The sequence below is a fragment of the Myxococcus sp. CA039A genome (genome assembly GCF_013336645.1).
GTDB classification, from domain to species: domain Bacteria; phylum Myxococcota; class Myxococcia; order Myxococcales; family Myxococcaceae; genus Myxococcus; species Myxococcus llanfairpwllgwyngyllgogerychwyrndrobwllllantysiliogogogochensis.
On the sequence record NZ_JABUMQ010000026.1, the window covers coordinates 1 to 56,451 of the forward strand.

Consider the following 56,451-nt stretch of genomic DNA (forward strand, 5'->3'; position numbering starts at 1 on the left):
GCTGACGGGGCTGGGTGGGGTGATTGCGCTGGGGCTGGCCGCGGCGCTGTCCGCGGGGCAGCGCACCCCGGCGCTGGCGCTGTACCTGTTCGCGGACACCTTCTCCACGTTCGTGTCCTTCCGGTTCTGGTCGCGGATGGCGTCGGCCTTCGATGCGCGGGAGGCCCGGCGGGCCTTCACGGCGCTCAATGGCTTCGCCATGGGCGGCGGCATCGTCGGCGGCCTGCTGGTGCAAGGCCTGGCGGAGCCGCTGGGCACACCCGCCATCGTGGTGAGCGGCGCGCTGGGCCTGCTGGCCGCGGGCGCCATCTTCCACCACCTGTATCGCGGCGTGCCTCCGCCTCCACCGCGTGGCCGTCCGGCCCCCACGTCGTTCATGGCGTTCAGCTACCTGGCGGAGAGCCCGTACGCGCAGGTGCTCGCGGCGCTGGGCATCTCCTTCGCGGTGCTGTCGTCCTTCGTGGACTACCTCTTCCGCCTGCGCCTGGAGGGCACGCTGAGCGAGGACGCGCTGACCGCGCTCTTCGGCTCCCTGCAGCTGTGGATAGGCATGTTCTGCGTGGCCTTCCAACTGCTCCTCACGCAGCCGCTGCTGCGACGGCTGGGGCTCCTGCGCTACGTGGCACTGGTGCCGTTGGTGCTCGCGCCGCTGGCCGGGGCGACGCTCCTCACGCCCAGCCTGGCGCCCGTGCATCTGCTGCGCCTGGTGGAGACGGCCGTGAGCTACTCCATCCTCCCGGTGGGCATCCAGCTGCTGTACGCGGCGGTGCCGGATGATCAACGCGAGGGCCTGCGTGTCGCGGTGGACGGCCTGCTCCGCAAGAGCGGCGTGGTGGTGGCCGGTCTGCTGCTCATCGGCGCGGGGCGCGCGGCCACGGGCGCGACGATGGCGTTGGCGGTGATGGGCATGTGCCTGGGGCTCGTGCTGCTGCTGGTACGACTCAGGCCGGCGTATGTGGCGGCCCTGGGCGAACAGGTGGGCGCGGCCGAGGACGAAGAAGTCGCGCTGGATGGCGAGGAGGAGCAGCGCCTGCTGGCGGAGGCCCTGTCCGCGCCCACGCCGGACCGCGTGCTGCGCGCGGTGGACCTGATGGCGCAGGCCGAAGTACCGCTGCGACAGCACCTGCCCGCGCTGCTGCGCCATCCGCACGAGCGAGTGCTCGAGCGGGGCGTGGCCCTGGCGCTGGAGCTGGATGCGCGGGAGCTGGCGCCGGTGCTGGAGCGACTGGTGGAGGAGGGGCCCCGACGCCCTCGGGACCAGGCCGTCTGGGCCCTGGCCCGCCTGTCTCCGGAGCGGGCAGAGCGGCTGTTGCCGGCGTTGCTCAACCACCCGGACGTGGGACTGCGGTGCGCGGCCATCGGCGCGCTGGTGAAGACGACGGGGAGTTCGGTGGCGCTGGCCTCGCTCCAGGAGTTGCTCGCGCGAGGCGAGGGCGCGCCCGTGGTGGAGCGTCGCGAGGTGGCGAAGCTGCTGGGGCGGCTCCAGGACACGCGCTTCACCGATGCGCTGGCGCGCTACCTCGATGATGGGGACAGCACGGTGCGCCGCGTGACGCTGGCCGCGGTGGGTGAGGGTGGCTATGTGGACCTGGCCCCTCGGCTGTTGCCGTTCCTCACCTGGCGCGAGGAGCGCAAGACGGCTCGTGAAGCCCTGGTCGCGCTGGGCGACGTGGTGACTCCGCTGGTCGAGGAGCACCTCAACAACAAGAAGGCGCCGCTGGCGATGCGGCTGCAACTGCCTCGCGTGCTGCGCGGCATCGGTACGCCGGCGGCGCTGGATGCGCTGCTGTTCTCCAACGTGCGCGACGATGCGTCACTGCACTTCCGCATCGGCGCGCAGCTGTCGCGGCTGCGGGATGAACACCCCGAGCACCCGGTGGACGTGGACCGCGTGCGCGAGGCCCTGGTCCGGCGACGCGACGTGTATCGGGCGCTGGTGGGGGCCTATCGCGACGTGCGCGCGGCGCTGGGTGACGGCTCGCTGCTCACCCGTGCGGTGGGCGACCGGTTGGACCAGGCGCTCGAACTCTCGTTCTTCCTGCTGGGGCTCCTGGATTCGTCGCATCGCATGCGCGGCATCCACTACAACCTGGTGGGACAGGATGCGCGTCGACGCGCGCTGGCGCTGGAGCTGCTGGACAACCTGCTCTCGGAAGAGGACCGCGAGCTGGTGATGGAGCAGGTGGAGGCGCACCATCGGGAGTTGCCGCCGGGGGCCTCGGGCCGGTTGTGGCGCAGGCTGGCGGCGTTGGTGCAGAGCGAGGATGTGGTGCTGCGCGCGTGCGCTCGCCATATCGCGCGGGTGAATGGGCTGGATGTGCTCCCGCAGGAGGGTGAGTTGAGCGACCGGATTGTCCAACGGATGTTCGCCCTGGAGGGCGTGAGCGTCTTCTCGCAGAGCGACGTGGACGACATCGCGGCCATCGCCGCGGTGGCTCGCGAGGGCGCCTTCCGCGCGGGTGAGCGCATCTACGCGCAGGGCGACCCGGGCGACGCGCTCTACGTCATCGTCGAGGGCGCCATCGACGCGTTCCACGACGGCGAGCATGTGCTGCGCTTCCAGGGCAAGCAGGCCTTCGGAGAGGTGAGCCTGCTGGACGGTGCGCCGCGTCCCACGGACATGGTGGCCGCGGTGGACACGCGCGTGCTCATCATTGACCGGCGAGACTTCCTGGACCTGCTCGCGGACCGGCCCGAACTGCTCACCGGCTTCTTCCGCGCGGTGAGCCTCCAGCTCCAGGCACTCATCGCGCTGCCCGACTCGCGCGAGACGGGCGAGCGACTGGAGATGACGGCGCCGCTGCCTCCCGTGGCTCCTCCGCTGCCCACGGGCCCTGCTCCCGACTCCCCCGAGCCGACCGAGAAGCGCACGCGCGGCGGCGACGCCTGAGCGTCGCCGCGGGGCTCAGCTCGAGCGGATGGTTTCCTCCAGCGGTCCGGGGACGCGGGGGCTCGAACCCGTGCCCTGTCCTTCACGGGCGCGTCTGGCGCTCTCCTCCCGGAGGATGTGCGCGGACGCCACGGGGATGAGGGGACGCACGAAGAACTTCAGCGGTGCGAACGAACCCACGAAGCGCACCACCGTCAGTCCCGCATAGGCCCACGGATGGCGCTCCACCGTGGCCACCGGCACGAAGACCTCCGTCGAGCGCCGGGTCCACATCGCGCCATAGCGTTGCAGCACATTCCACCGCAGCCCGGGCACGCGGGTGGTGAGGAAGGTCCACGCGCGCAGGAACCAGGGAGGCCGCTGGCCCGCCATCGGCTCCCAGGCCTGGGCGCTCTTGGCCGCGGTGAACACCATCAGCCACCACGCGCCCCACAACGAGGTGATGGTGGTGATCAGCGGACTGCTGAGCCCCAGGCAGAAGAAGGGCGAGACAACGAAGGCCGCCGCCGGCACGCCGACCGCGAACAGAATCATCGCCCTGACCCGGCGCCGCACCTTCTTGCGCATCCACTGCACGTTGAGGCGGATGTGCGGCGTGATGGCGTCGTCTTCAGGCTCCACGCGCGTCAGGAGGCTCGCCTCCCGGGAGATGACGTCGTGGTAGTCGCGCGACAACGCGATGATGACCCACTGGGCAAGCTGCATCGCCGCGAACAACGCTATCCAGAAGGGGATGCCGACCACGGAGAAGCCCTTGAACGTCGGCCCCGTGGAGCCCTTGTCTTCAGCTTCGGGATGAGGCTTGCGCGGCGACTTCCCGGGCTCGGACTTGACCTTGCCTGCCTTCGAGGAATCGCCCTCGGGCTTCTTGGGCCTGGGCTGCACGCTGGACGCATCCGAAGAAGCACTGGAGACGGCTTCGGCCACCAGGGCCATCACCGCGTCCGAGACCGCCGTGCCCGCATCCGGGTTGTTCGCGGCGGCCTCGATGTCGCGAAGCCGTCGCTCGATGTTCATCGCGAGGCGGGCTTCCGGGTCCTCTTCGTCCGCCGTGGCCCGCGACGGTTCCCGTGGGCTTTTGTCTTTGTCGGAAGTCGGAGCCGCGTCCGTGTTCTTGCCCTGGACGGTGGGTTCCCGTTGCCTGGCAGGCGCGGCCGAGACGTCGGCGGCAAGCTCCGAGGGCGTCTCGCCGTCCTTCGCGTCTCGTTCCGGAGGACCGGCATCGTTCGTGTCCACCTTCCCGGCCTGAACCTGGGGAACTTCGTCGGCGCCCGGCGCGAGGGCGACGGCATCCGGGTCGGCGGGGTCCTCGGCCTCGCCCGCTTCTTCGTCCTGGGCGTCTGAATCCAGCTCCGCCGCCGTGGCGCGAGCCGTGTCCGCCGGGGCCTCGCCGTTCCGACGCTGCTTGCGAAGCTCGCGGGCGGCCGCCCGTTCCGCCTTCCTCGCGTTCTGCTCGGCCACCACCGACGCGACCTTCTTGAGCGCCGACGACACCTCGGCGGCGACGGCTTCGTCCTGGGAATCCTCCACCGCATTGGCGGCCTTGTTCGCCGAGCCCATGCACGTCAGGGACAGCGCCAGGGCGACCACGGTCTGCATCAGCCCCACGCGCAGGTACTGACGGCGCGCCACCGGGTCTCCCAGCAGGGCCCGGGCAATATGAAACGGAAGGCTCAGTCCATGGATGAACTGTCTCAGCCGGCCCCGAGGAACGACCTCCGAGCCCTGTTCCTGGAAGTGCACGGCGCCTTTTTGCAGTTCTTCCCAGAAATGCTGGGCCAGCACGCGGCCAGTCTGGTTCTTTCCGCTCGCGGCGTCCTGCTGCTGCTCCCCTCGTGGTGAGGGTGGGCCCTTGGGGTCCTGTTCATCTGACACGCCAGTCACCGTATCACGTCCCGAGTTGTGCTAAACGGCGCGCTGTGAGCTCGAACCCCTGCTACCGCCCCCGTCCCTCCCGCCAGTCGCGCCTTTCCGGCGTGCTGGTTCTCGCGCTCGGCGCCCTGGCCGGCTGCGAGAAGAGCAGTCCTCCCCCTTCCGCCCCCGTCGCCGAGCAGCCTGCTCCCGCGCCGGCGAAGCCCGCGGTGCCCAGTGAGGTGACGTTGCTCGTCACCGGTGGCACCTTCGGTCAGCTTCAGCCGGTCGATGGCAAGGGTGGCGCCGCCGAGTTGCTTGGTCACTGGGTCAATGACGAGAAGCACTGTCCCGGCCCCATCAAGGATGGCCAGGCGACCTGCGCCGACTCCGGCACCCTGGCGCTCGCCACGGGCGACCACTGGAACGGGCCGGCCCTGTCGTCCTTCTTCCTGGGTGCCCCCACCGCCGAGGTCATGGGCCGCATGGGTTATGCCGCCTCCGCCATGGGCAACCATGAGCTGGCGTTCGGCAAGGACGTCTTCCTCAAGAACCGCGCCTCCGGTGGCTTCCCGTTCCTCGCCGCCAACCTCCGCGTGAAGGACCCGGCGCTCGCGGGCGACCTGTCCCTGCCCGCGTTCCAGGTGTTCGAGCGTCGGGGCCTGAAGGTTGGCGTCGTGGGTCTCGCCTCGGAGAAGACGGTGCGCACGGCGATGGCTGGCCGCGCCGAGGGCCTGGAAGTCACGGGCTACGAGGAGGCGCTCAACAGCGCCATCCCCGAGGCCCGCAAGGCCGGCGCCGACACGGTCGTCGTCGTGGCCGACACGTGCGTCACGGAGCTGCAGCCCATCGTGGCCAAGCACCCTGAATGGAAGCTGTCCGTCGTCGCCGGTGGCCGCTGCCCGCAGCAGGTCTACTCGAAGGAGAACGGCGTCATCTTCGCGTCGCTGGACCGTGGCTTCGCCAAGTACCTGCGCGCGCAGATTTCGTTCGACCCGGCCAAGCCCGCCGGCGAGAAGGTCACCAACATCGAGGGCAAGCTCGTCGATGTGGCCGGGGGCACGCCGGACGCGGAGACCGCGCAGCTGGTCGCCAAGTGGAAGGCGCAGCTCGACGAGGTGCTGGGCCAGCAGATTGGCTTCACGAAGACGGGCATCACCCAGGCCTCTCCGCAGATGGCGAAGTGGATTGGCGGCGCGGTGCGCGAGTCGCTCGGTACGGACGGGGCCATCCTCAACAAGGGCGGCATCCGTGGCGACCTGCCGGCCGGTCCGGTGACGCGCGGCAGCATCTACTCGGTGATGCCGTTCGAGAACTCGCTGCTCGTCGTGAAGCTCAAGGGCGAGGACCTGGCCAAGCAGCTGGCCAACCCCAACGCCCTGGTCTCCGGCTTCACCGCCGCAGGGAAGAACAAGTTCAAGGACGCCAAGGGCAAGGCCCTGGACCCGGCGAAGGAGTACTCCGTCGCCACGGTGGAGTACCTGTACTTCGGCGGTGACGGGTTCGAGTTCGAGAAGCTCGCCCCCGAGCCCACCGAGACGGGCATGGCCTGGCAGACGCCGGTGGTGGATTGGACCAAGCAGCTGGAGTCCAGCGAGAAGAAGCCGCTGGAGAAGCAGCTGAAGTAACCCGCGCTCACGCGTGAGGTTCTCGAGGCGCCGGTCGGGCCCCCTTCCAGGGCTCACCGGCGCTTCGTCGTTCCGGCGCTACTCGCCTCCGGACGGAGACGTCGACGCGGCGGGAGAGGCTCCACACACCGCCTCGTAGCGAGCCAGGGTGTCGTGCACCGTCTGGCGCAGCCGCTCCGGCGTGCCTTCGTAGAGCACCTCCACCGCGAGCTGCTGCGTGGCGAGCGCCTCCTGGCAGCGGCCCAGCTGGAAGAGGATGGTGGAGTAGGTGTCGAGCACGCTGGCGTTACCGGGCGCCAGCGCGACGGCCCGCTGCGCCGCCCCCAGCCCCTTCTCCGGCTGCGCGGTGCGTGCGTAGTAGCGGGCCAGTCCGTTCTGAGTGCCCACGCTGTCGGGCACCAGCTCCGCGGCGCGCAGGCGGGCGGCTTCCTGCTCCTCGGTGGCGTAGCCCGCGGCATCCAGCGCCTGGGCGAGCGCGTCCCACGCGAGGCCGCTCTCCGGCCTGCGGCTCACCAGGTCCCGCGCGAAGCCGAGCTGCTGGTCCGGGTCCCCCATGGAGCGGATGCGCAGGAGCGCCACGGTGAGGTTGCCCGGGTCCTCCTTCAGCGCCTGCGCCATCTCCCATTCGGCCTTCTCCTGGCGCGCCTCGGCGGGCGCGGCGCCGGGTGTCAGGAGGATGAGGCGCGCGCGGACGGCGTGAACCTCCGCGGGGTCCAGGAGTCGGGTGTGGATGTCGCTCGACACGGGCAACAGCGGCGCGGTGATGCGCGGGTAGTGGACGTGTCGTCCGCCGTGGGCGTAGGCGTGGACCTGGCCCGCGATATCCTTCACACCCCGGAAGGACTCGTCCCAGGCGCTCCTCGGCTCCTCGCCGCGCATGAGGCGCTTCTGGAAGCGCTCGAAGCGCTCGGAGTGCTGGCTGATGAAGAAGTGAACCCAGAGCCACGCGGAGGCGTAGTACTGCCGCGACTCCGCGCTGCTCATCAGCCCCCGCCGGTCCCACTCCCACAGCTCGTCGAGTGTGCGCCAGCCGCTGCGCTTGACGTGGTCGAGGAACGGCGCGTGGAGCGCTCCGAGGATGACCTCCCGTCGCTCCGGCCTCAGGGTGATGGTCTCCAGGTAGGTCGCCAGCCCCTCGGACAGCCAGCGCGGCTGTCGCACCAGGGCGAACTGCGAGAGGTAGTGCGTCAGCTCGTGCGCCTGCGTGGAGATGTCCGCCGCGTCCTCGCTGAGCGCGTAGCTGTTTCCCGCCATCACCAGCAGCGGGCCCTCGGATGTGGTCGCGGAGAAGCCCTCGATGCCGACGTTGGTGAACTCCGACAGCTCCCGGCGGTTGCGCAGGACGATGACCTCCACCGTTCCCGGCGGGTCGAAGCTGCCGCCCCACGCCTGGAGCAATCCCTGCCGCAGCATCTCCAGCTCGCGCGCCGCGTCCTCGGCCGTGTCCGTGTCCAGGTCGGTGCGGATGCTGAAGTGGGGGCTGCGCACTTCCACCCAGGGACGGCCGCCCTCCAGGGGACACAGCGCTCGCATGGAGCTGCATCCCGATAAACAGGCCAAGAGCCATCCCAGGAACGCCAGCCGACACGTCATACCCCTGTTTTCCCACAACCGGCGCCCGTAGGGCAGGGTGGGCGTACGGCCCTCCTGGGCTAGACTGTCGTCATGGAGATGGCGGAGTTCATCGAGTCGCGTCGACCTCGGTGGGAGAAGCTCGAGAAGCTTTTGGACCAGTCCGAGGTCCGCGGCCTGCGCGGCCTGAGCCTCGATGACGCGCGAACGCTCGGAAAGCTGTACCGCGCCGTGTCGAGCGACCTGCTCTGGGTGAGGGCCCGCAGCGGCTCGGCCGACGTCAGCGCGTACCTGAATGACCTGGTGGGGCGGGCCTATGCGCTCACCTATCCGGGGCGCCGCCCCCGGTTGGCGGACGTCTGGGGTTTCGTGGCGCGAGGCTTTCCCGCGCTCCTGCGCCGCGAGTGGCGCATGTACGTGGCGGCGGTGCTGCTCTTCCTGGCCGGCGTGGGCTTCGGCTACCTGGGGATGATGGTGGACCCGGACGCGGCGCACTACCTGGTGCCCGCCGAGCACCTGGACATGGACCCCGTGCAGCGCGCCGCCAACGAGGCCGCGGGTGACGGAATGTCGGCGGGCCAGCAGGCGCACTTCTCCTCGTTCCTCTTCACCCACAACATCCAGGTGGCCTTCCTGTGCTTCGCGCTGGGCGTGACGCTGGGGCTGGGCACCGCGGTGATGTTGTTCGTCAACGGCCTGTTCCTGGGCGCGCTCGCGTACGTGTACGCGGCGAAGGGGATGGCCGGCTGGTTCTGGGCCTGGATTCTCCCCCACGGCATCCCTGAGATAACGGCCATCTGCATCGCGGGCGCGGCGGGCCTCGTCATCGCGCGCGGCCTGGTGGCCCCCAAGGGACTGCCACGAGGGCAGGCCCTGCGCGCCGAGGCCGTGACGGCGGTGAAGCTCCTGTTCGGGACGCTGGTGCTGTTCGTCCTCGCGGGCTTCATCGAAGGCACGGTGTCGCAGATTCATCCGCCCAAGCTGTCGGTGGCCTTCAAAGTCACGTTCGCGCTCGTGGTGGGCAGCGGCGTCTATTCGTACCTGCTGTCGGACTGGCTGCGAGGCTCGCGCTCGGACGACGCGCGGCTGGACGCTCCTCGGGCGTCCTGACGGGCTCCCCGACTCGCGGCGCGCGTCTGTCGCTCGACAGGGGAGGGCGAGGCTCCACGCGCCCTGTCCCCGCCCGTGCTACACGGGACTCGTGTCCGAGCCGCTGCTCCTGCCCCTGCTTCCGCGCGAACCCGAGGTCGTCATCGAGTGCCCGCGCTTCTCGTTCGTGAAGCGACGCGCGGACGGCTCGGTGGACTTCGTGGCGCCGCTGCCGTGTCCGTACAACTACGGCAGCATCCCGGGGCTGATGTCGGACGATGGAGATCCGCTCGACGCGGTGGTGCTGGGCGCTCGGTTGCCTCGAGGCCAGCGCGTGCGCGTGCCCGTGGTGGCGGTGCTGGGCTTCATCGATTCGGGGCGCGGCGACCCGAAGGTGATTTGCAGCCTGGGCGAGTTGAGCGACACGGAGCGGCTCGGCCTGGAGTCCTTCTTCCGCGTCTACGCCTTCTTCAAGCGCGGCCTGCACCTGGTGCGGGGCAACGTGACGGACACGCGCTTCACGGGGTGGCTGCCGGTGACGTCAGCGTCTTTCGCATCCTGAGCACGCGGTAGTTCAGCTCGCCCTGCCGCATCGGGCCCACCCATTCCTCGTCCTCGAAGCCCATGCGGCGCCAGAAGCGCAGCGCCGAGGTGTTCGGCTCGGAGACTCCGACGCGCAGCACGTGCATGCCCTCGGAGCGCAGCCAGTCCTCGTAGCCGTGGAGCAGCGCCGCGCCGAGCCCCAGCCCGCGCACGTGGGGCGCGAGCAACATCAGGCCCAGGTACGCCTCCCCGGGCTTTCGATAGCCCTGGAGTCCTTCGAGGACGCCCACCCACTGGCCCGAGGTGTCGCGCACCGCGATGAGATGGCCCGCCTCGGAGGGCACTCCAGGAGGGCGTTCGAGGGGAAGCTGCCGTCCCTCGTCCGGGCGCGCGGGGCGGCCGAAGCACAACTGGAAGAAGTCCTCGCAGCGCTCCAGGAGCGGCTGGAACCGCTCGGCTTCGGGGTCCTCGATTCGCTCGGCGGTGAAGGAGCCCTGGGCCTGGAAGAGGGGGCGCATGGTGCCAGCCGCTACAGCACGCCCCGGGCCTTGATGTCGAGGTATCGGTTGACGGCCGCGAGGCTCAAGTCATCCGGTTGAACATCCAGCATCTGCACGCCGCCCTGACTCACTCGCGCCTTGAGCACCTCGCGGTCCGCGAGCAGCTCCGAGGCGACCGCGTGCTGGAAGGATTCCTCCGGCCCGGGCGGTGGCGTGCGCAGGAGCTTCTGGAGCGCGGTGTCCTTCACCGACAGGCAAAGGGGCACATGGCGCCGCGCGAGCCGGTGCAGCGGGGCCACCATGGTGGAGGCCTGCTCCTCGTCGAGGAAGTCGGTGAAGACGCACAGCAGGCTGCGCCGGGTGAGGCGGACGTTCAGCTCCTTGAAGAGGGCCAGGTAGTCCACGTACGTGAGGCTGGGTGTCGTGGAGTACAGCGCATCAACCATCTTCCGGTACTGGCCACGTCCGGCCGCTGGGGGCAGGTAGGTCTTCACTCCGTCCGCGAAGACGGCCAGGCCCACCCGGTCTCCGTTGCGCACGGCGACGAAGGCCAGGAAGAGCGCGGCGTTCACCGCATGGTCCAGCTTGGTCAGGCCGTCCACCTGCGCCGCCATGGAGCGACCCGCGTCCACGCAGATGAGGATGGATTGTGAGCGCTCCGACTCCAGCACGCGCGTCACCGGCTTGCCCCGGCGGGCGGTGGCCTTCCAGTCCACGTCGCGCGCGCTGTCTCCCTGGGCATAGTCGCGCAGGCGAGCGAACTCGCTGCCCCGGCCATCCCGGCGCAGCTGCCGCAGGCCCAGGTTCACCAGGTCCAACGCGGCTCCGGACAGCAACAGCCGGTTGGCGCCACGCAGGTCCGGGTACACGGAGATGGCCTGCGCGGCGGGGAACACGCGCTCATGGGACACGAGGCCCAGCGGGCCCTGGACTCGCGCGTACACGTCTCCGAAGTCGAAGCGCCCGCGCTTCGCCGGCGTCACCCGGTACACCCAGCGCGTCTCACTGTCCGCTTGGAGTTCCAGCGGGGCTTCCTCGGGCGTGGCGGTGAAGGACTCCGGCACGCCGTCCTTGAGGCGCACGCGCACCGTGCGACCGCCTCGGTGCACCACGCGCAGCTCGACCTTGTTGGGCACGCCGACGTTGAGCCGCTGCGGCAGCACGCGCCGCACCTCCAGCTTCGCCGAGCGGGCGCTGAAGAAGTCCAGCAGGGCCAGCGCCAGGGCCAGCGCATCCAGGGCGACCACGGCGCCGCCCAGGCCGGGAAAGAAACCCGCGGCCATCATGGGCAGGGCCAGGAGCGCGAGCAGCCCCCAGAGGCGCCCGGTGGGAATCACCGGGGGACCTCCACGGCCTGCACCACCTCGCGCAGCACGTCCGACGGCGTGGCGCCATCCAGCTCCGCGTCCGGCGACAGCAGCAGGCGGTGCTTCAGCACGGGGCCGGCGAGGAAGCGCACGTCATCCGGCGTGACGAAGTTGCGTCCGCGCAGGGCCGCCAGGGCCTTGGCCGCGAGCAGCAGATGCACACCCGCGCGAGGACCCGCGCCCAGCCGGATGCGACCGGAGGCGCGCGTCGCCGACACCAGCTTGCGGATGTAGCTGAGCACCGGCGGCTCCACGTTGACCTCGTTGAGCGCGGCACGCGCGGCCAGCAGGCCCTCTTTCGTCACCGCGGCGCTCACGCCAGCGCGCGCCAGGTCTCCCGAGTCGAAGCCCCGGTGCACCGACGCCAGAATCGCGTCCTCTTCCTCCGGCGCGGGGTAGCCCACGTCGATCTTCAGGAGGAAGCGGTCCAGCTGCGCCTCGGGCAACGGGTACGTGCCCTCCGACTCCACCGGGTTCTGCGTGGCGAACACCGTGAAGAGGGGCGACAGCGGCAGGTTGCGGCCCTCCAGCGACACGCCGCGCTCCTGCATGGCCTCCAGCAGCGCGGACTGCGTCTTGGCCGGGGCGCGGTTGATTTCGTCCGTCAGCAGCAGGTCCGTGAAGATGGGACCGCGCACCAGCACGAAGCCCTGCGTCTTCAGGTCGAACACGCTGGTGCCCAGGATGTCCGCCGGCATCAGGTCCGGGGTGAACTGGATGCGCTTGAAGTCGGAGCTGATGCTTCGCGCCAGCGCCTTGGCCATCAGCGTCTTGGCCACGCCGGGCACACCCTCCAGCAGCACGTGGCCGCCAGCGATGAGGCCGCAGAGCATCAGCTCCAGCACCTCGTCCTGGCCCACGACGGCCTTGCGCACCTCGCGCAGCACGCCCTCGCGGATGGCGTGGGCGGCCTGCACGGCGGAGCCAGTGGGCACGAGGGTGGAGGCGGGGTCATTCGCGTTCATGGGGTTCCGGGAGTGCTGCGCCGGGCGGAGCCGGCGGAGTGAAGGCGTTGGCGCAGGCCCGCCGCGCGGGCCGCGAGCTGCTGGAGGTCGGAGTCGTTGGCCGCGGTCTCGGCGCGGGCGGCCACGTCATTCAGGCCGCGCGCCAGGTCCTCGCGTCCGCGCTCCTTCAGCGCGTCCGAGACGGCGGTGTGCGCGGCGTGCGCGGGCAGCCCCGCATGCAGGGCCAGCTCCTGGGTGAGTCCACGCGAGACGAGCTTCGCGGCGAAGGCGTGGTGGCGCCCCTCGCGATACAGCCGCGCCATGGCGAACAGGGCATCGGTGGCGCCCACGCGAGCGGACTCAGGAGGAGGACGCGGGGGGCCAAAGCGCTTGAGCGCCACGGACCACAGCGCCACGCCGACGAGCAGTTGGAGCACCGCGAACTGCAGCCCGTAGCGCCGCGCGAAGTCCACCACCGAGCGCTCGTTGGTGAAGCCGTGATGGAACTCGTCGAACTCGTAGGGGCCCGGCCCCAGCGCGCGCAGGGAGGACAGCCAGAACTGCGCGTTGTCCGCGCGCGCCAGCGCCCCATTCATGGCCAGCTCCGGCGCGCCCACCACCAGCACCCGGCCCTGGCCGTGAGGCACCACCGCCGCCACCATGCGTCCCAGCCGCTCGTCCTCGAGCACGGGGACGGCGTTCTCCGGCAGCTCCAGATAGGCCTGCACCTTCACCTCCACCCGCTCCACGCCCAGCGTGTACGGGGAGGGGAAGGGCGGCACCAGCGTGCGCATGGGCAGCGTCGTGTCCGCCTTGGTGAGCTTCACCCCCAGGGCATCCAGCAGCGGGTTCTCCCGCGAGCCCCAGGGGACGTAGACCACCGTGCCGCCCGCCACCACGCGCTCCAGGAGCTCCGTCACCTCGCGGTCGTCCAGGTGGCTGGCGCGAAAGGCATTGAAGCCGACGCGCGGCACGTGCTCGTCGCCCAGGCCCGCATCGGGCTCGGCGGCGAGCTGTGTCTGCTCCAGGTCATCCTCGCGCGAGCCCTCCACCTCCACCGCCAGCAGCACCGGCGTCGAGGTGTCCGCGCCGGTGATGCGCAGGTCCGCCATGCGGCGGGTCACCGGCAGGCCGCTCTCCTCGGCCAGCAGGAACAGGGCGCGCGCGCCGTCTTCGTGCGCGCGATAGGTGGACAGGGTGTCGGCGAACTCGCCGCGCTTCGCGCCCTTCACGAGCAGCGAGCCGAGCACCGCGGTGAGCACCAGCCCGCCCACCACCAGCAAGGGAAAGCGGTCACGCACCGGCGGCCTCCAACGTGGCGGGCGCGGCCAGCATGGGCGCGGTGAGCGAGCGGAACTCCTGGTAGCCCGACTGGCCCACCGGGGTGTTGCCGTACCAGGCGAAGTCGAAGCGCAGCGTCAGCTCGCGGAAGCGGGGCTTCCACTCGGTGCGCCCCTTGAACTGGCTCAGGTAGTCCCAGTTCGACAGCGTCACGTCGTAGAGAATGGCGCCGTCGCGATGAAGCCGGGACAGCAGCGCCAGGTAGAGGCTGCGCACCGCCTCGCGGTACTCCCCGCGCGCCGCCAGCTCGTCCGCCAGCTGGGCCCAGCCCTCCGGCGGGCGCGACAGCGCGTGCGCCGGGTCTCCCGCGAGCGTCGTGGCATCCAGCGTGGAGACCTCCAGGCCCGCCTCCCGGTGGCTCGGACGGGATTTGCGCAGGGCCCGCATCAGCACCACGCCCAACACCACCACCGTGAGCGCCACCAGCATCACCACCAGGACATTGGCCACGGCGCCGCCGGTGACGGCGGGGGGCGCGACGTCCACCGGGGCGGGGGCCTCGTCGCGCTTGAAGAACTCCTTGAGCCACTCGCCCAGCTTGTCGATGAAGCGGCGCCACCAGCCCGGAGGCTCCGGGGGCGGCGTGGGCTCCTTGGTCTCTTCGTCTCGGGGCGGCGCCACGGCGAACTCCGGCCGCGCGAGGATGTCGCGTGCCCGCGCCGAGGCGACACGTGCGTCCGCCTTCTCCTGCGCCTCCACCGTCGACGTGGCCTGCGTCAGGCCCCGCTCCAGCGCGGCCAGGGCCGACTCGCAGTCCTCGTTGTCGTACGCCTGCCGCTCCACCGCGCGCACCAGCCGGTCCAGCTTGCCGCGCTCACCGGGGCCCAGGGCGCCCATGCGCTCGAAGCGAGGGTCGCTGGCGGTGTCCTCGCCCTCGCAGGCCTGTGCCACCTGGCCCAGCCGCCGCGCCGCATCGCGCCCGGAGGTGACGGGAGGACGCGGCGCCACTTCGTCCGCCCGGGCGGGGCTTCCGACGAGCAGTCCCAGTCCCAGCGCCACCGCGAGCACGGCCGCGCTGCGCGGGCCGAGCGGCTTGCCGGAGTCTCGCGTCGGGAGCTGCTGCGCGGCCGCCATCAGGTCGAGCCCCTCCTGCCTCACCCGGCCATCCACCAGCAGCAGCGTGGCGGTGGCGGCGCGCACCGGCTCGAAGAGGGCGAACGTCGTGGCCACGAGGAACAGGAGCCAGGGCGCGTTGTCCAGCGAGGCGAAGCGCTCCGCGAAGGTCAGGTCGATGCCCAGGAGCTTCCGGGCCAGCATCAGCAGGAAGTTGAACGCGATGTGCAGGTTGAAGAAGACCAGGACCTGCACGCTCATGAGGATGCGGACCATCGTCGCGGTGCCACGCGCCGGGCCCAACAGCCGCGAGCAGTGCCCATACAGCCCCAGCACGCTCCCCCGGCCCTGCATCACCGCCGCGTAGCCCACGCTCGCCGAGGAGAACACGACGTAGGCCACGCCCAGGCCGAACAACAGGGCCATGCCGTCGAAGACGAAGAGGTAGCCCACCGCGACGCAGAGCGAGGGCAGGCGCCCCAACGCGGCCTTCAGCGAGTCCCACGTCGAGGGCTCGCCTTGACCCTCCAGGAGCCGGGCCTGGATGTGGTGACACGCGGCGCCCTGGCACACGCCTCGGAGGAACCACGCCAGCGTGAGCGCCAGCGTGGGCAGCACCAGCGGGCGTCCCAGTCGCACCGCCTCCGCCAGGTACAGCATGGCGGCGACGACGGCCGCGCCGCCGGGCAGGGTGAGGGCCCAGACGCCCGTGCTCCGGGCGCACAGGCGCAGCGCCGCGTCCATCAGCGAGACGGCGTTGCGCGGGCGCAGCTCAAGCGCGGAGACGGCCATGGGCTAGCTCGCCACCACGGAGGCGACCAGATAGATGCCGCCCCAGACGAGGAAGAGCCCCACCAGCGCGAGCATCCCGTTGCCCACCGTCCACTCACGCCGCTCACCCGGGCCCTCCAGCGCCTTGAGGCGCCGGCCCAGACAGCTCGCGCAGCGGTTGATGCCCTCGAACTGCGTGGTGCATTCCCGGCAGATGACCCGCCGGCACTCCACGCAGATACCGAGGCCGGCGCGCTCCGGGTGGTAGTGGCAGCGGCCCGAGCCCTGAATCATGCCGCCACCTTACGCAAACCCGGGCCCGCCACACCACCCCCGCGCGCTGTCTCGGAGCTCGGCTTAGAGCTCGTCCAGGAACTCGTCGTTGTAGGTGTACCGCGACAGCCGCTTGACGAGCGCTTCCATGGCCTCCACCGGCTTCACCGCGTGGAGCATCTGCCGCAGCTTCTTCACCTTCTCGTACTCGCGCAGGGTGAAGAGCTTCTCCTCCTTGCGCGTGCCGGACTGGGCGATGTTCACCGCGGGGAAGACGCGCTTCTCCGCGAGCAGGCGGTCAAGCGTGACTTCCGAGTTACCGGTGCCCTTGAACTCCTCGAAGATGACCTCGTCCATGCGGCTGCCGGTGTCGATGAGCGCCGTGCCGATGATGGTCAGCGAGCCCGCCTCTTCCGTGGCGCGCGCGGCGCCGAAGATGCGCTTGGGGCGCTCCAGCGCGCGGCTGTCCACGCCGCCGGACATGGTGCGGCCGGAGTTGTCGATCTCCTTGTTGTAGGCGCGCGCCAGACGGGTGATGGAGTCCAGGAGGATGACCACGTCCTTGCCGTTCTCCACCAGCCGGCGGGCGCGCTCCAGCGCCAGCTCCGCCACCTTGAGGTGGTCGGCGGTGGGCCGGTCCGAGCTGGAGGCGACGACCTCCGCCTTGATGCTGCGGCGCATGTCCGTCACTTCCTCAGGCCGCTCGTCGATGAGCAGCACCATGACGTGCGCCTCCGGGTGATTGGAGATGACGGCCTGGGCGATGCGCTGGAGCATGATCGTCTTGCCCGTCTTCGGCGGGGCGACGATGAGCGCGCGCTGGCCCTTGCCGATGGGAGACACGAGGTCCAACACCCGCGTCACCATCTCCTTGTGGCCGCACTCCAGCTTGAGCCGCTCGGTGGGGTCCACCGACGTCAGGTCCGCGAAGTGCGGCAGCCGGGGCGCGCCTTCCAGCGGGCGGCCGTCCACCGTGTCGACCTTCTGGATGATGCCCTTGTGGCCGCGCATCTGCGCGAAGGCCGTCAGGTACTGGCCCTGTCGCAGGCGCAGCTTCTGCACCAGGTTCTTGGGCAGCTCCGGGTCGTCCGGCGCCGCCAGGAGGTTTCGCTTCACCTGCCGCAGGAAGGCGTTGGGGCCCTTGGCCTCCGTGTCCAGCACGCCCTCCACGGGCGCCAGGTTCGACTGCTGCGCCGCCTGGCCCTGCTGACCACCGCCGTGGTGCTGGCGCGAGTGCTGCTGGCCGCCACCGTGGCCGCCGCCCTGCGGCTGCTGCTGACCCTGCTGGGGCTGCTGCGGGCCCTGCTGCTGCTGGGCCTGACGCTGCTTGTGCTGCTCCAGCTCCTGCGGCGTCAGGAAGACCTGGACCTGCTGCCCGTCCGGGCCCGGCTGCATCCGGTACGCCTGGCCATCCGGCGTGAAGAGCACCTGCGCGCCACGACGACGACGGCGCCGACGACGGCGGCGTCCACCGGGCTGGCCGGGTTGTCCGCCGGGGCCACCACTGGCCGAGGCGCCACCGCCTTCGCCCTCGTCTCCACCCTCGTCGTCGCCTTCATCGCCGCCATCGTCGTCCGCTTCGGGAGGAGGGACAGGACGGGCGGCCGCGGGCGGCGGCGGGGTATCACGTGGATCGCGGTTATCGGAGTTTTCGCTCATGAGGTTTCCAGACCGTGTGCGCCCCACACGGGCCATCCCGAGGGGAGGGCGGGGGGACGCAGGGTGACTCAGGCTGTGGGACAGGGAGCCGGGCGCGGGGCCCTGAGACACGGAAGGCCGAACCGCCGGTCCCTGGAGCACCCTGGCGGCCCGAAAGCCGACCAGCGTGCATGAGGAACACTAACAGAGGACGCCCGGCGCGCTCCCGGTTTTTTCGCCCGGTGTTGGCGGGCGGACCCCGCCCCGCCGTGCCGTCGTCAGCGAACGGTGAGGGTGAATGGCATCATCGCCTTCATCCCCGGGCGCAGGAGTTCCAGGTTCACCCCCGCGTCGCGCGCCAGCTGTCGCAAGGCGGCGGGGAAGGGCTCGGAAGGCGCCGGGAGCAGGGCAAGGGCCGCTTGCACGCCCGGCTCCCCGCCCATGCTGGAGAAGAAGCCGCGCGCCTCGCCCATCAGCACCAGGTCCAGCTCCTCGGCCTGGGGGACGCCCGCGTGTTTGCGAGCGGACTCCACCGCGTCATGCAGGCCGCCCAGCCGGTCCACCAGTCCCCGCGCGAGCGCGTCCGTGCCGCTCCACACCCGGCCTCGGGCGATGGCGTCCACCTCCGCCTTGTCCTTCTTGCGCGCGCGGGCCACCTCGGTGATGAACATGTCGTAGGACGCGTCCACCCACTGCTGCACCGCCGTCTGCTGCTCCGGCGTCCAGGGCTGCCAGGTGTCGAAGACGTCCGCCATGGGAGAGCGGCTCAGCGTCTCCTGGCTGATGCCCAGCTTTTCGCCCAGCAGGCCCTGTAGCGCGGGCTTGATGTAGAAGACGCCGATGCTGCCGGTAATCGTCGTGGGCAGCGCCAGCATCTCCGTGGCGCCCATGGCCGCGTAGTATCCGCCGGACGCCGCCATGTCGCCCATGGAGGCGATGACGGGCTTCACCTTCGCCGCGTCCAGCACCGCCTGGTACATGAGATAGGAGGCCAGCACCTCGCCGCCGCCCGAGTCCACGCGCAGGACGATGGCGACGACGGACGGGTCCGACTTCGCCGACTCCAGCGCGCGCACCACCGTCTCCGCGCCGGCGATGCGGCTGAAGCCCAGCGGGTCCTCGCGGCTCTTGCCTCCGGCGATGGTGCCCAGCACCGGCACCACGGCGATGCGGCGACGCTTGCCCCAGCGGTCCTCGCGCTCGTCGCGAGGCGCGTACGCCGCGCTGAAGCGGGCCCGAGGCGCCATCTCCCGCACCTTCCCGTCCAGCTCCGCGGGGTGGATGATGGCGTCCACGAAGCCCAGCTCCTGGGCCCGCTTCGGCGTGGGCAGGCCCGCGGCCCACAGCTCGCGCAGCTTCTCCACCGGCACCTTGCGCGACTCCGTCACCGCGCGCTCGTACCAGCTCACCTCGTTGTCCAGGTACGCGCCCACCGCCTCGCGCGACGCGTCGCTCGGCTCGCTGAGGGTGAGCTGCTCGGGGGCCGTCTTGTACTTGCCCACGCGCGCCACGTCCCACTTCACCCCGAGCTTGTCCATCGTCCCGCCGAAGGTCTGCAGGTGCGCGGCCAGGCCGTTGATGTGCAGGAAGGACTCCGGCACCGCGTAGATGCGCTCCGCCGCCGTCGCCACGAAGTAGCCCATGTCATCCACTGACAGCAGCACCGCCATCACCCGTTTGCCGGACGCGCGCAGCCGCAGCACCGCCTGTCGCAGCTCCTCCGCCTTGCCCCAGTCCACCCCCGGCAGGCCCTCCATCTTCAGCACCACGCCCGACAACCGCTCGTCCTTCGCGGCCAGGTCCAGCCAGCGCGACAGCCGCAGGAACGGGTCCGCCTCGCTCACGCCGAGCACCGCCAGGAGCGGACTGCCTCCGCTGGCCAGCACGTCGTTCAAGTCGAGCATCGTGACGACGCCCCCGGGCGGACGCAGCGAGCGATAGCTCTCCGAAGACAGGCGCACACCCAGGACATGGTCCGTGCCGTCCTCGCCGCCACCCGCCGCGTACGTGACGCCGATGTGGCCGGTGTCCACCGTCGCCGCCAACTGGAGCGCCAGCGGTACGCCGCTGACGAAGCCGTGCGACACGCCTCCGCCCAGCCGCAGCCCCGGAATCACTTCCGCCTGGAGCGTGTACGTCGCCTGCCCCTCGCGGAAGGCCCCCTCGGAGAAGAGCCAGTCGATGCCCAGCGTGAAGCGCTCGTCCAGCGGGCGCAGGCCCAGGCCGAAGTCGTACTTGCGTTTGACCTCCAGGCTCCCCTCGGTGGGCGCGTTGAGGTCCTTCACCACCGCCGCCAGCGACAGGGCGCGCACGGGGCGGGCGGTGAGGCCCACGTCGAACGTGTCCAGCGCGTCGATGTCGTCATCGTCGGAGCTGAAGCCGTGCCAGGAGCCGCCCAGTTGCAGCGTGGGCGAGCCCAGCGACAGGCCCAGCGACGTACGCCGGTAGTCCGGCTCGTGCCGCCCGCGAATCCACTCCATGGATGCGCCCATGCCCACGCCCACGAGCTGCGCGCCCAGGAAGACGCCGTCCGCGACGCTGTCGCGCTCCAGGTTGCGCTCGTGCAGGTAGAACAGCTGCCCGGAGCGGACGAAGCCCAACCCGGCCGGGTTGAGCGACAGGGCGGTGGCCTCGTCCACCAGGGCCGCGCCGGTGGGCGGCAGCGTCATCCCCCGCGTGGGGACGGGGGCCTGGACGATGGTGCTCGTCTGAGCGAGCGCGAGCGACGGGAGCAGCAGCAGGAGGGCGAGCAGGCGCATACGCGCCAGGACTCTAGGCCGCGCCCGCCCGAGGACAAGCGCCGCGTGTCACCAGTCCTCGGTTCCGGACACCCCGTCGAGCGGGTCATCCACCTTCTTCTTCTTTTTCTCCTCGGAGCGGGTGCGTCCGCCGCGGTCCTCCGCGCCCCAGTCCTCGGTGCCGCCCCGGTTGTCGAGCGGGTCGGAGCTGCGCACCACCTTCTCGCCGCCACCCTCGCTGGTGTTCACCATCTGATTCACCATGCGCTCCATCTCCTGCTTGAGCTGACCGAACTCGTCGCCCTGGAGCACCACGCGGCGGCTTCCGAGCTTCTTGCCGTTGCGCAAGTCGTAGTAGCCCAGGATGAGCTCGGAGCCCTCGCCCGAGGCCTTCACCGTGCCCACCATGGCGCGCTCCAGGCCCATGGACTTGCCCAGCCCCGCCACGCCGTTGGCCTGGGGAATGCCACGCGACACTTCGCTGGCCACGCGGTCCAGCTGCGCGTCGTAGGCCTTGTACGAGGCGGTGGGCACCAGCTCCGTGCTCACCTCCACGTCGTCCGGCGTCACCTCCATGAGCTGGCCGAACTGGCGGAAGCCCGGCCGTTCGATGCGCAACAGATGCTTGCCCACCGCCAGCGCGGGAATCGTCACCGGCGTGTGGCCGGCCAGTTCACCATCCACGTAGACACGGGCGCCAGCGGGCCGCGACTTCACCGTGGCGCTGCCGCGCAGCTGGGACGTGCGGCCGGTGGCCACCTGCACGCGCAGGGCGATGAAGTCCCGGCTGAAGCGCTTGGGGTTGAGTTCGAAGGTCGGCGACACGGCGATGAGGTCGATGAGGACGAGCTTCGCCTCCTCCACGTCGCCGCGCAGGTGCAGGAGCGCCGCGTACAGCGCCAGCGACTCGCACAGGGGCGAGCAACCCCTCATGGACGACGGCGCGCCGTTGAGCTCCTTGAGGGTGGCGCGGACCTTCGCCTCCGCCTCGTCGTACTCCTTCTTGTCGAAGGCGGCGGCGCTCTCCGAGTACCCCTTGCGGGCACGCTCGAGCGCGGACTGGGCGGCGGGGTCTCCGGGCAGGCCGAAGAGCTCCTCGGGTTTGCGCACGGTGAAGCCGGAGAAGTTCCCCAGCGCCTCGTTCATGTAGCCCTCCATCTGGACCGCGGTGGCCTCGGAGGCCGGGTCCATGGGGACGAGGAGGCTGGAGACACGCCGGGCCGGGGCGGGGGACGCCGCCAGGGCGAGCGAGGGAAGCAGGGCGAGGACGAGGGCTCTCATGGGGTAACCTCTGAAACGAGCGACGCGAGCGGCGAACCGTCATTCAACCCGTGGCTCAGAAGCCTGTTCCTCCGGTGATGGGATTGAAGGGACGGCCCTTGTCCTGGGTCGCCACGAAGACGGCGCCCGCCGTCACCGCCGCCACGCCACCGACGGCGGCCCAGAACCACGGCCGCTTCAGCAGGGACACGCCCGTGCCACCGCTCTCCGCGACGCGGGGCGACATGGCGCCGTGGATGAAGTCGCGGACCTGCTGCGCGGCCGCCTCGGGGCCCCGCTTGCGGTCCTTGCCCGACAGGTCGATTTCCACGCCGCGCAGCCGGGCCTGGGTGCGCACGTCCCAGACCTGGAGCTCCGCCTGGAGGCGGCCCTTCTTGTCCTGGGACACCGCGGCCAGCACCAGGTAGCGGGCATCCAGGCGCTCGGCGATGGCGCCCGTCTCGGGAGGCAGCGTCTCGCTGTCGAAGGCCTCCTGCGAGCCGGCGCGCACGGCGGCCTCGCGGATGGCGGACAGGCCCGGCCCGGGCACAAGCGTCGCCTTCACCTCGGCGCTCCCGGTGGACTTCACCTCCGCGTACTGGGCGAAGGACGTGTAGCCCGGCAGCGTCACGATGACGGCGTGGTGGCCGGCGGGGACGGACACGCCCTTGAGCGGCGTGACGCCGAGCTCCTGGCCGCGCACGTGGACCTGCGCGCCCGCGGGCTGGGACTCCACGGCGAGAGTGCCAGCGGGCCGCGCGCTCACTTCGGCGCGCGCCTCGTCGAAGGCCTTCTGCACGTCCTGACCGAAGAGCGCCTTGTCCGGGCGGGTGGCGGGCTCGGCCACCACGGAGCGGATGAAGGACTCCTTCGCGCCAGCCGCGTCGCCATTGAGCATCCGGGCCGCGCCGAGGAACAGGAACGCCTCACCCAGCCGCTCGGGCCGCAGCTCACCGGGGGCCTGCTCGTACGCCTCGGCGGCCGCGCGGAACTTCGCCTCGGCGACCTCCGGGTCCAGGTTGTCGTAGGCGGCCCGGCCGTCCTCGAACAGCCCGTCGGCCTTCGTCAGCGGCGTCGGCTCCGGGGGCGGGAAGGCCGCGCCCAGGTCCACGAACTGCACGTCTCCGCCGCGCTGCAGGTGACGCGTCAGTTCCGTCTCCAGCTTCAGCGCCGCGGCGGACGCGGCCGAGGCGCGGGCGACGGAGAAGAGCGCCACGGGGCCGGTGGACACGGCGGGCGTGGCGGCCAGCGACGGCCTCGTGCTGGGCTTCTCCGGCTCGGTGGCGCTCGGAGGGGGCGGCGCCACCGGCGTGGCCACCGCGGCGGGCGGAGGCTTCGCGGCGGGCGCCTCGGGCTTGTTGGTGGGGTGCGGCTTCGAGTCCGGCTCTCCGAAGACCATGGGCTCCGGGGACGCGACGTCGTTCGTGTCCGCCGTGTCCGTGTCCTCCACGGGCGGGGCTTTCTTCACGTCCCTGCCCGAGGGCTTCTTCTTCACCACCTTGGTGGGCACGGCCTTCTTGCGCGCGGACTTCTTGCGCGTCGTCTGGGCATGAGCGGGAAGGACGGCCAGCAGCAGGGTGAGGAGCAGGGCGATTCGGCGGAACGTAGTCACGGCGCCGGATGCTAGCCGAGCGAGGGGAGCCCCGTCACGGCCCTCCGCCCCGGGGGCAATCCGGGGCGGGGGGGACCCGCGGCAGGATGACGGATGGCTAGACGTCCAGCGCTTCGACCTCGCCCGCGCGCTCCATGATGAACCGGAACCGGGCACTCACGTCCTTGCCCATCAGGTCATTGATGACGCGGTCCGTCTCGATGGGGTTGTCGATCGTGACTCGCAGGCTCATCCGGTTTTTCTGGTCCAGCGTCGTCTCCTTGAGCTCGTCGGCGGTCATCTCACCGAGGCCCTTGAAGCGCATGATGTTGGGCTTGGCGTTGCCCTTCACCTTCTCGCGGATGATTCTGTCGCGGTCCGCCTCGTCCAGCGCCCAGTACGTCTCCTTGCCGATGTCCACGCGGAACAGCGGAGGCTGGGCGATGTGGATGGCGCCGCTCTCGATGAGCGGGCGCAGGTGCCGGTAGAAGAACGTCAGCAGCAGCGTGGCGATGTGGTGCCCGTCGCTGTCGGCGTCCATCAGCAGGAAGACGCGGCCGTAGCGCAGCTTGGTGATGTCGAAGTCCGCGCCGATGCCGCAGCCCAGGGCGCTGACGATGTCCTGGAGCTCCTTGTTGCCCGCGACCTTGTCGGTGGACGCCTGCTCCGCGTTGAGCACCTTGCCCCGCAAGGGGAGGATGGCCTGGGTGCGCCGGTCGCGGCCCTGCTTGGCGGAGCCACCTGCCGAGTCACCTTCGACGAGGAACAGCTCGCTCAGGTTGGGGTCCGTGGACGAGCAGTCCGCCAGCTTGCCCGGCAGGTTGAGCCGGTGGCTGACGGCCGTCTTGCGGCTGACGGCCAGGGACGCGGCGCGACTGGCCTCGCGAGCGCGGGCCGCCAGGATGATGCGGCCGACGACGGCCTCGGCGATGCTCTTGTTGTCGTTGAGCCACTTCTCCAGCGCCGGGCGCAGCACGCCGTCCACCTGCGCCGTCACCTCGGGGTTGTTGAGGCGCGACTTCGTCTGGCCCTGGAACTGGGGCTCCACCACGTACACGGACAGGATGGCCGTGATTCCCTCGCGGATGTCCTCCGCGGTGAGCGTCACGCCCTTGGGCGTCAGGTCGTGCGTCTCGATGTAGTTGCGCACCGCCTTGACGATGGCGCCCTTGAGGCCCGCCTCGTGCGTGCCGCCCATGGGGGTGGGCACGCCGTTGACGTAGGAGCGGATGTGCTCGTCCGTGGCCTCCGTCCACCCCAGCGACGCCTCCAGCCGCACCCCGTTGTCGCGCGAGTGGTAGAAGTTGGTGCTGCCCACCGGTACCAGCGGCTTCTGCCGCTCCGTCACCACCTTGGTGAGGTACTCGGCGATGCCGCCGTCGTGCTTGTACGTCACCGACGTGGCGGGGCTGGCCGTCTCATCCTTCCAGATGACGATCATGCCCTTGTGCAGGTAGCTCTTGGCCTCCAGCCGCTCGCGCACCAGCTCCGCGTCGAACTTCAGCTTCTCCCCAAAGATTTCGGGGTCCGGCTCGAACGTAATGGACGTGCCCGTGCCGCGCGCGCCGCCGTCCGCCTTCAGGGGGCTGGTGGGCTTGCCTCGCGCGTACGTCTGGATGTGGCGCTTGCCGTCGCGTTTGATCTCCACCGTCAGCTTGCGGGAGAGCGCGTTCACCACGGAGCTGCCCACGCCGTGCAGACCGCCCGAGTGGGTGTAGTTGCCCTGCTCGAACTTGCCGCCCGAGTGCAGCGTCGTGAGGATGACCTCCACGGCGGGCTTCTTGAGCTTGGGCATGATGTCCACGGGGATGCCGCGCCCGTTGTCCACCACGGTGATGCTGCGGCCATCCTTGTGGAGCGTCACTTCGACGGTGGTGGCGTGGCTGTTGATGACCTCGTCCACCGAGTTGTCGAGGATCTCCCACAACAGGTGGTGATACCCGGTGCCGTCCGTCCCGCCGATGTACATGGCCGGGCGCTTGCGCACCGGATCCAGGCCCTCGAGGACCTGGATGTCGGCGCCTGTATAGCTTTCCTTCTTCGTCGCCATGGCGTCCTCTGGCTAGTCCTTCTTCTCGGGCAACGGGATGAAGACGACGGGCCGGGCCACGTCCTCCACCGCGTCGCGCTTGGACATCTCGTGGCCCTTGCCGCCGCGGCCCGTCACCCCGTACTTCGCGGGGGCGAGCTGCAGCTTGCGGCCCTTCTGCGTCTCGAAATCCAGCTTCGCGTCCTTCTGGTTCGGCGCGGTGACGAGGAAGTCGACCACCTGGTCGTCCGCGTCCACCTTGATGACGGTGACGCCCTTGCCAGGGCCGGCCAGCTCGTTGATTTCCGCCGCCTTGCACACCAGCGCGTTGGTCTTCTTGGTGAGCACCGCGAGCAGGTCCTTCTCGCCCACGGCCTGCACGCCGATGATCTCATCGCCCTCGCCCGTCTTGGCGTAGCGACGTCCGGCGCGCGTGGAGACCTCCAGGTGAGGCTCCAGGAGGAAGCGCATGCCCATGCCCTGCTTCGTCACGCCCAGGAGCTTCTGCGGACTCGCCAGCCGCGTGTCGAGCGAGAGGGCGGCGACCACGCGCTCGCCGTCGTCGAACTTGAACAGCTTCTGGACGGGGTCGCCGTAGCCGGTGGAGGCGGGGATGTCGTTGAAGCGGGTGACGTAGGCGGTGCCGAAGTTGCTGAACAGGACGAGGTTCGCCTTCAGGCTGCCGGCGAGCACGGCCATGACGGCGTCGCCCTCGCGCAGGCGGGTGGAGGACGGGTCCTTGACCTCGCGCACGCGCTTGACCCAGCCGTCGCGGGTGATGACCACATGGGCATCCTCGTCCGCGATGAACGCGTCGGCGTTGAACTCCACTTCCTCGGAGCCCGCGCCACCAATCTTGGTTCGGCGCTTGTCGTTGTAGAGCCCCTTGATTTCGGCGAGCTCGTCCTTGACGGTGCCCCAGACCTTCTTCTTGTCCTTGAGGATGCCCTCGATGCGTTTGATCTCCGCGCGCTTCTCCTTGAGCTCCTTCTGGACGACCAGGATCTCCAGGCGGGCGAGCTTGTAGAGCTTCATCTCCAGGATGGCGTCCACCTGGAGCTCATCCAGCTTGAAGCGCACCATCAACTTCTGGGCGGCGTCCTGCTTGCCCTCGGACTGGCGGATGATGCGGATGATCTCGTCCAGCGCGTCGTAGGCCTTCTCGAAGCCCTCGAGCAGGTGGACGCGCTTCTGCAGCTCGCCCAGCTCGTGCTGGTAGCGCCGCGTGACGATGCCGAAGCGGAAGTCGAGGAAGAACTGGAGGATGCTCTTGAGGTCCAGCCGGCGCGGCGTGCCGACCTCGGGGTTGTCGTCGCTGGGGACGAGGCAGGTGAGGTTGACGCCGAACGTCGTCTGCAGGGGCGTGTGCTTGTAGAGGTACGCCATCACCAGGTCGGCGTTGGCGTCCTTCTTCAGCTCCAGGACGATGCGCACGTCCTTGGTGGACTCGTCGCGCACGTCGACGATGAGCGGCAGCTTCCGCTCGCGCACCAGGTCGCCAATCTTCGCGACCAGGGTGGACTTGTTCACCGTGTAGGGGATGGACGTGACGATGATCTGCGTGCCGCCGCGCTTGAGCTCCTCGGTGTCCCACTCGCCGCGGATGCGGACGCTGCCCTGGCCCGTCTCGTAGATGTCGCGCAGCTCCTTCTTGTCATTGAGGATCTGCCCGCCGGTGGGGAAGTCCGGGCCCTTGATCCACTTGAGCAGATCCTTGGTGAGCAGCGCCGGGTTCTCGATGAGCGCGACCAGCGCGTCCACCAGCTCGCCCAGGTGGTGGGGCGGGATGTTGGTGGCCATGCCCACGGCGATGCCCGTGGTGCCGTTCATCAGCAACTGCGGCACCCGCGAGGGGATGACGATGGGCTCGTTGCGCGTGCCGTCGTAGGTGGGCCGGAAGTCGACCGTCTTGCGCTCCAGCTCACCCAACATCTCGGTGGCGAGCTTCTCCAGTCGGCACTCGGTGTAGCGGTAGGCGGCCGCGGAGTCGCCGTCGAGCGAGCCGAAGTTGCCGTGGCCGTCCACCAGCGGGTAGCGCAGGGAGAAGTCCTGCGCCATGCGCACGAGCGCGTCGTAGATGGAGGCGTCGCCGTGCGGGTGGTAGCGACCCATGATGGCGCCGACCACCTGTGCGCACTTCTGGTACTTCGTGTCGAACGACAGGTTCAGGTCGTTCCACATGCCGTACAGGATGCGGCGCTGCACGGGCTTGAGGCCGTCGCGCACGTCCGGCAGGGCGCGTGAGGTGATGACCGACAGGGCGTAGTTGATGTACCGGCGACGCGCCTCGTCAGCGAGCGAGGCGGGGATATATCCATCTCCACCACCCGCCGAGCCCGAGGCTCCACCCCCGCCACCCGCGCCTCCCTGCTTCTTTGGCGTCTTCTTTTCGGCTTCTGCGCGCATGCTCTTCAAACCCAGGTGAGAACGTCTCGTACCCGAACGCGGTGCGTGACTCGCGCACTCCGCGCCATGGAATCTGGAAGCTGTAACAAAGCGGCGGGACTACCATGGCCCCCTGACAATTGGAACGAATTCGGGGGGTTGCGTATCCTCGGAGGCATCCTACCTGAAAGCCCGTCCAGTTCGGTCCCAAGGTGAAACATCCCTGTAACCCCTTGGAATTCCGAGGGCGAGGGCCCATGGGACTCACCTGGGGACGGGACGGTGGGTGCGGGTAGGAGAGGACGCCCGGTTGGCTCCTGGGAGGCCCTGGACAGGTAGGACAGGGTGGGCTTGCTCCCTTGCCCGGGCATCGACGCGGCGTGCTGGAGACGGGGGTATGAAGCGGGGCGAGCGATGACCCAGGTCCATTCCTTCTACCGTGCGCTCGCGCCTCCCGAGCCCCTGCGCCCGTTCATCCAGGCCTTCTGGCTGTACGACGGGTATCGGCCCGGGCATGGGCTGGAGCGGGTGCTGCCCACGGGAACGCTGGAGCTGGTGATTCCTTTGGCGGGGCAGCGACTGGAGTGGAGGGAGCTGGATGGTGAGGCGGGGGCGTGCGCGGAGGCGTTGGTCTCTGGTCCTCGGCGTGCCGCGTTCGACGTTCCCACGGCGCAGCAGTCCATGCTCGCGGGCGTCCACTTCCGCGCGGGGGGCGCCTGGCCCCTCTTGGGCGTTCCCCTGGATGCGCTGGCCGGGCGGCACGTGGAGCTGTCCTCGTTGTGGGGGCCTGTCGCGACGCGGTGGGTGGCGCGACTCTCCGAGGCGTCGAGTGACGAGGAGCGCTTCGCGCTTCTGGGCACGGCGTTCCTTGCCCGGCATGCGTCGCTCCGGTCCGTGCATGAGGCGGTGTGGACGGCGCTGGGGCGACTTCGAGCGAGTACGGCGGACGTGCCTGTCTCTTCGCTCGTCGCGGGCTCGGGCTTGAGTCACCGCAGGTTCATCGAGTTGTTCCGGCGCGAGGTGGGACTGACGCCGCGAGACTTCCTCCGGGTCCGCCGCTTCCAGCAGGCGCTCCAGCGCACGAGAGAGGACGCGACGGCGTCGCTCACCTGGCTGGCGCATGAAGCGGGGTACTGCGACCAGTCCCACTGGTTGCTTGAATGCCGGAAGCTCTCCGGATTGGCTCCGGGGGCCCTGTCAGCGGCCGCTCGCGGCGCCACGGCGCTGCCGCCCGAGGAGCGGGGTCAAATGCTTCCTATCGGGTGAGGCACTGGCGCGCGCATCTTGCCGCGCATGAACGTCATCCTGGGTGCAACGGGAGTGGTGGGAAGCGCGGTCCTCGACGAGCTCGTGAAGCGGGGGGTGCCCACGCGGGCGGCGTTTCGCTCGCGAGTACCGGACCCTCGCGCCACACAGCATGCGCGTGTCGACTTGAGCACGGGCGAAGGACTGGAGGCATGTCTGGACGGTGCGCGGACGGTGTTCCTCGCGACGGGGGACATGGTCGACCAGGTTGGCGCCGAGGTGCGAGTCATCGAGGCCGCGCGCCGCGCGGGGGTGAGCAGGTTGGTGAAGCTCTCGATTCTCTGTGCGGGGAGCGAGGCGTTCTTCCTGGCTCGTGTCCACGGCGCCATCGAGCGTGAGCTGGAGCGCTCGGGAATCCCGAACACCGTGCTCCGGCCCGGGGGCTTCATGCAGAACTTCGTCACGTACTACGGCCATGCGCTGAAGACCGAAGGTGTGCTGCGCCTGCCATGGGGCGATGGAGAGGAGAGTCCCATCGACGCGAGGGACATCGCCCGCGTGGCGGCGGTGTGTCTGACGTCCGAGTCCTTCACGGGGAGGCACCTGGACCTCTGCGGCCCCAAGGCGATGACATACCAAGAGATGACCCGCGTTCTCGGTCAGGCCGCGGGCCGCGAGCTCAGGTACGAGTCCATCCCTGACGGGGTGTTTCGCGAGGCGATGCTGCCGTATGCCGTGAGCCCCGCGCACGTCGAGGGGCTCATCGACATGTTCCGCTTCCACCGAGAGGGCCGGGCACCCAGGGCCAGCGACGCGGTGCTCGAAGTCACGGGCACTCCGCCGCGCTCCTTCGAAGACTTCGCTCGGGAGCATGCCGGGTCATGGCGCGAGGACTGAGGCCCGAGCCGAGGGAGGGCCTTGTCCACGGGCTTCGTTTCAGAGGCAGCCCCGCGCGCGGGTGGGTTCTCCCTTGGGTTGCTGTGGGGGCGCGGCGCTCCCCATGTCCCAGTCGTCGAGCCGGTCGATGTCGGTGATGGCGCCCGCGAACAGGCCGAGGGCACCGCGGCTCTTTGCGCGAAAGGTGCCTCGCACGATGACATAGCGAGGAGGAGTGCGCTCCTTCGACTCCCACGCCTCGCCGAGCACGAGCCACACCGCGCTCATGGGAACGCCACGCTGATGGTCCTGGGGATTGAAGTAGAGGGCCGTGCCTTCATGTTCGAAGGTCCCATAGCCGACGACCTCGACGCGCTTGCCGTCGTAGGCCTCAGGGGCCGCGAGCAGTCGTACCACTGAGACGGACTCGACAGCCGGAGAGGGGGCGCTAGCGCCTGCGACGGCCAGGTAGGCGACGAATGCGATGGTGACGGGCTTCAGGGGGACTCTCCCGACTGGGTTGCCTCCCGCGTGGAACCATCAGCGTTCCGCGCGAGAGGAGAACGTCTCGGTCGTGATTCCGCTTCAGGGCCGAATCCGCGTGCGGATGGCAATCGGGTGGGGGTACCACCGCCCGATTTCAGCCCCGTTTGCGCGCGAGAGATAGAAGGTCCCTAGGGAACTCGACCACTTCACGCGCGGCGATTCGAGAGAGGAGCTGTGCCCCGTGGGCTCCGCGTCAGCTCAGGGCGTCGCCTTGGGCGCCTTGCCCCAGTTGCCGTCCTTGAAGATTCGCACGCCCCGACCACCGCCGCCGCCAATCATGCCGGGCACGGTGGCCTGGATGGGCTTGCCACCGGGTGGCTGATAGACGACCCGCGCCTTGCGCGCGGACGGAATGGACGCGTGGGTGGTGTCGATCAACAGGTAGACCGTCTTGCCGTCGGACTGGATGCGGTCGGTGTCGTGCTTGTGGCTGAGCTCGGCCAGCAGCTCACCGTCATCCACCGTGCTCGCCTCGCTGCCCAGCAGTCGTACCTTCACTCGCAGCCACGTCTGGGCACTGCCGCCGCCCTCGGACGCATAGTCGCGCACGCCCTGGATGATGACGGCCAGGTCGGCGCCGTTGCCCGGGGCCCCCTGCGCGAGCCGCAGCCCTGTCTGCTTGCTGGAGTCCGTGTCGATCAACAACGTGGCGTTGGAGCAGCGGCTCTTGCACTCCTCGCCCCAGGGGTCCTTGTCGAAGCGCAACCGCATGGCGAAGTCGCTGCCCTGCGGCGCGATGACGGCGTCGACGATGACCGGCCGCTCCCCGTCCGCGGGCGCGGTGTACTTGAAGGTGGACCGTTCCTTGGCGACGACGCTCGAGCCGGCGAGGAGGGTGCAGACGAGCAACGGCAGAGAGCGCTTCACGGTGGGTGGACCTCCGAGAAAAAGACGCCCATTCAAGAGGGAAGAGGCCGTGGCGGCAAGTCTCAAGCGTTAGAGTCTTCCCGGGAGGTATGAGAGATGCGAATTCCCTACGTGCGTCAGCTCAAGCTGGGGCCCATGGACAACTTCGTCTACCTGGTCGGCGCGGCGGACTCTCCCGACGTGGTGGTGGTGGACCCTGCGTGGGATGTGGAGGCGATTGAGCGCGCGGTGGCGGAGGACGGCAAGCGCCTGGCCGGAGCCTTCGTCTCGCACTGCCACTTCGACCACATCAACGGTCTGCCGGATTTGCTGTCGCGGCATGACGTGCCCGTCTACGCGCAGCGCGCGGAGGTGGAGTTCTCCGCGGAGTTGCGCGAACTGAAGGACGCGCTGCGTCCACTGGGGCCCGGGGACGCGGTGCCCGTGGGCGCCGAGGTCTTCCAGGCACTGCACACGCCAGGGCACACGCCGGGCTCCCACTGCCTGCTGGCCGGTGACGCGCTCGTGTCCGGGGACACGCTGTTCATCAACGGCTGCGGCCGGTGCGACATGAACGGGGGAGACCCGGAGGCGATGTACCGCTCACTGTCCCAGGTGCTGCTCAAGGTCCCGGACTCGACGCGGCTGTTGCCAGGGCACGACTACGCGGACGTGCCGGTGGCTCCCCTGGGTGACGTGCGTCAGAAGAACCCGTACTTCGCCTTCCCCGACGTGGCGTCGTTCGTCGCGTTCCGGATGCGCCCCCGGAAGTGAGCACTCCGTGAAGCGGGACCGGAGGCGATACGGCCCTCCGGTCCGCTCCGGTGCCGACTACGGGCGCTGCTGGGCGAACATCCAGTCCCAGAAGCCCTGCAGGCCGTAGGTCTCGGACCAGCCCATGTGCGCCGTGCCCGGGTACAGCACATAGCGAACGATGGATCTTCCCGTGGAGATGACGCCGGGTTGCGAGGTCCAGGTCTGCGTCGTCTTGCTGAACAGGTACGTCGTCGTCTGCGTGGATTGGACGAGGGGCGGGAACGCCCAGTAGTTGTAGTTCTTCGTCACGGGGAGCACCCAGGACTGCTCGCCCCACCGGTCCCCGTGGCTGCTGGCGGCCCACACGGGGACGTCCTTCATCTTCGTGAGCGTGTCACCCGGGGCGCCGATGTTGGAGGCGATGGTCGCCAGCGAAGATGAGCGCCTTCTTCTGGCCGTAGTACGTCTTCCAGGTGGTGCTGTTGCGGATGTTCCGCAGCGCCCCGTTGCGCGTCACGACCTCGTAGAGCGCCGTCGGGTTCTGCGCGACGCCCAGCTCGCCGATTCCGTTCAGGTGGATGACGACCGGGTACGTCTCCGTCGAGGTGTTGTAGCCCGGAGGGATGTACTCGCCATAGGGAAGCGGCGAGCCCGCGGGACTCGGCATGTGCACCGAAATCTGGTCTTCGACAGGGGTGATGAGCGGGGCAGGGCGGGTATCGAGTTCCTGGGCGGGAGTCTCTTCCTGGCCCGGCCCGCAGGCCGTGAGGACCGCGACGAAGACGGCGAGCGCAACGCTTCTCATGAATCCACCTCGAGGTGTGGGAGGAGTGCGGCCCTGTCTGTCTATATCTAGATTCACAAGCACACTGGTTTCTGTTGTTTCTTGAGTTGCAATTGAATGTCCGTGGATGGGGCATTGACAGAGGCGCGAAGGGGCCGGGCGAGGAGGAGATGGCGCGCCCGACGCCCATGTCGTAAATGTCCTGTCTGGTCGAATCCTCGCGGAGCCATACGTTGGAGAGTTCTCGGACATGAGTGGGTTGACGGATGCGGAGTTCCTGCGCGACGCCTACATCCAAGAGGGCCTGAGCCCCGTTCCTGGGGTGGTCATCGCCGCATGCACGGTGGGGGATGACTACGACAACCCTGGCAATCGCATCGGCGTGCGCAGGGACGGCGCGTGGCTGGAGTTCGGAGTGTCCGGTGAGGCGGTCCTCTCCGTGGATGCCACCACGGCGGGACTGGCGTACGTCCTCGGAGAGAACGGGACAGTGATTCGCTTCGACTGGAAGACGCCGAGGACACCGGATGCGCTGAAGGCCTCTCGCAAGGTGTTCAAGAACGCGGCCGTCGAGGACCTCGGGCCGCTGCGTCGACTCCGCGTGCTGGGGAACGACGTCGTCTGTGTGGGCGCGGTGGGGCAGGCCTACGTGCTGGGCAAGGCACGTTTCAGCACGCTGCCCCAGCTCACCATCGACGGGGAGGACGTCACCCTCGAAGCCCTCGCGGGCCACGGCCGCGACGACTTCATGGCCGCCACCTCCGAGGGGCATCTGGCGCACTTCGACGGAAAGCGCTGGCGCCGCATCTCGCTTCCGCTGGAGACGGGCTTCAATGGCGTATGCACGCTGAAGAGCGGCTATGCCCTCTGCGGTGGCGAAGGCGCCGTCCTGCTGGGAAGCGGCGACGACTGGCGCGTCATCCGGCCTCCCGACACCGAGCGCGACTACTACGGAATCGCGACGTTCCAGGACCACGTCTACGTGGCGCATCTGGGAGGCATCGACCGGGTGGTCGGCGACAGGCTGAAGCCCGTGGCCATTTCCAAGGCGGACTCGCTGCGCTTCACCGGGCTGCGCGGCGCCGGTGATGGCGTGTGGGCGCTCGCGGACCGGACCGTCGGCTGGATTCACGACGACCGGTGGCACACGGTGGCGGCCGAGCCTCCCTCCGAGTGAGCACGGGCCCGGTTCCTTGACGCGGGACCGGAGGCGACAGCGGCCTCCGGCCCACTCACGTCACCCTGCGACTACCAGTAGACGGCGACCGACGAGACGCGGTCGTTCCACGAGTGCCAGCGGCGGAACGGCCACCAACCCGTGTACCAGCCGTAGCTGCCCATGTTGCCGACGGCCCAGGCGCGCGCGACCCAGAGCTGGTGACCGCCGAAATAATGGTGCTCGGTCATCACCGTCCAACGGCCACACTGGGTGCTCCACATGGAGGAGATGCGGTCGTTCCACCAGCCCAGCGTGTTGTAGCCCCAGCCCGGATAGACGGAGAAGTTGGCGCCGCCGTACCACGAGTGCTCGAAGAAGACCGACCAGGGGTTGCACGGCGCGAGTTCCGCGCCCGTGGGCTGCTCGGAGGGAAACTGGCCCGTCTGGTTGAAGTACTTCGTCACGTCCGCCGTGGTGCGGAAGCCCTGCACCACCGCCTGCTCGGCGGAGCGGGCATCCAGCACGTAGTGCGACAGGTGGATGTCCTTCTCCTGGATCTGCTTCGCGGTGTACTTCACACCGTCGACCAGGATGGGGAGCTCCGGAAGGAAGCCCTCCACGGGGGCCTGCTCGATGTCCTCACGCGCCGAGTCCTTGAGCACCTTGCTCAACGGAACGCGCACCATCTCTCCATCCCTGCTGGGAATCTCGCCCGTCTCGTGCGGGGGCACCGGCTCGATGTTCTGGGCCACGGCCGTGCCACCGGTCAGCAGCGTCGCCAGCGTCAGCGAGCCAATCAACGTCTTGAGCTTCATGTCTGCTCCTGGGGGTATGGGATTGCCCGTAGCCGGAAATAGCTACGTGGCCCGTACGTATAGTCCGTCTGTTTTGCACAAGACAAATCCGTGAAATTCCGTTTAGCGGATAAGTCTTGACCCACGTTCGGACGGACCCGGGTGCGTGCGGAGTGACAATCCCTCGCAACCTCCTGGCCCCTGGTGGAGGGCGACAGTCGCCACGGAGGATGACGGTCGCCCTGGACGGGGCGCGCCGTCGCTCATGGGTCAATTCAGGCGCGGATGGAAGAATCCAGCCTGTCTTGTATTGCCATGGCGACGGTCTGGAGACCGGTTACAGGCGCTGCTGGGCGAACATCCAATCCCAGAAGGCGACGGCCTCGTAGGTGGGCGTGCCGAAGTCGGTGCCCTGGGGGTGCACGGTGAAGCGCAGGGGAGAGGTCCCCGCCCCGTGGGCTCCCGTCTGGGTGGACCAGGTGTCGTTGGTGGCGTTGAACACGTACGTGAGCGTCGCGGCGGGCGCGGCGAAGGTCAGGTACTGGTCCCAGCCATACGCCTTCGTCAGGCCGCGCAACCAGGAGTGCTGGGCCGTCCACGCGTCGGCCGTCTGCCAGGCGTCCACCATCCACACAGGGACGTTGACCAACTGGGTGAGCGCGGGGCCGGGGCCGCCCAGGTTCGCGCCCACGGGCGCGAGCGCGGCGATGCGGTTGCCGTGGCTGTGGCCATAATTCCACGCACCGGAGCCGCCGAGGACGCGGCCCGTGACGTAGATGCGCGACGGGTCCACGCGGTAGTTGGCGATGATGAAGTCGACGAGGGCGTTGAGCTGCGTGGCGTCCCAGTTCGCGGAGGCGCGCGGTGCGAAGACCATGGCCTGCTTCGTGCCGAAGTACGTCTTCCAGGGGGCGTTGTCGCGGATGAGCTTGAGCGGGCCGTAGCGGGACACCATCTCCACCAACTGGGCCTCGGTGCTCGTGGTGCCCATCTCCCCGGAATCGTGGAGCTGGAGCACCAGCGGATAGGTCGTCGTCGGAGACGTCAGGTAGCCCGGCGGCAGGTACTCCGCGTAGGCGTACGGCGCGCCCGTGGCGCTCGTCAGCCGGCCGACGAGCTGGTCCTCGGTGGTGATGGGCAGGCCCGACGAGGACACGCGATAGGTCGCGGTGACGGTGGTGGCCGCCGCGGGCATCGTCAGGGTCGTGGTCGCGGACGTCAGGTTCGCCACCGTGGCCCCGGTCCACTTGTCGAACACGTAGCCAGGGGCCGGAGCGTCGGCGGTGAGGGTGACCTGCGTGCCGCTCGTGTACTGGCCGTCGCCCGAGCCGCTGTTGACGGTGAGGGTGTACTGCGTGGGCGAGGACACGCGGTAGGTCGCGGTGACGGTGGTGGCCGCCGCGGGCATCGTCAAGGTCGTGGTCGCGGAGGTGGTGCTGGCCACCGTGGCGCCGGTCCACTGGTCGAACACGTAGCCAGGGGCCGGAGCGTCGGCGGTGAGGGTGACCTGCGTGCCGCTCACATACTGGCCGTCGCCCGAGCCGCTGTTGACGGTGAGCGTGTACTGGGTGGGTGGAGGCGGCGTCGTGCCGCGCTGCTGCGCCAGCATCCAGTCCCAGAACGCCTGCGTGCCATAGGACTCCGACCAACCGGTGTGGTCCGAGCCGGGAATCACGATGAACCGGGCGATGGCCGTCCCCGTGCTCACGGCGCCCGCCTGCGACGTCCACTGCTTCGTCGTCTTGTCGAACAGGTACGTCAGCTTCTGCGAGGTGTTGGAGATGTTCACCACCTGCGACACATCGTAGTTCTTGGTGTAGCTGACCAGCCAGGCCTGCTGCGCGGCGATTTCGTTGTAGCTGCTGGAGGCCCAGATGGGCACGTCCTTGAGCGTGGTGAGCGTGTTGCCCGGCGCTCCGATGTTGGTGGCGAAGGGGGCGATGGCCGCCAGCTCCGCGCCATACAGGTTCGCGTACCGCCACGTCCCCCAGCCGCCCATGCTCAGGCCCGTCAGGTACACCCGCGTGGGGTCGACGCGGTAGTTGGCGACGATGAACTGCACGAACGGACGAAGCTCCGTGGGCGAGTAGTTGTCCAGGCTCTGCGGCGTGAAGACCATCACCTGCTTGTTGCCGAAGTACGTCTTCCACGTGGCGCTCGCGCGGATGTTGGCGAGCGCGCCGTGCCTCGTGGTGATGGCGTACAACTCCGCCTCCGTCGTCGCCCGACCCAGCTCTCCCATGCCGTTGAGGTGGATGATGGCCGGGTAGCTCTGGGTCGACGTCAGGTAGCCCGGAGGCAGGTACTCGGAATACCCGAGGGTGGCTCCCGAGGCGCTCGGCAGGCGGGTGACAATCTGGTCCTCCACGGTGATGTTGACCGCGGAGCGCTGGACACCGAGTTCCCGGGCGGACGTCTCTTCGGGGCCCGTGCCACATGCCGCCAGGACCGCCACGACGACGCTGAGTACGACGCTTCTCATGGAACACCTCTCGAGCGGGAGTACGACCCGACCCACTCTAGTAGGTGTTCTGTAGTTGTCTCAATGTTGCGTTTGCAGCGGAGTGTGAAGTGGCGGCTCAGGCCCGACGGGCCCGGGTGCCCACCGGGGGCATCTGGATGCCCCGGGGCCGGGCGTGGAGGGACCAGTATGCGGCGACGACCAGCAGGCCCACGGCCAGCAGCGTCCACAAGGCGGCCCACACGATGGAGGGCACGTAGGTGACGTCGGCGAGCAGCGCCGCATCGCTCTGCGCGCGCACGGTGCTGTTCCAGAGGTCATCGCGGAGGTCGAACACCGCGTACAGCGCGGTGAAGGCGGCGATGAAGAGGTTCAGGAGGTCCACCGCGCCATCCGGCAGCCACTTCGCGCACGCGCCCATCACCACCGCGGTGCCCACGCAGAAGGCCAGGGTGAACATGTCGCCCGCGTACAGCAGGCCCATGATGACGAGCCACGCGGAGGCGGCCACGAGGACGCCCCGGCGGAGCTGGAACCGGAAGGTGGCAATCAGCAGCCCGGCCCCGGCCACCGCGCTCCCCAGGTAGCCCCCCGAGTACAGGACGACCTGTCGCAGCACGCCCGGTGGGAGACGGGACATACACAGGCCCCCCTGGTCGGCCATCAGGTGGATGCGGTCCACGGACCCACCCAGCAGCAGGGTGGCGAGCGCGTGCCCGCTCTCGTGCATCATCACCACCAGCACCTTGAGGGGCCACAGGACGGGCGAGTCCCAGAAATACCAACCCACTCCCAGCATGGCGAGCAGGAGGGCCAGGCGGCCGAGGTCGAGCTTTGCTCCGCTGGCGGTCCTCATCGTTTTCCGGGCCTCCCCTCCATCAGACACCCCAACACTTAAGCTCGGTCCCTCTTCCCGGGAAACTCCTGGCGTGCCGCGCAGCGTCGGACCCTCCGAGGGGGTCGCCTCCGGGCGCCGGACGGGGTAGGGAGTTCTCCATGAAGAAAGCGCTGCTCCTGCTCTCGCTCGTGGCTGCCCCGGCTCTGGCCGGGGAAGGGAAGTGGACCCCCCAGCAGGTGCTGGACCTGGACCCGGCGTGGCTTCGCGCCCAGGGGCTCCAGGTCTCTCCCCGGAAGCTCTGGGACCCCCAGCGTGGCACCGGCCTGCTCGCGGGCGCGGTGAACGTGGGTGGGTGTACCGGCGCCTTCATCTCCTCCACGGGCCTGGTCATCACCAACCACCACTGTGCCTTCGGCGTCATCCAGGAGCACAGCACGCCCCAGCGGGACCTCATCACCCAGGGGTTCCTGGCCTCGGAGCGCAAGGACGAGCTGCCCGGAAAGGGCGCGCGGGTGCAGGTGCCCCGCAGCTTCACGGACGTGACGGCGCAGGTGCTCGCCGCGGTGCCCCAGGGCGCGGACGACCTGGTCCGCTACAAGGCCATCGAGCGCAAGCAGAAGGAGCTGGTGGCCGAGTGCGAGAAGCGCCCCGCCACGCGCTGCCAGGTGTCCACGTTCGACGGCGGCGTCAACTACACGCTGGTGGACGCGGTGGAGCTGGTGGACGTGCGGCTCGTCTACGCGCCGCCGCGCGCGGTGGGTGAGTACGGCGGCGAGGAGGACAACTGGATGTGGCCGCGCCACACCGGTGACTTCGCCATCGTCCGCGCGTACACCGCGCCGGATGGGGCCTCGGCGCCGTACAGCGAGAAGAACGTGCCGTTCAAGGCGGAGTTCTTCTTCCCGCTGGCCACCGAGGGCGTGAAGCCGGGCGACTTCGTGATGGTGCTCGGCTACCCGGGTCGCACCTACCGCGCGCTGCTCGCGGAGGAGATGGCGGAGCGCCAGTCGCGGCTCTACCCGCGGATGCGTGACGTGTACGGCGAGGCCATCCGCATCCTGGAGGAAGAAGGGGACAAGGACCCGGCCGGGAAGATCGCCGTCGCGTCCACCGTCAAGAGCCTGCACAACGTGCACAAGAACGCGGGCGGGCAGCTCGCGGGGCTCAAGCGCGGGAAGCTGGTGGAGAAGCAGCACCAGTCCGAAGCGGACGTGGCGGCCTGGGCCGGCAAGAACAGCGCGAAGTGGGCGAGCGCCCTGACGGCCCGCGACGCGCTGCTGGCCGAGCAGAAGGCGAACACGAAGGTGTTCGAGCGCGAGTTCCTGCTCGGGTCGACTCCTCGGCTGGCCCGAGGCCCCGCGCTGGCGGTGACGCTGTCGCGGCTGGCCGCGGAGCGCGCGAAGCCGGACCTGGAGCGCCGCCCGGAGTACATGGAGCGCGAGCAGGCCCGCATCAAGGACCGCCTGGAGCGCGAGCAGAAGAACGTGTTCCTGCCCGCGGAGAAGCGGCTGCTCATGGCCTACGTGCGGCGCGCGCAGGCGCTCGGCGCGGACGAGCGCATCGCCGCCGTGGACAAGCACTTCGGCAAGGTGTTCGTGGAGAAGGACGTCGCCGCGAAGGTGGACGCGCTCTATGCCGTCACCCAGGTGCTGACGCTGTCCGAGCGCATGAAGATGGCGACGGAGACGGCCGCGCAGCTGGAGGCGCGCAAGGACCCGATGCTGGCGTTCGGCGCGGACCTGGCGCGGGAGCTGGAGGCGCTGGACGACGTGGGAGACCGTCGCCAGGGCATGTCGCTGCGGCTGCGTCCGGACTGGCGCAAGGCGGTGCTGGCGCATGCGGGCAAGCCCGTGGCGCCGGATGCGAACGGGACGCTGCGCGTGACGTTCGCCAAGGTGCAGGGCTACTCGCCGAGAGACGGCGCGGTGTACACGCCGCAGACGACGCTTACGGGCATGCTCGCCAAGCACACCGGCGAGGAGCCCTTCGACGTGCCGGAGCGCGTGTCGAAGGTCGCCGAGTCCAAGCGGTATGGCGCCTGGGCGGACAAGAAGCTGAAGGACGTGCCGGTGAACTTCCTGGCGGACGCGGACACGACGGGTGGCAACTCCGGCAGCCCCACGGTGAACGGCAAGGGGCAGTTGGTGGGCGTCAACTTCGACCGCGTCTGGGAGAACGTGGCCAACGACTTCGGCTACAACCCGGACGTGGCCCGCAACGTCAACGTGGACGTGCGGTATGTCTTGTGGATGTTGGACCAGGTGGAGAACGCGGACACGCTCTTGAGGGAGCTGGGCGTGCGCAAGGGCCCGCCCGTTGCGGGGGAGACGCGCTGATGACAGACCCGGCGGACGCCGCTCCGCCCCTGCCCACCTTCCGGCCGGAAGAGCAGGTGTGCGGCAACTGCAAGCTGTGGAGCCCTCACTCGGTGGATGAGCGCCGGGGCTGGGTGGGGCCGTGTCGGCTCCAGTCCTCGCGGGGCATGTTCCCTCCGTCCGCCCCCATCTGTGACAAGTACGCGCCCCGAGGCACGGCCGTGGCCCCGGCGGCGCATTCTCCTTCGCGCGAGCGGACCGCGCGCAGCGTGGCCCCGGTGGTCATTCGCCGCCGGGTGGACCCCAACGAAGTCGTGGACCTGGAAGGGCTGAACATGACGCGTGAAGAGTTGATGGACATCTTCCGGGAGGCGTCCGGCCTGACCGACGCGCCCCCGCTCGCTGGCAAGTGGGAGGGCGGCATGGTGCGCCTGGTTCCGGGCAACCCGGAGCTGCAGGCCAAGGACCTGCCCATCGACAGCCTGTTCCACAAGGTCGTCATGGTGCGCGACAGGCTTCGCGTGCTCGAGCAGAAGCTCAATGCCCACCCGAAGCTGTCCGATGCGGAGAAGGTGGAGATGCAGAGCTACATCACCCGCGTCTACGGCTCGCTCACCAACTTCAACGTCCTCTTCAAGGACAAGGGTGACCAGTTCGTCGGCGCGAAGGGTGACGAGTAGTCGAATAGTGTCGATTTGACACGAAGGTGGCGCCGGGTGTTGACTGGCGCCATGTCCTCGACTGGCAGACCGGCGGACCACGCGGAGCGGATGTCGCGAGCCCTGTTGTTGTTGGAGGGGCTCTCCGTGGGGGATGGCTTTGGCGAGCGGTTCTTCGCGGCGCGGAGCCTGGTGGCGGAGTGGGTGGAGGCGCGCAGGCCGCCTTCCCCTCCGTGGCCGTACACGGACGACACGGAGATGGCGCTCTCCATCGTCCAGGTGCTCGACGAGCATGGGCAGGTGGAGCAGGAGCGGCTCGCGCAGCTCTTCGGCAAGCGCTACCGCGCCAACCGCTACCGGGGTTATGGCGGCACGGCGCTGGATATCCTCGAGCGCATCCACCTGGGGATGCACTGGCTGCCCGCGTCGTCCCAGGTCTTCGACGGCACGGGGTCCAAGGGCAACGGCGCGGCGATGCGCGTGGCGCCGTTGGGTGCCTACTTCGCGGGCGACTTGCGGCGCGCGGCGGACGAGGCGCGGCTCTCCGCGGAGGTGACGCACTACCATCCGGATGGACATGCGGGCGCCGTGGCCGTCGCGGTGGCGGCGGCGTGGGCGTGTCAGGACGCGGCGACGCGCGGGCGTGCGCGCAACCTCTTCGACGTGGTGCTGGAGTACACGCCGAACGGTGCCACGCGGCGCGGGCTGGAGAAGGCTCGGGGCTGGTCTCTGGAGACGACGCCGACGGCGGCCGCGAAGGAGATGGGCAGTGGCTTCCAGGTGTTGTCGGAGGACACGGTGCCGTTCGTGGTGTGGTGCGCGGTGCGGCACCTGGAGCACTACGAGGACGCGTTGTGGTCCACGGTGTCCGGGCGGGGCGACATGGACACGACGTGCGCCATGGTGGGCGGCATCGTCGTGCTCGTCACGGGCAGGGCGGCGATTCCCGCGTCGTGGCTGGAGGCTCGGGAGAAGCTCCAGCTTCGGGCGCTGGAGTAGCGCCGTGGGCCTCAGGGGTGGTGGCCGCGCTCTTCCATGAGGCCGAAGGTGCGCTGCCGGGCGCGGTGCAGGGTGCTCTTCACGGTGCCTTCGGGGATGCGCAGCAGGCGGGCGATTTCGGGGTAGCTGAGGCCGCGCACCTCGCGCAGGTGGAGGACCTGGCGCTGCTGCTCGTTGATTTCCTGCATGGCGTCGGTGAAGTGGCGCTGCAGCTCCGCGCCCACGGCCTGGACTTCGGGCGTGAGGGGCTCGGATGGCTCCAGGCTGAGTCGCTCGCGGCGCTTGCGTGCGCGCAGCCAGTTGATGCTGCTGTTGACCATGACGCGGTGGAGCCACGTGGTCCAGGCCGCGCGTCCGCCGTAGCCAGGAGACTTCCAGGCGAGTCGGGCGAAGACGTCCTGCACCACGTCCTCCGCATCGTCCGCGTCGCCGACGATGCGGCGGGCGATGGCGAGGGCGCGGGCACGGTGCTCGTTGTAGAGCTGGGTCAGTGGCGGAAGGTCGATGACTGCGGCGTGCATCACGGGTGGGCTCCTGAACACCCCAGCGGGGACCTCCTTTGGAACGAACCGGTCGCGAAAAGGGTCTATCGGCCCGTGGCGGTGGGATTTTTCCACCGCGCATCTATCGGTACGGACAGGAGCCCGGCGCCGGGTTTCCGCTCGTACTTCAGGGCATGAAGGTGGGTAGGCTCACGGTGTCCTGGGGCCGCGTGGCGCGGGACGTGGGCGGGGTTCACGGGGGGGCTGACGGCCGGGTCGAACGCCGCCTGGCTCCGTGTCATCCACGGAGGAAGGTCGTGGATGGACAAGAAGATGAGGCTGGGTGGTGGGCGGGGACTCGTTCCGGATTCCGCCCCTCGAGGTCGATCTCGCGACGGCTTCGACGGACATCGTCATCGTCGCCGACTCGGGGTTGGGCGTCGTCAAACGGGAACGGTTCCACACGCACGTCGATGCGGCGCCGCGGTCCGAGCGATTCGCGGTGTTGATGCTCGACGGGCCCCGCGACACGGTGCGCCCGCCCTTCATGACGCCTGAAGGGCGGGGCTGTCGCGGGCGCTACTCCTGCTCGTCCTGCTTCGTCAGGCCCCAGTCCTTCAGGCGCTTGAACAGGGTGGAGCGAGCCACGCCCAGCTCGCGAGCCACGCGCTCGCGGTTGTTGTTGTACCGGCGCAGCGCGGCCTCGACGATCTGCCGCTCCAGCTTCTCCAGCATCTGCTCCAGCGTCATCCCAGGAGGCAGCTCCGGCACCGCGATGCCAGTCTCCTTGTTCATCTCCTGGTCGAACGTCAGGTCCGCCGCGTCGATGACCGGGCCCTTGCGGAACAACAACGCGCGGTGCACCACGTTGCGCAGCTCGCGGATGTTGCCCGGCCACATGTGTCCGCGGAGCCGCTCCACCGCCGCCGCCGAGAAGCTCACCGTCTGCCCTCGCGGCGCGTACACCTTCACGAAGTGCTCGGCCAGCGCGGGCAAATCACTCTTGCGGCTGCGCAGGGGCGGCAGGTGCAACGGAATCACGCAGAGGCGGTAGTACAAATCCTCGCGGAACTTGCCCTCGCGAGCCGCCGCCAGCAGGTCCAGGTTCGTCGCCGCCACCACCCGCACGTCCACGTGCATGGGCCGGCTGGCGCCCACGCGCTTGATTTCTCCGCTCTCCAGCGCGCGCAGCAGCTTCGCCTGCAGGTCCAGCGGCAGCTCGCCAATCTCGTCCAGGAAGAGGGTGCCGCCGTCGGCCTCCTCGAAGGCGCCCTTGCGCGCGTTCGCCGCGCCCGTGAAGGAGCCCTTCTCGTGGCCGAACAGCTCGCTCTCGATGAGCTCCTTGGAGATGGCCGCGCAGTTCACTGGCACCAGCGGCTTGTTCGCCCGCTGTGAGCACTGGTGGATGGCCTTCGCCACCAGCTCCTTGCCCGTGCCGGACTCGCCCAGAATCGTCACGGCCGCCGTGGAGGGCGCCACGCGCTCGATGAGGTCCGCCAGCCCCTTCACCGCCGTGTCGTTGCCGATGATGCCGTGGAAGGAGGCCACTTCCTTCTTGGACCCCGTCGCCGCCACCTCCAGCACCAGCTCCGTCTCGCCCACCCGCAGCGTGGTGGGCAGCGTGACTTCCGCCTCGAACAGCCGCACCGGCCCCAGCCACGTGCCGTTGGTGGAGCGCAGGTCCACGACGTGGAACGTGCCTTCCCGCCGCGTCACCTTCAGGTGCTTGCTGGAGGCGAACCGGTCCTGGAGGACCAGGTCACAGCCCGCGTCCTTGCCCGCCGTGAAGCTGTCCCCGGTGAGCCGGTGCACCGACTCGTTCAGGCCCTGCTTCACGCGCACCTGCGCCGGCTGCCAGCGCGGCACCTGCGCGTCCTTCTGGATGGACGTGGTGTGGCCCACCTCGGTGGCGACATCCGCGCCCTCGCCGCCGCCGCTCAGGCGGAACACCGCGCGCCACTGACCGAGCACCAGGTCGGCGCCGTCGGGCAGCTCGGCGTCGGTGACGGACGTGCCGCCCACCACGGTGCCCTTGCCGGAGAGGTCCTGCACCCGGCACCGCGTCCCGTCCCACAGCAGCGCCACCTGCTGACGGCTCACCTCCGGGTCCGGAATGGCGACGTCGCTCTGCTCGCCGCGCCCGAGCACCAACCGTGCCCGGTCCACGCCCACCCTCAACACCTCCTCGCCACGACGAAAAAACACCAGCTCCGGCATCCACGACCCTCCTGTGCGCCCGCGCTTTACACGTCCCGGCGCGCTGACTTCAACCCCACGCGTCGGGTTGGGCGCGCCCCCAGGTGCCGCGTGCTACCGACGGGGCAGGAAGGTGGGCCGGTTGAGGAAGCCGCCGAGCCTGGCCGCCCGGAAGCTCGGGTCCTTCTTGTCCGGGGGGAAGATGGTGATTCCCGCCGCCAGGAGGCCCAGCCGCTTCTGCGCTTCCGGGTCCAGCCGGAGATTCACATCCATGGCGGGCTCGCTGTACTCCAGCCGCTTGCCCAGCTTCAGCGTGCCGGTGGCCAGCGCCTCCACGTCCTCGCCCTTCAGCCGCAGCTCCTGCACCGTGCCCAGGCCCTTCTCGAAGTTGATGCGGCCCACCAGCGCGCCGAGCGCCACCTGCGGCAGCTCCATGGGCATCGAGTTGCCACCGCCCATGGGGATGGACGCCTTGCCGCCCTTGATGATGAGCCCCTGTGAGTCGAGCGTCAGCTCGCCGTTCGCCTGGGACAGGTCCGGCTCCGGGCTCTTGCCCTTGGGCAGCGTCAGCGCCAGCACGCCATTGAGCTCGCCATCCAGGTCCATCCCGAGGAAGGCCGGCAGGTTGCCACCACTGGCCTTGAGCCCGTCCAGCTCCGCGCGGACCTTCATGTCGCCCAGCCAGCCCATGGAGCCCGCCACCGTTCCACCCAGTGCGTTGGCGCGAATGGCCAGCCCCGGCGGGAAGAGGGTGGGGCGCACCGCCACGCTGTCGATGACCACCGCCTCGCCCAGCTCCGCGGCGCCCGGCAGGGTGCCCTCGCCGCTGACGAGCATCGCCAGCGTCTCCGCGCTCAGCGGCTGGGGCGGCTTGCTCACCCGCACGTTGGTGGCGGTGACACCCGCCAGCCCCGGCCTCAACGAGCCGATGCGCACGGCGAGCCCCGCCTGCGCGGCCTCCGAGACGAGGCGCGTGCGCACCGTGTCGTACGGGAAGGTGATGAGCAGGCAGAGGATGAAGGCCACGAGCGCGAACGCGCCGTAGCCCAGGATGATCTTCCAGCGCGCGAGCTTGGTGTCAGAGGACATGGGTTATTGCTTCATCCGGTAGGTGGCCACGGTGGTCCACGCCGTCAGCGTGTCGTTCGGCCTCGGTTCGATGCGCAGGTACTTCACCTTCACCACGCCAGGACCGCTCTCCACCGTGCGCATGAAGTCCGTGAGCTTGCGCAGGTCCACGTCGGAGAACGTCAGCTCCACGGAGCTCTCCATGATCTTCCCGTCACCCACGCCCACGTCGCCCTTGGGCGTCATGTTGGGCACCTGGAGCCCGGCCGCCGTGGCCTTGTCCTCGATGTAGGTGATGAGCTGCACGTTGCTGGACGTCAGCTGCGTCTCCACCGCCTGCCGCGACGCCTGCGCCTCGCGATAGCTGGCCGCCAGCGCCTGCACCTCCTGCAGCTTCGCCAGCTTGTCCTGTGTGCGCTTGCGGTAGCCGGACGCGGTGTTGGCGAATGTCATCAGCACCGCGAACACGACGAACACCGCCACCGCCGCGCCGGCGATGGACACCATCCGCCGCTCACGGTCACTCAACCGCTCGAACCACGTCTGCACCGGCGCGAGCACTTCCTGAAGCCTGGCCATGACTAGCTCTCCCCCCCTTCCGCACCAGGGCACTGCACCTGCACGTCCAGGCGGAACGTCACCTTCTGCCCATCGCGGGTGCGCTCCACCTTGCCCTGCTTCACTTCCTTGAAACACGCGTGGTTCTTGAGCGCGTTGGACAGCGTATCCACCTGCTTGGAGGAGTCCGTCTCCCCCTGGAGGATGACGCGGTCCGTGTCGATCTGGATGCGGTCGAACTTCACCGGCAGGTCCGCGGGCACCTTCTGCGTCACCTCCGCGAGCAGGTTCACCGCGGACATCCGGGGCAGCGCCGCCGCCGGGCTCTCCACGCCCTTGAGCAGGTTCAGCGCGCGGTTGTAGTCCTTCTCACACTTGCCGAGGATGCGCTGGGTCGTCTCGCACAGCGCCGCGTCCACCTGCGCCTCGCGCCGCGACAGCACGGAGTTGCGCACCACGCCGAAGGCGATGAGCAAGAGCAAGAGCGTGGCGGCGAAGGACGCCAGCAGGCCCAGCTTGTCCTTCACGTAGTCAAAGTCGCCCTTGAAGGCGAGGTCGTCGCGTCGGTAGTTGAAGCGCGGCGCACGCGCGCCCGTGGCGTTGCCTCGCAGCGCCAGCGCGTAGGCCTGCGCGGCGGACGGCTGCTCCGCGGAGGGAACCGCTTCCGAGGTGTCCGCGGGAAGCGCCAGCACTCGCACCGGCAGGTTCAAGTCCCGGGAGAGCTGCTCCGCCAGGCCCGGCATCCGCGCCGAGCCGCCACACAGCACCAGCGCGCCCACCTGCTGGCGGCTGCGTGCCGTGTAGGCCTTCAGGGTGGGGCGCAGCTCGCGCAGCACCGGCTGGAGCCCGCGCACGAAGGCCGCCGCCGCGCGCTCCGCGTCCGGCCCCTGCGCCGCGCTGGCCATGGCCCCGTGCTGCTCCTTCCAGTGATGCGCTTCGGTGAGCGAGGTCTGGAACTCCGTCGCCAGCGCCTTGCTCAAGTCCTTGCCGCCGCCCGCGAAGGTGCGCGCGAACTGCACGCCCGTGCCCGGCCGGCCAATGGCCACCGAGGTGCGCTCGTGGCCCATGTCCACCACGGCCACCACGCCGCCCTCGCCGCTGCCCTCGAAGAGGCTGGCGGCCTGCTGGAGCATGTTCTGGTAGGCCAGCGCCGGGTGCGTGACGATGCGCGGGTCCACCTTCAGCTCGCCCAGCAGGTCGAGCAGCGACTTCAGCTCCGCCCTGCGCACCACGCCCACCAGCAGGTCGCTGGCCTTCTCCTTGCCGTCCGTCTCCTTCTGGCCCACGACCTGGTAGTCGTAGACGACGTCGGAGATGTCGAACGGGAGCAGGCTGCCAATCTCGAAGGGCAGCGTCGCTTCAATCCGCTTCCCGTCGGAGAACGGCAGGCTCAGCGAGTGGGTGATGAGCGCGGGGCCGGGCAGGGCGACCACGACCTGGTCGGCGTGACCCGGTGGCAGCTTGCCAATCAGCTCCTGCACCGCGGCGCGCAGCGTGTCGGCGCGCTCGCCCTCCTGGGCGCGGCGCACCTCCACGTAGCTCCGGGTGGCGTGTCCTTTCGTCCGCGCCTCCAGCACCACGCCCTTCACGGAGTGGCTGCCCAAGTCGAGGCCAAGAATGCGGGCCATGCTATTCCTCTCTCCAGTACAGGAGCCTGCCCAGCGTGTCGTCCAGCCGGACCACTGCGGTCAGCGTCTTCTGCACGTTGCCCGCCTCTCCCACGGATTTGATGGTGAACGTCTGACTCTTGTCGCCGATGAGGCGATTGCCCGCCACGTTGGACTTCACGGCGGGATTGACCACGATGCCCGCGCTCTCCACCACGGCGACGAAGTCCTGCACGCCCATGCCGAAGAAGCTGAACATGCGCGCGCTGCGGATGCGGGTGATGAGCTCGTTGAGGAACACCGGGTCCTTCAATCGCGGGTCCGGCCGGGCCGGGTCCGCCACGGACATGATGGCCAGCCCCATCATCACCGGGTCATCCGTGTTGATGTTGGGCCGGGAGTTGATGTCCGGGTACACCGTGAGCCTGTCACGGAACGCCGACATGAACTGGTCATTCACCCCGTGCACCCGGTACAGCTCGTCGATGCTGTCGAAGCGCGCGTTCTTCGGCTCGTAGCTCGGCTCGTAGCGACTGTAGGGCGAGCCCTCATCGGAGAATCCGGAGGGCATGGGGTTGACGGGGTCCGCCGGGTTGATGGTGGAGCCCGTCTCGTCGTCGTCCGCCCAGTCCTTGATGGCCAGCATCACTTCCCGCGGATTGCCGCGGACCTTGTTCGCGTCGTCGCGCTCCCAGAGGAACTCGAAGCGCTTGTCTTCGAGCATGTCCAACATCCGCAGCGCCGTGGGAAGCGCGTCGCCCGCGCCCGCCACCAGCCGGTGCACGTTGAGCTTCTCCTCCTCGTCGGAGATGGTGGACAGGAAGCAGCCCTCGAAGCCGCCGAACGAGCGGCGCGTCATCTGCTGCGACATCTCCCGCGACGCCGGGTCCTCGCCGTCCTTCATGTCGAAGTTCGGGTCGTCCTCGTCCACGGGGGCCAGCGGCGGAGCATCGTTTTCGGGCTCCAGGCCCTCGCTCTTCACCATGCCCTTGAGCATGTGGCAGTCCACCCGCGCCATCTTCCAGAGCTGGAGGTTGAGCGACGTCGGCTGCGGGGTGTTGCCCTGATTGCCCTGGTTGCCCATCAGGCTGCCCAGCAGCGACGCGGGGTTGGGGATGGGCGTCTGGTCCACCTGCTTCTGGAAGCGAAGCAGGAGCCGCGACAGCGCCACTCCCGAGCGCGCCATGTAATACGCGCGCACCTCGTCCCGCTGATTGGCCGCGAGTTGGAGATCGACCCGGCTGTTGTAGGCGAACTCGGTGGCGATGACCGTCAGGAGCGCGATGGAGACCACCGCGATGATGAGCGCCACGCCACGCGGGCGCCGCTCCCCATCGGGGCCGCGCGCGGCTCCGGACGTGGGCGGACCAGGACGGCGCCGCCGGGGCGTCTGCTGGAAGAAGGGCAGGGGCATCAGTACCTCGGCAGCTCGGTGTTCAACATGATGCGCGCCTGGGTGGAGTAGCGCGCCTCCTTGCCCGTCTCGTCCACGGCGGTAATCGACATCCGCACGCGCGTGGGCAGGATGGTCTTCTGCTCCGTGCGGCGGGTGTCCCACTCGTCATCCCATTCCTTCTTCTCGGAGTTCCAGTACTCGAACTCCAGCTTCTTGGCGCCCTCGAACAGCACGTCCGTCGTGCCGCCCCGGTCCATGCGGTCATCCACGTTGGGATTCACGCGGCGCTTGAGGTCCACGCGGCCCTTGGCGGCCCGGTCGTCGGAGGCCTCCAGGAAGTACTCCACCACCGCCTGGTCGGACTCCTTCACGTCCGTGTACAGCCGCTGGTGGGCGAACGTGGTGAACAGCAGTCGGTCGCTTTCGCCCACGAAGTTGGTGGGGCGGTCCTGCTGGTCGCGGAAGCGCTTCAGGTCGAACCTGTCGCTCACGTACGCGGAGCCAATCTCCCGGGCCATCCGGTTCATCGCCACCCGGACCTGCCGGTAGCGGTCCGCGTCCTCCTCCACCGACTCCTTCGCCGTCAGGCCCGTCTGGAAGGCCATGGCCACCACCGTGCCCATCAGGGCGGTGATGGCCACCGCCACCATGACCTCCATCAGCGTGAAGCCGCGCGCGCGCCCGGTCCTCATCGGTCGTTCCTCTGCTGCATGCCGGGGAAGTTCGGAATCGACGGACGACCGCCTCCGAAGATGCCGCCGCCCGGGGTGGGAACGACGCCGCCGTTACCGCCGCCTCGCTGCGGCTGGCTGCCGCCATTGGCGCGCTGCAGCCACTCCGAGCGGCGCATCAGCGGCTTGCGCGTCTCAGGATGGAGCATGGTGCCGTTGGGGCCGGGGATGGGGTTCTGCACGATCATCCCCGGGCTGTCGGGGTCCACCCACTGGTTGTCGGCGCCCGGCGTGGTGCCCTGCGTGGCCGTGAAGCCGCCGTTGCGGTCCGAGCCCGGCCCGAGCGACACCACGTGCGTCACCAGGTCGATGCTCTCCAACTGGGTGCCCTCCTGCCAGTACACGGTGAGGTGCACCTCGCGCACCGTCTGGGTGAGCTGCTGCACCATCTGCGTGAACATGGGCTGCGCCATGCCCATGGCCGCGCCCCCCAGGCCTCCGCCCGCGGGCTGCGGTCCACCAGAGGCGCCGTCCTTGCCGCCACCGGCACCTCCGCCGAACAGGCTGGCGATGCCGCTCATCGGGTCATCCGCGTCCCCGCCGCCGATGGGCAGGTTGAAGAGGGCGCCGATGAGCTGGTCCGGCGACACGCCGTCCAGCTTCGGGGCGATGATGCGCGCCTTCCACTTGAACTGGGACCAGCCCTCGTCGGAGAAGTCGCCGGACTCCTCGTCGTCGTCGGGCGAGAAGCCGTCGTCGTAGAGCTTCTGCTCCACGTCCGTCATCTTCGCGCGCGCCAGGAGCGAGGCCACCGTGAGGCGCTTGGTGTAGACGTGGTTGGACACCGCGCCCGCGTTCAGGTCGAAGATGGCCATCAACGCGAGGCCCAGGATGGCCAGCGCCACGACGACTTCCAGCAGCGTGAAGCCCGAGGAGCGCCTCATCGCGGCACCTCCAGCACGTCGTTCGCGATGGTCACCTTGCCGGTGAGCGGGGACACGTCCAGCGTCCAGGCGTTGTCGCCCTGGCTCACGTACACGTACGCCTTCTCCGTGTACCCCTGCGGGAAGAAGTAGAGGTACGCCACGCCGTTGTCGACGGCCTCCTTCTGCTGGCGCGTCCACACCGACACGCGCACGTCCGCGGGCAGGTCCCTGGCCGGCACTTCCTCCGAGGTGAACGAGGAGAAACGCGCCGCGTTCTGCACGCGCTCCTTCTCTCCGTCCATCAGCTCCTGCGCGCTGGGCGCGTCTCCGCCCGAGGCCACGTAGCTGCGGCGCTCCTCGTTGCCCTGGGTGTTGCCCCGGTTGGAGCGCCGGGCCTGCTCGCGCTCGCGGTTCTCGTCGCGCAGGGCGGTGTCGCGGTCCCTGGCCGTCGTCACCGCGCTCTCCGCGCACTCGGCATGGTAGCGCGTGGCCTTCTCCTCCTTGGGGTCCGGAATCTCGAAGACGAGCCGGCACGTCTTGCCGCGCAGGGCCGCCGAGTCGTAGAGCGAGCGGATGGTGCCCGCAAGCTCCCCCGCGGCGCCCTTGGCCTTGGCGCCCGTGAGCGAGCCGATGCCCATCACCGCCGCGGAGAACAGCATCGCGACGATGATGATGGCGATGGAGATCTCGATGAGCGTCAGGCCGCGCTGGGCTCGGTGGAGCGTGCGCCGCCCGGTCGCTGTCCTGACACGCGTCATGGTTGCCCCCAGTCCGTCAGCACGCCCCCGCTGCTCAGGTCAGCGTCCGTCCCCACGCCGCCCTTCTTGCCGTCCGCCCCGTAGGAGATGACGGCGCCATTCCTGCCATCCATCCAGTAGACGTACGGGTGACCCCACGGGTCCAACGGCACGGAGTCGATGAGCTTCGCCTCGATGAGCGGCGTGAAGCCCTGCTCCTTCGACGGGAAGCGCCCCATCAGCCGGTTGTGCGCCTTGAACAGGCCCTCCAGCTTGCGAATCTCTCCGCGCGCCCGGCGCTGCTCCGGCACCAGCGAGCGGTCGTCCGTCACGTAGACGAGGACGAACGCCAGCACGGTGGCCACCAGGAAGATGGCCGCCAGCAGCAGCCGCCCCTTCGTCTGGGGGCGCAGGGCCCCCGCGGGCGAGGGCATCTGGGATGGAAGTGAGGTTTGCACGTTCATACCCGAAGCCCTGTCAACACGCGGGGTGCGCTACTTCTTCACTTGTTCTTGGCGGAGGCGCCGTCCGCGGAGGAGATGTCCGCGTCGTTGCCCTCGCCGCCGGCGGTGCCGTCCGCGCCGTAGGAGATGATGACGGGCTTGCCGCCCTCGTTCAGGTACACGTAGTCGTTGTTCCACGGGTCCTTGGGCATCTGCTCCAGCGACTGGGTCTCCACCAGCGCGTTGAGGCCCGAGGACGTGTCCGGGTACTTCCCCTTCTTCGTGTAATAGAGCTTCAGCGCGCCCTGGATGCTCTTGATATCCAGGGAGGCCCTGTCCCTTCGGGCCGCCTCAAGCTGCGGAATCACCGCCACGCCGACGGCGGCGGCGATGAGGCCGAGGATGGTGATGACCACCATGATTTCGATGAGGGTCATGCCGCGGCGGTTGCGGCGGCGGCGCTGCTGCGAGTGGGTGTTCTGGCTCATGTCTGCTCTCACCTCGGGGTGACTTTCTGGCAAGCCACCGCATCGTGTTCAGGACTTCCTGTCAGGGTGCCCGGGGCCCGTCCACCACCCCTGCGGGCGGCACGGGGGCTCGGGGCCCGTAGAGTCGGGCCCCCACCGTCACCAGCGCCGCCGCGAGGGCAATCATCGCCGCGAGCGTCGCGCGCTGAATCCAACGGTCGAGCGTGTCATTCGTCATGTCCCTGGCACCTCACCGGATGGCCGAGTTCACCTGGAGAATCGGCAACAGGATGGAGAGGGCGACGAATGCAATCACCGCGCCCATCACCACGATGAGCAGGGGCTCGAGGAGCGAGGTGAGTGCGCCAATGCGCACGTTCACCTGCGTCTCGTAGTTGTCCGCGACGTTGGTGAGCATGTCCTCCAGCTGTCCGGAGCGCTCTCCAATGGCGACCATGTGGTACACCAGCGGCGGAAACTCCCCGGAGCGCTTGAGCGGAGTGGCGATGCTCTCGCCCTCGCGGATGGAGTCGCGGGCCTTTTCAATGACTTCGGCCAGCACGGTATTCGTCATGATGGCCTTGACGATGTCCATGGCCGCCAGCAGCGGGACGCCGCTCTTGAGCAGCGTGGACAGCGTGCGGGCGAAGCGGGAGATGGACAGCAGGCGGACGAGGCTGCCGACGACGGGCGCCTTCAGCACGAAGCGGTCCCACTTCGGCTTGCCCTTGGGGCTCTTCGTCCAGCGCATGAAGAGCCACACGCCCAGGGCCATCATCGGTACAGCGACGAACCACCAGTTCTGGAAGAAGTTGCTCGTGGCGATGAGGATGCGCGTGCTCAACGGCAGCGTGGCCTTCATCGTCTCGAAGATCTTGGTGACCTTCGGCACCACGAACACCATCAGCGCCACGAGGATGCCGCCGCCCACCACCATCATGATGGCGGGGTAGAGCATGGTGCTGAGGATCTTCTGCTGCAGCCGGGCCTGGTTCTCCGTGAAGTCGGCCAGGCGCGTGAGCACCGCGTCCAGCGCGCCGGACGCCTCGCCCGCGCGCACCATGTTCACGTAGATGTTGGGGAAGATTTTCGGGTGCTGAGCGAGCGCGTCCGCCAGCGTCGAACCCTCGTTGACGCGCTGCTTGATGTCGGAGAGGGCGCGCTTGAAGCGCTCCTTCTCCACCTGGTCGACCAGGGCGGTGAGCGACTCCACCAGCGTGACGCCGGCGCCCAGCAGCGTGGACAGCTGCCGGGTGAAGATGGCGACGTCGTCGGTGTTGACGCGGCCCCGGCCCAGCTTGCGCAGGTCGATGTCGCGCGACACCTGCGCCGCGTTGGCGCCCTTGGACACCGCGCCCCGGCTGCCTTCCGCCTGGGCCAGCACGTCCGTGAGGAACACGCCGTCGGCGCGCAGCTTGGAGCGCAGCGTCTTGGGCGAGTCGGCTTCCAACAGGCCCTTGATCTGCTTGCCCGCGGAATTGAGACCTCTGTACTCGAAGACCGGCATGGCTCGATGACCCCGGCCCCTCCCAGGGAGGAGCTGTCGGTTACATGTCCTCCTGGGTGATGCTCAGCACTTCGGCGATGGTCGTCTCGCCCAGCGAAATCTTCCGCGCGCCGTCTTCCAGCAGGGTGATCATCCCCTTGCTCGTGGCGGACTTCTTGATGGTGGAGGCGTCCACGTTCTTCAGCACCAACTGGCGCACGTCGTCGTCCACGGGCAGGAACTCGTAGATGCCCGTGCGGCCGCGGTAGCCGTTGCGGTTGCACGTGGGGCAGCCCACGGCCTTGTAGATGCGGTCCGTCCCGTAGCGCGCCTTGAACGAAGCCAGCGAGTGCCCCAGCTCCTTCAGCTCCACGTCCGTGGGCTGGTAGGCCACGCGGCAGTCGGGGCACACCCGGCGCACCAGTCGCTGGGCGAGGATGCCGGTGAGCGACGAGGCCACCAGGAAGGGCTCCACGCCCATGTCCACCAGACGGGTGACGGCGCCCGCGGCGTCGTTGGTGTGCACCGTGGAGAGCACCAGGTGGCCCGTGAGGGAGGCCTGGATGGCGATCTCCGCTGTGTCCTTGTCGCGAATCTCGCCCACCATGATGACGTCCGGGTCCTGGCGGAGGAACGAGCGCAGGCCCTGGGAGAAGGTGAGGCCGATCTTCGGGTTGATGGCCATCTGGCCAATGCCCTTGAGCTGGTACTCGACCGGGTCCTCGACGGTGAGGATGTTCAGGTCGGAGGTGTTGATCTTCGACAGGGCGCCGTAGAGCGTCGTCGTCTTGCCGGAGCCCGTGGGGCCGGTGACGAGGACGATGCCGTGCGAGCGCTTGATGACCGCCTCCATCGCGTGGAGCGTCACCTGGCTCATGCCAATCTCCGCCAGGTCCAGGAGCGTCGCCGTCTTGTCCAACAGACGCATGACGATGCGCTCCCCGTTCGTGGTGGGGATGGTGGACAGACGGATGTCGATGTCGCGGCCGGCCAGCTTGATGCGGATGCGGCCGTCCTGCGGAAGGCGCTTCTCCGCGATGTTGAGCTGCCCCATCACCTTCACGCGGCTGACGATGGCGTTCTGGTAGCGCTTGGGCGGCTTGATGACTTCCTGGAGCACACCGTCCACGCGGAAGCGCACGAGCAGCTCCCGCTCCATGGGCTCGATGTGGATGTCGCTCGCGCGCTCCTTGGCGGCGCGGAAGAGCACGGAGTTCACCAGCCGGATGACCGGTGCCTCGTCGTCCGTGTCCAGGAGGTCCTGCGGCTCGTCCAGCTCGTGGGCGAGCGCGTCCAGGTCCTGCGTCTCCATCTCGTCGACCAGCTGCTCGGCCTCGTTGATGGAGCGGTCATAGACGCTGTTGATGGCGTCGGTGATGGTGGAGGCCAGCGCGAGCCGGGGGCTGATGCTCTGCCCCAACAGCAGCCGCGCGTGGTCCATGGTGGACGTGTCCAGCGGGTCCGCCACCGCCAGCACCACCGCGTCACCCTCCACGGACAGCGGGAGGATGTGCGACTGCTTGGCGAAGTTGATGGGGATGCGCTTGACCAGCTCCGCGTCCACCTCCTCCGTGAAGATGCGCGCCAGGTAGGGCAGGTCCAACTGGTGCCCCAGGGCCTTGACGACGTCCTCCTCGGAGACCGCCTTGAGGCCCACCAGCACCTCACCGATGCGCCCACCCTTCTCCTCCTGGGCGGCGAGCGCCTCGTGGAGCTTCTCCTCGGTGAGCGAGGGGACGAGCGCGCGAAGGATTTCCCCCAGGGGCCTTCCGCAGAGGAAGGCCTGCCCGTGGGCGACGACCTGGGTGGAGTCGTTCCGGGCGGTGGCCGCGCCGGGCGCGGCGGTGGCGAGGGTGGGGTCGGCGGTCACGTTCATGGGCTCTTAGTTCCCCGATTCAGGCTGGATGCGCAGGCGCTCTGGCGACGCGTCTCCGGAGGACTCCGGAGACGGCGCTTCGGGCGTCGGGGCCGCGGGGGCTGACTCTTCGGAACCCGCGGGGGGCGGAGCCACTTCCCGCACCTCCGGCTCAGGCGACGGGGCAGGCGTGGGCCGCGTGGACGGCGCGGAGTCCTGGCGAGCAGGCGAGGAGGAGCTCGGACCGATGACCTTCTCCCCGTGGAGCCCGGGGCCGCCGTTCTCCGCGCGGTTGCGCTCCCGGATGACGGCCTGGTTCATCCGCGACAGCGGACCGGGCTTGCGGCTGAAGTCCACCGCCACGTCGTAGCCCGGCACCTGGCCGTAGAACTGCTCCACGAACTGCTGCCGCTCCTTCATCTTGCGCTCGAAGATGGTGCGGAAGTCCTCCGGGCCCCGGATGATGTAGGGCGTCAGGAACAGCAGCAGGTTCGTCTTCGTCTTCTTGCGCGACGTCTCCCGGAAGAAGTTGCCGATGATGGGGATGTCGCCGAGCACCGGGACCTTGGTGACGGACTCGATGGTGCGGTCCTGCATGATGCCGCCCAGCACCACCGTCTCCTGGTCCTTGGCGATGACCGTCGTCTTCGCGCTGCGCTTGCTCGTCGTCGGACCGAGCACCGGGTCATTGGAGGCGATTTCCTCCGTCTGCTCCGTGATGACCATGCGGATGTAGTCGCTGTCGTTGATCTGCGGCTTGACGGTCAGCTTCAGCTCCACGTTCTGGCGCTGGATGGGCGCGTACAGCGAGCCCAGAC

The 56,451-nt window shown here is 69.3% G+C and carries 46 protein-coding genes and 1 pseudogene; 11 read left to right on the forward strand and 36 right to left on the reverse strand.

Going from position 1 to position 56,451, the window contains the following annotated elements; translation table 11 throughout:
• Nucleotides 1-2,890: cyclic nucleotide-binding domain-containing protein (locus HR086_RS06430; RefSeq protein ID WP_174465138.1), on the forward strand; the 2,890-nt coding region annotated here is incomplete at its 5' end.
• 15 nt (nt 2,891-2,905) lie between these two features.
• Here HR086_RS06430 and HR086_RS06435 read toward each other — a convergent pair.
• The gene (locus HR086_RS06435) at nt 2,906-4,765 is read right to left on the reverse strand and encodes a hypothetical protein (protein WP_141646952.1); all 1,860 of its coding nucleotides are present in this window, start codon (nt 4,763-4,765) and stop codon (nt 2,906-2,908) included.
• A 44-nt stretch (nt 4,766-4,809) separates the two neighbouring features.
• On the opposite strand from HR086_RS06435, the gene HR086_RS06440 reads away from it, so the two are divergent.
• A complete protein-coding gene (locus HR086_RS06440) occupies nt 4,810-6,369 on the forward strand; it encodes a bifunctional UDP-sugar hydrolase/5'-nucleotidase (RefSeq protein ID WP_141646951.1) in 1,560 nt (519 codons plus the stop codon).
• Nucleotides 6,370-6,447: 78 nt separating this feature from the next.
• Here HR086_RS06440 and HR086_RS06445 read toward each other — a convergent pair whose 3' ends face one another.
• A complete protein-coding gene (locus HR086_RS06445) occupies nt 6,448-7,902 on the reverse strand; it encodes a DUF1570 domain-containing protein (protein WP_246137612.1) in 1,455 nt (484 codons plus the stop codon).
• A gap of 132 nt (nt 7,903-8,034) precedes the next feature.
• Between HR086_RS06445 and HR086_RS06450 the strand changes: the two genes are divergently transcribed.
• A complete protein-coding gene (locus HR086_RS06450) occupies nt 8,035-9,051 on the forward strand; it encodes a stage II sporulation protein M (protein ID WP_174465139.1) in 1,017 nt (338 codons plus the stop codon).
• Between the two features lie 91 nt (nt 9,052-9,142).
• Entirely contained in the window at nt 9,143-9,592 is a 450-nt protein-coding gene (locus HR086_RS06455) for an inorganic diphosphatase (RefSeq protein WP_141646949.1), read from the forward strand.
• On the opposite strand, the gene HR086_RS06460 is transcribed toward HR086_RS06455, so the two are convergent.
• The 12 genes from HR086_RS06460 to HR086_RS06515 form a co-directional block, all read right to left on the reverse strand.
• Complete coding sequence (locus HR086_RS06460; protein ID WP_141646948.1) at nt 9,549-10,091, reverse strand: GNAT family N-acetyltransferase; 543 nt, start codon at nt 10,089-10,091, stop codon at nt 9,549-9,551. The two genes, HR086_RS06455 and HR086_RS06460, sit on opposite strands and share 44 nt — an antisense overlap.
• Nucleotides 10,092-10,102: 11 nt before the next feature.
• Entirely contained in the window at nt 10,103-11,410 is a 1,308-nt protein-coding gene (locus HR086_RS06465) for a DUF58 domain-containing protein (protein ID WP_141646947.1), read from the reverse strand.
• Nucleotides 11,407-12,405 (reverse strand): MoxR family ATPase, encoded by a 999-nt coding sequence (locus HR086_RS06470; protein ID WP_141646946.1) that lies wholly within the window; start codon nt 12,403-12,405, stop codon nt 11,407-11,409. Before HR086_RS06470 ends, HR086_RS06465 begins: the two co-directional genes overlap by 4 nt.
• Entirely contained in the window at nt 12,402-13,685 is a 1,284-nt protein-coding gene (locus HR086_RS06475; protein WP_174461817.1) for a DUF4350 domain-containing protein, read from the reverse strand. The genes HR086_RS06470 and HR086_RS06475 overlap by 4 nt, the downstream gene beginning before the upstream one ends.
• A complete protein-coding gene (locus tag HR086_RS06480) occupies nt 13,678-15,570 on the reverse strand; it encodes a DUF4129 domain-containing protein (protein WP_174465140.1) in 1,893 nt (630 codons plus the stop codon). Before HR086_RS06480 ends, HR086_RS06475 begins: the two co-directional genes overlap by 8 nt.
• Before the next feature lie 3 nt (nt 15,571-15,573).
• Nucleotides 15,574-15,843, reverse strand: a complete 270-nt coding sequence (locus tag HR086_RS06485; RefSeq protein WP_141646943.1) for a hypothetical protein — start codon at nt 15,841-15,843, stop codon at nt 15,574-15,576.
• A 63-nt stretch (nt 15,844-15,906) separates the two neighbouring features.
• Nucleotides 15,907-17,481: a transcription termination factor Rho gene (gene rho / locus HR086_RS06490; protein ID WP_141646942.1), complete on the reverse strand. Its 1,575-nt coding sequence runs from the start codon at nt 17,479-17,481 to the stop codon at nt 15,907-15,909.
• Nucleotides 17,482-17,738: 257 nt separating this feature from the next.
• Nucleotides 17,739-20,219 (reverse strand): signal peptide peptidase SppA, encoded by a 2,481-nt coding sequence (gene sppA / locus HR086_RS06495; protein WP_174465141.1) that lies wholly within the window; start codon nt 20,217-20,219, stop codon nt 17,739-17,741.
• A gap of 48 nt (nt 20,220-20,267) precedes the next feature.
• The gene (locus HR086_RS06500) at nt 20,268-21,479 is read right to left on the reverse strand and encodes a PEGA domain-containing protein (RefSeq protein WP_174457175.1); all 1,212 of its coding nucleotides are present in this window, start codon (nt 21,477-21,479) and stop codon (nt 20,268-20,270) included.
• 55 nt (nt 21,480-21,534) lie between these two features.
• Nucleotides 21,535-23,070, reverse strand: coding sequence for a PEGA domain-containing protein (locus tag HR086_RS49390; RefSeq protein WP_141643841.1), 1,536 nt, complete (start codon nt 23,068-23,070; stop codon nt 21,535-21,537).
• A gap of 97 nt (nt 23,071-23,167) precedes the next feature.
• Nucleotides 23,168-25,099 carry a type IIA DNA topoisomerase subunit B gene (locus HR086_RS06510; protein WP_141643842.1) on the reverse strand — a complete coding sequence of 644 codons (1,932 nt, stop codon included), beginning with the start codon at nt 25,097-25,099 and terminating at the stop codon, nt 23,168-23,170.
• A 12-nt stretch (nt 25,100-25,111) separates the two neighbouring features.
• Complete coding sequence (locus HR086_RS06515; RefSeq protein ID WP_141643843.1) at nt 25,112-27,484, reverse strand: DNA topoisomerase (ATP-hydrolyzing) subunit A; 2,373 nt, start codon at nt 27,482-27,484, stop codon at nt 25,112-25,114.
• A 393-nt stretch (nt 27,485-27,877) separates the two neighbouring features.
• On the opposite strand from HR086_RS06515, the gene HR086_RS06520 reads away from it, so the two are divergent.
• Both HR086_RS06520 and HR086_RS06525 read left to right on the forward strand, forming a co-directional pair.
• On the forward strand, nt 27,878-28,729 hold the full coding sequence (locus HR086_RS06520; protein ID WP_174457173.1) for a helix-turn-helix domain-containing protein: 852 nt from the start codon (nt 27,878-27,880) through the stop codon (nt 28,727-28,729).
• A 27-nt stretch (nt 28,730-28,756) separates the two neighbouring features.
• The gene (locus HR086_RS06525) at nt 28,757-29,605 is read left to right on the forward strand and encodes an NAD(P)H-binding protein (protein ID WP_174465150.1); all 849 of its coding nucleotides are present in this window, start codon (nt 28,757-28,759) and stop codon (nt 29,603-29,605) included.
• 39 nt (nt 29,606-29,644) lie between these two features.
• Here HR086_RS06525 and HR086_RS06530 read toward each other — a convergent pair whose 3' ends face one another.
• Both HR086_RS06530 and HR086_RS06535 read right to left on the reverse strand, forming a co-directional pair.
• A complete protein-coding gene (locus HR086_RS06530) occupies nt 29,645-30,001 on the reverse strand; it encodes a hypothetical protein (RefSeq protein WP_174465142.1) in 357 nt (118 codons plus the stop codon).
• 327 nt (nt 30,002-30,328) lie between these two features.
• Nucleotides 30,329-30,997 (reverse strand): hypothetical protein, encoded by a 669-nt coding sequence (locus HR086_RS06535; protein WP_174457172.1) that lies wholly within the window; start codon nt 30,995-30,997, stop codon nt 30,329-30,331.
• Nucleotides 30,998-31,093: 96 nt separating this feature from the next.
• Between HR086_RS06535 and HR086_RS06540 the strand changes: the two genes are divergently transcribed.
• Nucleotides 31,094-31,750, forward strand: coding sequence for an MBL fold metallo-hydrolase (locus HR086_RS06540; RefSeq protein WP_174457171.1), 657 nt, complete (start codon nt 31,094-31,096; stop codon nt 31,748-31,750).
• Between the two features lie 57 nt (nt 31,751-31,807).
• Here HR086_RS06540 and HR086_RS06545 read toward each other — a convergent pair whose 3' ends face one another.
• Nucleotides 31,808-32,113: a hypothetical protein gene (locus HR086_RS06545; protein ID WP_174465143.1), complete on the reverse strand. Its 306-nt coding sequence runs from the start codon at nt 32,111-32,113 to the stop codon at nt 31,808-31,810.
• A gap of 13 nt (nt 32,114-32,126) precedes the next feature.
• Nucleotides 32,127-32,537 (reverse strand): hypothetical protein, encoded by a 411-nt coding sequence (locus tag HR086_RS06550; RefSeq protein ID WP_174461822.1) that lies wholly within the window; start codon nt 32,535-32,537, stop codon nt 32,127-32,129.
• 229 nt (nt 32,538-32,766) lie between these two features.
• On the opposite strand from HR086_RS06550, the gene HR086_RS06555 reads away from it, so the two are divergent.
• Nucleotides 32,767-33,693, forward strand: coding sequence for a hypothetical protein (locus HR086_RS06555; RefSeq protein ID WP_174457168.1), 927 nt, complete (start codon nt 32,767-32,769; stop codon nt 33,691-33,693).
• A gap of 71 nt (nt 33,694-33,764) precedes the next feature.
• Here HR086_RS06555 and HR086_RS06560 read toward each other — a convergent pair whose 3' ends face one another.
• From HR086_RS06560 to HR086_RS06570, 3 genes are all read right to left on the reverse strand, one after another.
• On the reverse strand, nt 33,765-34,490 hold the full coding sequence (locus HR086_RS06560; protein WP_174457167.1) for a hypothetical protein: 726 nt from the start codon (nt 34,488-34,490) through the stop codon (nt 33,765-33,767).
• A gap of 316 nt (nt 34,491-34,806) precedes the next feature.
• The gene (locus tag HR086_RS06565; protein ID WP_174465144.1) at nt 34,807-36,951 is read right to left on the reverse strand and encodes a hypothetical protein; all 2,145 of its coding nucleotides are present in this window, start codon (nt 36,949-36,951) and stop codon (nt 34,807-34,809) included.
• Between the two features lie 97 nt (nt 36,952-37,048).
• Nucleotides 37,049-37,786 (reverse strand): M50 family metallopeptidase, encoded by a 738-nt coding sequence (locus HR086_RS06570; RefSeq protein ID WP_141643856.1) that lies wholly within the window; start codon nt 37,784-37,786, stop codon nt 37,049-37,051.
• 140 nt (nt 37,787-37,926) lie between these two features.
• Here HR086_RS06570 and HR086_RS06575 point away from each other — a divergent pair, with 140 nt between their 5' ends.
• The 3 genes from HR086_RS06575 to HR086_RS06585 are packed head-to-tail and all read left to right on the forward strand — an operon-like array spanning nt 37,927 to nt 41,741.
• Nucleotides 37,927-40,104, forward strand: coding sequence for a S46 family peptidase (locus HR086_RS06575; RefSeq protein WP_174465145.1), 2,178 nt, complete (start codon nt 37,927-37,929; stop codon nt 40,102-40,104).
• Nucleotides 40,104-40,763, forward strand: coding sequence for a hypothetical protein (locus tag HR086_RS06580; RefSeq protein ID WP_174461826.1), 660 nt, complete (start codon nt 40,104-40,106; stop codon nt 40,761-40,763). The genes HR086_RS06575 and HR086_RS06580 overlap by 1 nt, the downstream gene beginning before the upstream one ends.
• Nucleotides 40,764-40,814: 51 nt before the next feature.
• Nucleotides 40,815-41,741, forward strand: a complete 927-nt coding sequence (locus tag HR086_RS06585; protein WP_174465146.1) for an ADP-ribosylglycohydrolase family protein — start codon at nt 40,815-40,817, stop codon at nt 41,739-41,741.
• Nucleotides 41,742-41,752: 11 nt separating this feature from the next.
• Here HR086_RS06585 and HR086_RS06590 read toward each other — a convergent pair whose 3' ends face one another.
• The 15 genes and pseudogenes from HR086_RS06590 to HR086_RS06660 form a co-directional block, all read right to left on the reverse strand.
• A complete protein-coding gene (locus HR086_RS06590) occupies nt 41,753-42,262 on the reverse strand; it encodes an RNA polymerase sigma factor (RefSeq protein ID WP_174462007.1) in 510 nt (169 codons plus the stop codon).
• A gap of 540 nt (nt 42,263-42,802) precedes the next feature.
• The gene (locus HR086_RS06595) at nt 42,803-44,440 is read right to left on the reverse strand and encodes a sigma 54-interacting transcriptional regulator (protein WP_141643860.1); all 1,638 of its coding nucleotides are present in this window, start codon (nt 44,438-44,440) and stop codon (nt 42,803-42,805) included.
• A gap of 93 nt (nt 44,441-44,533) precedes the next feature.
• On the reverse strand, nt 44,534-45,508 hold the full coding sequence (gene gspN / locus HR086_RS06600) for a type II secretion system protein GspN (protein WP_141643861.1): 975 nt from the start codon (nt 45,506-45,508) through the stop codon (nt 44,534-44,536).
• Nucleotides 45,509-45,511: 3 nt separating this feature from the next.
• On the reverse strand, nt 45,512-46,066 hold the full coding sequence (gene gspM, locus HR086_RS06605; protein WP_141643862.1) for a type II secretion system protein GspM: 555 nt from the start codon (nt 46,064-46,066) through the stop codon (nt 45,512-45,514).
• A gap of 2 nt (nt 46,067-46,068) precedes the next feature.
• On the reverse strand, nt 46,069-47,673 hold the full coding sequence (pilM, locus tag HR086_RS06610) for a pilus assembly protein PilM (RefSeq protein WP_174465147.1): 1,605 nt from the start codon (nt 47,671-47,673) through the stop codon (nt 46,069-46,071).
• 1 nt (nt 47,674) lies between these two features.
• Nucleotides 47,675-49,066, reverse strand: coding sequence for a general secretion pathway protein GspK (locus HR086_RS06615; RefSeq protein WP_174465148.1), 1,392 nt, complete (start codon nt 49,064-49,066; stop codon nt 47,675-47,677).
• Nucleotides 49,066-49,740, reverse strand: a complete 675-nt coding sequence (locus tag HR086_RS06620; protein ID WP_141643865.1) for a type II secretion system protein J — start codon at nt 49,738-49,740, stop codon at nt 49,066-49,068. Before HR086_RS06620 ends, HR086_RS06615 begins: the two co-directional genes overlap by 1 nt.
• Nucleotides 49,737-50,663: a prepilin-type N-terminal cleavage/methylation domain-containing protein gene (locus HR086_RS06625; RefSeq protein WP_174465149.1), complete on the reverse strand. Its 927-nt coding sequence runs from the start codon at nt 50,661-50,663 to the stop codon at nt 49,737-49,739. Before HR086_RS06625 ends, HR086_RS06620 begins: the two co-directional genes overlap by 4 nt.
• Nucleotides 50,660-51,403 carry a prepilin-type N-terminal cleavage/methylation domain-containing protein gene (locus HR086_RS06630; protein WP_174457161.1) on the reverse strand — a complete coding sequence of 248 codons (744 nt, stop codon included), beginning with the start codon at nt 51,401-51,403 and terminating at the stop codon, nt 50,660-50,662. Before HR086_RS06630 ends, HR086_RS06625 begins: the two co-directional genes overlap by 4 nt.
• Nucleotides 51,400-51,846, reverse strand: a complete 447-nt coding sequence (locus HR086_RS06635) for a type II secretion system protein GspG (protein ID WP_141643868.1) — start codon at nt 51,844-51,846, stop codon at nt 51,400-51,402. The genes HR086_RS06630 and HR086_RS06635 overlap by 4 nt, the downstream gene beginning before the upstream one ends.
• 38 nt (nt 51,847-51,884) lie before the next feature.
• Complete coding sequence (gene gspG, locus HR086_RS06640) at nt 51,885-52,313, reverse strand: type II secretion system major pseudopilin GspG (protein ID WP_141643869.1); 429 nt, start codon at nt 52,311-52,313, stop codon at nt 51,885-51,887.
• Nucleotides 52,314-52,374: 61 nt separating this feature from the next.
• The gene (locus HR086_RS06645; protein WP_174457160.1) at nt 52,375-52,530 is read right to left on the reverse strand and encodes a hypothetical protein; all 156 of its coding nucleotides are present in this window, start codon (nt 52,528-52,530) and stop codon (nt 52,375-52,377) included.
• Between the two features lie 12 nt (nt 52,531-52,542).
• Nucleotides 52,543-53,799 (reverse strand): type II secretion system inner membrane protein GspF, encoded by a 1,257-nt coding sequence (gspF, locus tag HR086_RS06650; protein ID WP_141643870.1) that lies wholly within the window; start codon nt 53,797-53,799, stop codon nt 52,543-52,545.
• Nucleotides 53,800-53,839: 40 nt separating this feature from the next.
• Nucleotides 53,840-55,654, reverse strand: a complete 1,815-nt coding sequence (gene gspE, locus HR086_RS06655) for a type II secretion system ATPase GspE (protein WP_141643871.1) — start codon at nt 55,652-55,654, stop codon at nt 53,840-53,842.
• Between the two features lie 6 nt (nt 55,655-55,660).
• Nucleotides 55,661-56,451, reverse strand: a pseudogene (locus HR086_RS06660) (type II secretion system protein GspD); the annotation flags it as partial.

Coding starts and splice junctions, on each gene's coding strand:
- HR086_RS06560 (WP_174457167.1), bottom strand. CDS start 34,490: ATGAAGCTCAAGACGTTGATTGGCTCGCTGACGCTGGCGACGCTGCTG.
- HR086_RS06625 (WP_174465149.1), bottom strand. CDS start 50,663: ATGAGGCGCTCCTCGGGCTTCACGCTGCTGGAAGTCGTCGTGGCGCTG.
- gspF (WP_141643870.1), bottom strand. CDS start 53,799: ATGCCGGTCTTCGAGTACAGAGGTCTCAATTCCGCGGGCAAGCAGATC.
- HR086_RS06515 (WP_141643843.1), bottom strand. CDS start 27,484: ATGCGCGCAGAAGCCGAAAAGAAGACGCCAAAGAAGCAGGGAGGCGCG.
- HR086_RS06550 (WP_174461822.1), bottom strand. CDS start 32,537: ATGAGAAGCGTTGCGCTCGCCGTCTTCGTCGCGGTCCTCACGGCCTGC.
- HR086_RS06630 (WP_174457161.1), bottom strand. CDS start 51,403: ATGACGCGTGTCAGGACAGCGACCGGGCGGCGCACGCTCCACCGAGCC.
- HR086_RS06580 (WP_174461826.1), top strand. CDS start 40,104: ATGACAGACCCGGCGGACGCCGCTCCGCCCCTGCCCACCTTCCGGCCG.
- HR086_RS06615 (WP_174465148.1), bottom strand. CDS start 49,066: ATGCCCCTGCCCTTCTTCCAGCAGACGCCCCGGCGGCGCCGTCCTGGT.
- HR086_RS06470 (WP_141646946.1), bottom strand. CDS start 12,405: ATGAACGCGAATGACCCCGCCTCCACCCTCGTGCCCACTGGCTCCGCC.
- HR086_RS06485 (WP_141646943.1), bottom strand. CDS start 15,843: ATGATTCAGGGCTCGGGCCGCTGCCACTACCACCCGGAGCGCGCCGGC.
- HR086_RS06595 (WP_141643860.1), bottom strand. CDS start 44,440: ATGCCGGAGCTGGTGTTTTTTCGTCGTGGCGAGGAGGTGTTGAGGGTG.
- HR086_RS06635 (WP_141643868.1), bottom strand. CDS start 51,846: ATGAACGTGCAAACCTCACTTCCATCCCAGATGCCCTCGCCCGCGGGG.
- HR086_RS06480 (WP_174465140.1), bottom strand. CDS start 15,570: ATGGCCGTCTCCGCGCTTGAGCTGCGCCCGCGCAACGCCGTCTCGCTG.
- HR086_RS06590 (WP_174462007.1), bottom strand. CDS start 42,262: ATGCACGCCGCAGTCATCGACCTTCCGCCACTGACCCAGCTCTACAAC.
- HR086_RS06460 (WP_141646948.1), bottom strand. CDS start 10,091: ATGCGCCCCCTCTTCCAGGCCCAGGGCTCCTTCACCGCCGAGCGAATC.
- HR086_RS06520 (WP_174457173.1), top strand. CDS start 27,878: ATGACCCAGGTCCATTCCTTCTACCGTGCGCTCGCGCCTCCCGAGCCC.
- gspM (WP_141643862.1), bottom strand. CDS start 46,066: ATGGCCAGGCTTCAGGAAGTGCTCGCGCCGGTGCAGACGTGGTTCGAG.
- pilM (WP_174465147.1), bottom strand. CDS start 47,673: ATGGCCCGCATTCTTGGCCTCGACTTGGGCAGCCACTCCGTGAAGGGC.
- HR086_RS06525 (WP_174465150.1), top strand. CDS start 28,757: ATGAACGTCATCCTGGGTGCAACGGGAGTGGTGGGAAGCGCGGTCCTC.
- gspN (WP_141643861.1), bottom strand. CDS start 45,508: ATGTCCTCTGACACCAAGCTCGCGCGCTGGAAGATCATCCTGGGCTAC.
- gspE (WP_141643871.1), bottom strand. CDS start 55,654: ATGAACGTGACCGCCGACCCCACCCTCGCCACCGCCGCGCCCGGCGCG.
- HR086_RS06555 (WP_174457168.1), top strand. CDS start 32,767: ATGAGTGGGTTGACGGATGCGGAGTTCCTGCGCGACGCCTACATCCAA.
- HR086_RS06545 (WP_174465143.1), bottom strand. CDS start 32,113: ATGAAGGACGTCCCCGTGTGGGCCGCCAGCAGCCACGGGGACCGGTGG.
- HR086_RS06450 (WP_174465139.1), top strand. CDS start 8,035: ATGGAGATGGCGGAGTTCATCGAGTCGCGTCGACCTCGGTGGGAGAAG.
- HR086_RS06570 (WP_141643856.1), bottom strand. CDS start 37,786: ATGAGGACCGCCAGCGGAGCAAAGCTCGACCTCGGCCGCCTGGCCCTC.
- HR086_RS06500 (WP_174457175.1), bottom strand. CDS start 21,479: ATGAGAGCCCTCGTCCTCGCCCTGCTTCCCTCGCTCGCCCTGGCGGCG.
- rho (WP_141646942.1), bottom strand. CDS start 17,481: ATGAGCGAAAACTCCGATAACCGCGATCCACGTGATACCCCGCCGCCG.
- gspG (WP_141643869.1), bottom strand. CDS start 52,313: ATGAGCCAGAACACCCACTCGCAGCAGCGCCGCCGCCGCAACCGCCGC.
- HR086_RS06540 (WP_174457171.1), top strand. CDS start 31,094: ATGCGAATTCCCTACGTGCGTCAGCTCAAGCTGGGGCCCATGGACAAC.
- HR086_RS06575 (WP_174465145.1), top strand. CDS start 37,927: ATGAAGAAAGCGCTGCTCCTGCTCTCGCTCGTGGCTGCCCCGGCTCTG.
- HR086_RS06585 (WP_174465146.1), top strand. CDS start 40,815: ATGTCCTCGACTGGCAGACCGGCGGACCACGCGGAGCGGATGTCGCGA.
- HR086_RS06510 (WP_141643842.1), bottom strand. CDS start 25,099: ATGGCGACGAAGAAGGAAAGCTATACAGGCGCCGACATCCAGGTCCTC.
- HR086_RS06620 (WP_141643865.1), bottom strand. CDS start 49,740: ATGAGGACCGGGCGCGCGCGCGGCTTCACGCTGATGGAGGTCATGGTG.
- sppA (WP_174465141.1), bottom strand. CDS start 20,219: ATGCGCCTGCTCGCCCTCCTGCTGCTGCTCCCGTCGCTCGCGCTCGCT.
- HR086_RS06645 (WP_174457160.1), bottom strand. CDS start 52,530: ATGACGAATGACACGCTCGACCGTTGGATTCAGCGCGCGACGCTCGCG.
- HR086_RS06445 (WP_246137612.1), bottom strand. CDS start 7,902: ATGCGAGCGCTGTGTCCCCTGGAGGGCGGCCGTCCCTGGGTGGAAGTG.
- HR086_RS06565 (WP_174465144.1), bottom strand. CDS start 36,951: ATGAGAAGCGTCGTACTCAGCGTCGTCGTGGCGGTCCTGGCGGCATGT.